Genomic DNA, 53,251 nt, shown 5'->3' on the forward strand with positions numbered 1-53,251 from the left:
GTCATCGGTGAAGTCACCGACGGCGAGCGGCTGGAGATCTTCTGGCACGGCGAGCAGATCGTGGACGTCCCGCCGCGCACGGTCGCCCACGAGGGCCCGGTCTACGAGCGCCCGTACGCCCGTCCGGACTGGCAGGACGCCCTGCAGGCCGACGACGCGAACAAGCTCGCCCGCCCGCAGAGCCCCGAGGAGCTGCGCGCGCAGGTCCTGAAGGTGATCTCCTCCCCGAACCAGGCGTCCAAGTCCTGGATCACCGACCAGTACGACCGGTTCGTGCAGGGCAACACCGTGCTCGCCCAGCCCGAGGACTCGGGCATGGTCCGCGTCGACGAGGACACCGACCTCGGCGTCGCGGTCTCCACGGACGGCAACGGCCGCTACGCCAAGCTCGACCCGTACGCGGGCGCGCAGCTCGCGCTCGCCGAGTCGTACCGCAACGTGGCCGCGACCGGCGCCCGGCCGCTGGCCATCTCCAACTGCCTGAACTTCGGTTCGCCCGAGGACCCGGCCGTCATGTGGCAGTTCGCCGAGGCCACCCGCGGCCTGGCGGACGGCTGCCTGGCGCTGGGCACCCCGGTGACCGGCGGCAACGTCTCGCTGTACAACCAGACCGGCGAGACGGCCATCCACCCGACCCCCGTGGTCGCGGTGCTGGGCGTCATCGACGACGTCAACCGCCGTACGCCGATGGCGTTCTCGGACGAGGGGCACCTGCTCTACCTCCTGGGTGACACCAAGGAGGAGCTGGGCGGTTCGGCCTGGTCGCAGGTCGTCCACGACCACCTCGGCGGGCTGCCGCCGGCCGTGGACCTCGACCGGGAGAAGCTGCTCGGCGAGATCCTCATCTCGGCCTCCCGCGACGGCATGATCGACGCCGCGCACGACCTCTCCGACGGCGGTCTGATCCAGGCCCTGGCCGAGTCGTGCCTGCGCGGCGGCAAGGGCGCCCGGATCGTCGTTCCCGACGGCCTGGACCCGTTCGTCTTCCTGTTCTCGGAGTCCGCGGGCCGCGCGGTCGTCGCCGTGCCGCGCAGCGAGGAGCTGCGCTTCACCGACATGTGCGGCGCCCGGGGTCTGCCGGCGGCGCGCATCGGCGTCGTCGACGGCGAAACGATCGACGTCCAGGGTCAGTTCGAGCTTCCGCTGGCGGAGCTCCGGACGGCGCACGAGGCGACGATCCCGGCGCTGCTCGCCTAGCGGGGAGCGTCCCGGAGCCGACATGCGGCGGCCGGGCCGGCGGGTTCGCCCGCCGGTCCTGGCCGATGTCACAGGGCCGTCCTAGGCTCGGCGTCATGTCTCCCGCTCCGCGCACGCCACGTCCTCGTCGTTACGACCCCGCCAAGGTGCGCGCTGCCCTGGACGGGCAGGTTCGGGTCGTATGCGAGGCGGTGGACGCGCTGTGCGCGGGTCCTGACGCCCGGGCGGTGCTCGACTCGCCCACGTGGCAAGGGGATCGGACGGCGCGCGACCTGGTCGTGCGTCTCGCCGGAGTGCTGGAATCACTGCCGCGCCGCCTCGCCGAGGCGACCGCGGCGGGCGCTTCCGCGCGCGCCGGGATCACCCTCATCGACTATGTGAGCGGCCCGAGTTCACGGGCCGAGGAGCTCGCGGCGGCGGCACCGGCCGATGCCGCGGCGCTCGCCTCGGCGGAGCCGCCGGCACTCGCCGGCCGGCTGCGCGAGGCTGCCCGGAAACTGGCGGACGCCGCCGGCGCGGATCCGGCGACGGTTGTTCCGACGGTCGCCGGGGCCATGACGGTCACCGATTTTCTGATGACCCGACTGCTCGAGACGGTCGTCCTCGCCGACGACTTGGCGGACGCCACCGGTACGGTCGCGCGGCACGACCGGCAGGCCTTGGCGGCCGTCACGCGCCTGCTCGCCGACACCCTCGCGGCCAAGGCCCCGGGGGGCTCCGTGGAGGTCCGTATCCCGCCATTCGCCGTGGTCCAGTGCGTGGCGGGCCCCAGGCATACCCGCGGTACCCCGCCGAACGTGGTGGAGACCGATCCATTGACGTGGATTCGGCTTGCCACGGGCCGTTCGAGCTGGGCCGTCGCGCTCGAAGACGCCGCCGTGAGCGCGAGCGGCGAACGTGCCGACATTTCCGATCAACTACCGCTGCTCAGTTGAGCGAAGAGTGTTCGCAGCGCGTGCGAGTGATTTCTTTCGGCCACGAAAGGGTGATTCGCTGTGCCTGTCGAGTGGCTGTCCGTGGTGTGAGCCATAACCGGTGGTCCCCGGTTCGGATGAACCTCGTCCCTGCCATAGACTCAAGGTGTGCCTCGTGGTGACGGACGACTCAACCACGACCTGCTTCCGGGCGAAAAGGGCCCCCAGGACGCTTGCGGCGTCTTCGGTGTCTGGGCTCCGGGAGAAGAGGTCGCAAAACTCACCTATTTCGGGCTGTATGCGCTGCAGCACCGTGGACAGGAGTCCGCGGGCATCGCGGTGAGCAACGGCTCCCAGATCCTCGTTTTCAAGGACATGGGACTGGTTTCCCAGGTCTTCGACGAAACCTCTCTCGGCTCTCTTACGGGCCATATCGCGGTCGGTCACGCCCGCTACTCCACCACCGGAGCCTCGGTGTGGGAGAACGCTCAGCCGACGTTCAGGGCGACTGCCAACGGCTCCATCGCCCTGGGCCACAACGGCAACCTGGTCAACACCGCCGAGCTGGCGGAGATGGTCGCGGCGCTCCCCAAGGAGAACGGCCGTGCCACCCAGGTCGCGGCCACCAACGACACCGATCTGGTGACGGCCCTGCTGGCCGGCCAGACCGATGACGACGGCAAGCCGCTGACGGTCGAGGAAGCGGCCGCCAAGGTGCTGCCCGGCGTCAAGGGCGCGTTCTGTCTCGTCTTCATGGACGAGCACACGCTCTACGCCGCCCGTGACCCGCAGGGCATCCGCCCGCTGGTGCTCGGCCGCCTCGAGCGCGGCTGGGTGGTGGCCTCCGAAACGGCCGCCCTGGACATCTGCGGCGCCACCTTCGTGCGCGAGATCGAGCCCGGCGAGATGATCGCCATCGACGAGAACGGCCTGCGGACCTCCCGGTTCGCCGAGACAAAGCCGCGCGGCTGCGTCTTCGAGTACGTGTACCTGGCCCGCCCGGACACCGAGATCGCCGGCCGCAACGTCTACCTCTCCCGTGTGGAGATGGGCCGCAGGCTCGCCGCCGAGGCCCCGGTCGACGCCGACCTGGTGATACCGACCCCGGAGTCCGGCACCCCCGCCGCCGTGGGTTACGCGGAGGCCAGCGGCATTCCGTACGGCACCGGCCTGGTCAAGAACTCCTACGTCGGCCGGACCTTCATCCAGCCGAGCCAGACCATCCGCCAGCTCGGCATCCGGCTCAAGCTCAATCCGCTCAAGGAAGTCATCAGGGGCAAGCGCCTGGTGGTCGTCGACGACTCCATCGTCCGCGGCAACACCCAGCGCGCCCTGGTGCGGATGCTCCGCGAGGCGGGGGCCGCCGAGGTCCACGTGCGGATCTCGTCGCCGCCGGTGAAGTGGCCGTGCTTCTTCGGCATCGACTTCGCCACCCGCGCCGAGCTGATCGCCAACGGCATGACGGTCGACGAGATCGGCAAGTCGCTGGGCGCGGACTCCCTCGCGTACATCTCCCTCGACGCCATGGTCGAGGCGACCACCATCGCCAAGCCGAACCTGTGCCGGGCCTGCTTCGACGGCGAGTACCCGATGGAGCTGCCCGACCCCGAGCTCCTGGGCAAGCAGCTCCTGGAGACCGAGCTGGCCGGTGGCTCGGACGCGGCCGACGCGCTGCGCCGTCCGTAGCGCTCGCCCGCCCGTAGTGACGAACGACCGTACTTACGAACGACACGAAAGATCTCAAGACCATGTCTTCTGAGACCACCGGTGCCAGCTACGCGAGCGCGGGCGTCGACATCGAGGCGGGCGACCGCGCCGTCGAGCTGATGAAGGAGTGGGTGAAGAAGGCCACCCGTCCCGAGGCCGTCGGCGGCCTCGGCGGCTTCGCCGGCCTCTTCGACGCCAGCGCCCTCAAGCGCTACGAGCGCCCGCTGCTGGCGTCCGCCACGGACGGCGTCGGCACCAAGGTCGACATCGCCCGCCGCATGGGCGTCTACGACACCATCGGCCACGACCTCGTGGGCATGGTCGTGGACGACCTGGTCGTCTGCGGCGCCGAGCCGCTGTTCATGACCGACTACATCTGCGTCGGCAAGGTCTTCCCCGAGCGTGTCGCCGCGATCGTCAAGGGCATCGCCGAGGGCTGCGTCCTGGCCGGCTGCGCCCTGGTCGGCGGCGAGACCGCCGAGCACCCGGGCCTGCTGGGCGTGGACGAGTTCGACGTGGCCGGCGCCGGTACGGGCGTGGTCGAGGCGGACCGTCTGCTGGGTGCCGACCGCATCCGCGCGGGTGACGTCGTCATCGCGATGGCGTCCTCGGGACTTCACTCGAACGGGTACTCACTGGTCCGCCATGTGCTCTTCGACCGGGCCGGCTGGGAGCTGGACCGCGAGGTTCCGGAGTTCGGCCGCACCCTGGGCGAGGAGCTGCTGGAGCCCACGAAGATCTACTCGCTGGACTGCCTGGCCCTCACCCGTACGGCCGAGGTGCACGCCTTCTCGCACATCACCGGCGGCGGCCTGGCCAACAACCTGGCCCGGGTGATCCCGGACGGCCTGCACGCCACGGTGGACCGCTCCACCTGGGCGCCGGGCGCGGTGTTCGACCTGGTCGGCAGGCTGGGCGGGGTCGAGCGGCTCGAGCTGGAGAAGACCCTGAACATGGGCGTCGGCATGATCGCCGTCGTGCCGCAGGAGTCCGTGGACGTGGCGCTGGCGACCTTCGCCGACCGGGGCGTGGAGGCCTGGGTCGCGGGCGGGATCACCGAGCGCGGCGCCCACACCGAAGCGGTGGCCCTCACCGGTGACTACTCCGCCTGATCAGCGGAACACGACCGCCCGGGGCCGAGGGCTCCGGGCGGGACGGTCATGGCCCGGTCCGGTCGTCCGGCCGCGGGCAGCACAGAACCCGGTCCGGGGCGAGGCCCCGGACCGGGTTTGTGGAAGTCGTCGCGTCAAGCGCGGCGACGATAGACGGACGGGTCGGACGACTGCTCGTCCTCGTCCTCATCGTCGTTGTAACGCGCCGCGTACTGAGCGTACGGGTCGTCGTCCAGCTCGTCTTCCTCAAGCGGCTCGCTCTCCGGCGGCTGCTTGATCGACGGCTGCGTTGCGCCTAGCTCATTGGCCAGACGTGAGAGGTCGGTCCCGCCGCTGCTGTACTTCAGCTGGCGGGCGACCTTTGTCTGCTTGGCCTTGGCCCGGCCGCGCCCCATGGCTCGACCCCCTCATTGACGGGGCTCGACGGCCCCAGAGTCTTGACACGCGTTCACGTTCATGAGTCAGAGCGGACCCCTCTGAAAGGTGTCCGACCTGTAGAGCTTCAACGGTACCTGCTTCCGCGGCCATACGGTACGTCGCCCGCATGACGTGCCACGCAGCAGAACCGGCGAGAAGCTCCGTACTCGCTGGTCAGCTGCGATTTTAACGTGTCCTGGGCGCCGACCCGCCGAGGGGTGGTGAGAGATCTCTCCTTCACCCCCCCTCGACGGCGTGTTTCTGTCGGGACCGGTGTGCGGGTACCGATCACTCACTCGGACCGCAAGTTCACCCGGTCGAGTGATGGCGATGCGGAGTGTTACCGGACCGCGCGGGCCTCCGCCATGCGCTGCTCGGCGAGTCGGTCGGCCGCGGCGGCCGGCGGGATGCCGTCCGATTTCGCCCGATCGAATATGGCCAAAGTCGTGTCATAGATCTTGGTGGCCTTGGCCTTCGCCCGGTCGAAATCGAAACCGTGCAGCTCATCGGCGACCTGGATGACGCCACCCGCGTTCACCACGTAGTCGGGCGCGTACAGGATGCCGCGGTCGGCGAGGTTCTTCTCGACGCCGGGGTGGGCGAGCTGGTTGTTGGCCGCGCCGCAGACCACGGTCGCGGTGAGGGCGGCCACGGTCTCGTCGTTCAGCGCGCCGCCGAGGGCGCAGGGGGCGTAGACGTCGAGCGGGGTGCGGATGAGCACGTCGGCGTCCGTGACGGCCGTGACCTGCGGGTGCCGGGCGGTGATCCGCTCGACGGCCTCGGCCCGGACGTCCGTGATCACGACCTCCGCGCCGTCCTCGACCAGGTGCTCCACCAGGTGGTGGCCGACCTTTCCGACGCCCGCGACGCCGACCCGGCGGCCGCGCAGCGTCGGCTCGCCCCACTGGGTGCGCGCGGCGGCGCGCATGCCCTGGAAGACGCCGAAGGCGGTGAGCACGGAGGAGTCGCCGGCGCCGCCGTTCTCGGGGGAGCGGCCGGTGGTCCAGCGGTTCTCCCGGGCGATCACGTCCATGTCCCGCACGTACGTGCCGACGTCGCACGCGGTGACATAGCGGCCGCCGAGGGAGGCCACGAACCGTCCGTAGGCCAGCAGCAGTTCTTCGGTCTTGATCAGATCGGGGTCACCGATGATCACTGCCTTCCCGCCGCCGTGATCGAGTCCCGCCAGGGCGTTCTTGTACGACATGCCGCGCGAGAGGTTGAGCGCGTCGCGCACCGCCTCCTCGTCGGAGGCGTAGGCGTGGAAGCGCGTGCCGCCCAGGGCGGGGCCCAGGGCGGTGGAGTGGAGGGCGATGACGGCCTTCAGGCCGCTCTCGCGGTCCTGGCACAGAACGACCTGCTCGTGGCCGCCCTGATCGGTCCGGAACAGGGTGTGCAGCACGCCGCTTTCGGCGCCGGCGGTGGGACGTACGTCAGTCACGGTGGTGACTCCATATGTCGCGGAGGTCGCCCTCCGAGGGGTGGTGGAGGGCCGGTTGCCCAAGAGGGTAAGACCTGCCGGCCCGCAGAGCCGGTCCCGTGCCGAGGATCACTCTCCCGTGCTCCGGCGCCATGGGACGATTTGGACAGTATGGGGAGGGGCGCCCGCAACTCCCTGGGGGTGTCCTACGGCTTGAGGGAGCGAGCGTGGGCCTGGCGTCGTCGGTGACCGTCCCGTACGCGGCATATCTGCGGGTCTACGAGCCCCTGGCCGCCTTCCCCGAGCCCGAACGGGCCCACTGGGCCCGCTACGCGCGCCGCGAGAGCTTCCCCGGCGTCCAGGACGAACTGCGCCGGTCGCTCGCCGACTTGCTGCCCACCCCGCCGGTGCCCGTTCCGGTGCACGAGAGCGGGGACGCGTTCGTCGCGGTCGTGGACGGCGTGGTGTGCGTCTGCCCCTGGCGGACCCGGCTGCGCGGCTGGCTGGCGCTGGAGGGGCTCGCCGAGCGGTTTCCGGCGCCCGTCCTGGACGCGGTGCTGCCGCCCGTCGTGCGCCGGCAGGCGGAGGCGGACTACGAGCGCTGGCTCGAGCGCAATCCCGACGCCCGCCCGTGGATCAGGACGGCCACCTGGCAGGTGCCGCTGCGCTGGTTCGTGCTCTTCTCGGCCGAGGAGCGCGAGTACGGCAAGGGGGAGCCGGGCTGTGACACGGCCGAGCCGCTGATGCTGCGCTACCGCACGCCCATGGTGCAGGCCCGGCGGCGGGTGGCCCGGGGGCTGCGGACGCTCCGGGACGCGATCGAGGAGGGGCCGCTGATCGACGGCCTCGTGGACGTGGGGCGGTGGCTGGAAGAGTTCCATCCGAGGTCCCTGGTGGAGCTGGACTACGGCGGACTTGTGCATATGGTTCCCGAGGCACAACTGGAAGAGGACCATTCCGCTGCCGACACGGCGGAAGGTCTGGCCGCGCTGCGGGCGGGTGACGGAGCGCGGGCCGGTGCCGCGTACGAACGGCTGACGGAACGTTGGCGGGCCGTGCGCGACCGCCAGTTCGCGAACTGATCCGGGGCGCGGCGGGACGGTCGGCGGTGGGGGCGGGACCTAGGTCCCGATCCGGGCCATTGCCACAACCGTGACCTATAGCACTTACTTCAGGTCTTGCGCCCATCGCCCATCCTCGTGGCAAAATAGGACAAGGAGTCCGGGAAGGGCTCCTTCCGCCCAAGTAAGGGCGGATAGATCGGTATTGCACTCCTTGGCGGGTCTGGTGACCCCTGATCTGATTGATCCCGCTGTGACTGATCGTCACGGTGGCGTGACTGTCCGCTATGGCATGGTCCATCGGCTTCCGTCGAGGTTGAACACCTGAGAGGGCAATTCCATCGGTTTGGCCGACGTGGCTGGACAGATGGTGTAGTTGTAGTGCCGAGGACAAGCCGTTCGTCCTATAACCGACTCGGCCCGCGTCCGCCATTTCGGGCAACGCGGGTCAAGGTGCAGAATTTAGAGGAAAGAACCGACGTGATGGTTCGGTTCTCCCGAGGAGGCCGCTCATGACCGCTCGCACCCCTGATGCCGAGCCGCTGCTGACCCCGGCTGAGGTTGCCACGATGTTCCGCGTGGACCCGAAGACGGTCACCCGCTGGGCCAAGGCTGGCAAGCTCACGTCCATCCGCACGCTCGGAGGACACCGGCGCTACCGCGAAGCGGAGGTCCGCGCCCTGCTGGCGGGCATCCCGCAGCAGCGCAGCGAGGCCTGAACAACTGAAGAACGGGTGATTTCCGGGGCCCCCAACCCGGCAGCCGCCCACTGAAGCTCCACCTGCGCAACAAGCGACCCGGTGCCTGCCCCAACAGGCATCGTGCCCACCGACTTGGGTGAGTCGTCGATCGCGCTGGACTCCGCCGGGTCCAGCGCGATCTTTTTTATGCCCTGACGCCGGCCGTCCGCCGCGTCGGGGGCCCGATCCGGAAGGACTGACCGGACGGCCCCGGGGTAGGTGCAATTGCACATATTAAATTGACCGGGTGTAGGGAGGGGTTAAGGTCCCCCCCTTCCGTAACTCTTTCGGTGACTCCCGTCACAGTGCGGCATGCTTGTCGCCCACCACCCTTGTGGGGTAAAGGACTTGAGCGTCGATGCCGCACGGGTCACCGGGCCGGGGCATCCGGGCCCCAGGGCTCCTGCGTCTCGCCCGCGGCCTCCTGGGCCAGCCGCAGCAGCCGGTGGCAGACCGGGCAGTGTCTCGTCAGGTGGCGGTAGCCGACGGCGGCGGAGAGGTGGGCGCGCAGCAGCGCACGGGTCTCATGCCGGATGCTCTCCGTCCGCTTGTCGGGCCGGGTCGTCGTCATGGGGCGCAGCACCTCCCACTGACTGGGTACCCCTGGCACGTGTCGCAGTCAAGGTCGAACGCACGAAGCCCGGAACCAGGGGAGTGGATCCGGGCCTTCCGCCGACGCGCCCTCAAAGGGCTCCGAACAGCAGCAAGGCCCGCGCCAAGTCTATGGCGCGGGCCTTGCGATGATGCGGTCCTGACGGGATTTGAACCCGCGGCCTCCACCTTGACAGGGTGGCGAGCACTCCAAACTGCTCCACAGGACCTTGCTTGCTTTCCCGGTTCCCCGGGGCTGCGAAACAAGACTCTACAGCAGGTCAGGGGGTGCGGTCGAACTCCCTCGGTGAGGCGTGGAGCACACGTCGCCGACGCCGCGCGTGGCGGCGCCGGCGACATGTGCGCTCAGGGCGCCAGCTGGTCGATCGCCTTGACGATCCGCTTGTCCGAGACGGGATGGGCGGTGCCGAGCGCATGGGCGAAGTAGCTCACCCGCAGCTCCTCGATCATCCAGCGGATCTCGCGGGCCTCCTGGGGCACCGGCCGCCCCTTGGGGAACTGCTCCAGCAGCCACGCGTACTCGTCCCGCATCTCCGTCACCTTCGCCATCCGGACGCGGTCCCGCTCGGCGTTGGACGGCAGCTGCGTCAGCCGCCGGTCGGCGGCCACCAGGTAGCGCAGCAGGTCCGGCAGCCGGCGGACGCCGTGGGCGGTCACGAAGCCGGGGCGGATCAGATCCGCCAGCTGCTCCCTGACGTCCGTGAGGGACGGCAGCAGCACCGGGCTGGCGGTGGCCTTCAGGCGGCGCTCACAGGCCTGCCAGGCGGCCAGCACCTCCTGGACCTTGCGGATCGTGTCCAGCGTCGCGTCCACGATGTCGGCGCGCACGGCGTCGAAGAGCTTGCGGAAGGACTCCTCGTCCCAGGCGGGGCCGCCGTGGGCCGCCATCAGCCGGTCGGCCGCGCCGGAGACGCAGTCGTCGAAGAGGGCCTGGATCGAGCCGTGCGGATTCCGCGACAGGGCGAGCTTCTGCTGGTTGCCGAGCTTGTCCTGGGCGAATTTCGCGGGGTTCGAGGGCAGGTTGAGCAGGATGAGACGGCGGGTGCCGCCCCACATGGCCTCGCGCTGCTCCGGCTCGGTGTCGAAGAGCCGTACGGCCACCGACGCGCCCTCGTCGACGAGCGCGGGGTACGCCTTGACCGGCTGGCCGGCGCGGCGGGTCTCGAAGGTGCGCGGCAGCGCGCCGATCGTCCACCGGGTCAGGCCCGAGCGCTGCTCGAGGCCGCCACCGCCGGAGGTCTCCGCGGCCTTCTCGAAGGCCTTGGTGATCGCGGCCTGCGTCTTCGGCTTGAGCTTCAGCCGCAGCGCCTCCAGGTCCTTGTCCTCCGCGATCTTGCGCTTGCGCTCGTCGATCACCCGGAAAGTGATCTTCAGGTGGTCCGGGACCTTCGCGAGGTCGAAGTCCTCCGCCTCCATGCGCACGGCCGTCATCCGGTGCAGCCCCCGGGCCAGCGCCGTCGGGAGCGGCTCCTGCAGCGGGACGGTGCCGTCCAGGAACCGCTGGGCGAAGTTCGGCGCCGGGACGCAGTTGCGGCGGATCGGCTTGGGCAGCGAGCGGATCAGCTCCGTCACCAGGTCCTCGCGCAGCCCCGGGATCTGCCAGTCGAAGCCCTCGGCCGAGACCTGGTTGAGCACCTGCAGCGGGATGTGGACCGTCACGCCGTCCGCGTCCGCTCCCGGCTCGAACTGGTACGTCACCCTGAACTTCAGCCGGCCCTGGCGCCAGGAGTCCGGATAGTCGTCCTTGGTGACCGCCTCGGCGTTCTCGTTGATGAGCATCGAGTGCTCGAAATTGAGCAACTCGGGCTCGTCACGCCGCTTGTGCTTCCACCACGAGTCGAAATGCGCCCCGGACACGACATGTTCGGGCAGCCGCTGGTCGTAGAAGTCGAACAGCGTTTCGTCGTCCACCAGGATGTCGCGCCGACGGGCACGGTGCTCCAGCTCCTCGACCTCGCCGAGGAGTTTGCGGTTGTCGTGGAAGAACTGATGATGCGTCCGCCAGTCGCCCTCGACCAGGGCGTTGCGGATGAACAGCTCCCGGCTGGTCTCCGGATCGATCCTGCCGTAGTTGACCTTCCGCTGCGCCACGATCGGCACGCCGTAGAGCGTCACCCGCTCGTACGCCATCACCGCGGCCTGCTTCTGCTCCCAGTGCGGCTCGCTGTAGGTGCGCTTCACCAGGTGCTGGGCGAGCGGCTCGACCCACTCCGGCTCGATCTTCGCGTTCACCCGCGCCCAGAGCCGGGAGGTCTCCACCAGCTCCGCCGACATCACCCAGCGCGGTGGCTTCTTGAACAGCGCCGATCCGGGGAAGACCGCGAACTTCGCGCTGCGGGCACCGACGTACTCGTTGTTCTTCTCGGTGTCCTTGAGGCCGATGTGCGACAGCAGGCCGGCCAGCAGCGACTGGTGCACGCGCTCCGGCGCCGCGTCCTCCTCGGCGAGGTGGATGTCCATCGTCCTGGCGACCGTACGCAGCTGGTAGTAGATGTCCTGCCACTCGCGTATGCGCAGATAGTTCAGGTACTCCGACTTGCACATGCGGCGGAAGGCGGACGACGACAGCGTCTTCTGCTGCTCGCGCACGTACCGCCACAGGTTGAGGAAGGCGAGGAAGTCGCTCGTCTCGTCCTTGAACCGGGCGTGCTGCTGATCGGCCTGCGCCTGCTTCTCCGACGGCCGCTCGCGCGGGTCCTGGATGGACAGGGCGGCGGCGATGACCATGACCTCGCGGGCGCAGCCGTTGCGGTCGGCCTCCAGCACCATCCGGGCCAGGCGAGGGTCGACGGGCAGCTGGGAGAGCTTGCGGCCCAGCTGGGTGAGTCTCTTCTTCGGATCCTTCTGCTGCGGGTCGATCGCCCCGAGCTCCTGCAGCAGATCGACGCCGTCCTTGATGTTGCGCCGGTCCGGCGGGTCGATGAAGGGGAACTTCTCGATGTCGCCCAGGCCGGCCGCGGTCATCTGCAGGATGACGGACGCCAGGTTCGTCCGCAGGATCTCCGCGTCCGTGAACTCCGGACGGGAGAGGAAGTCGTCCTCCGAGTACAGCCGGATGCAGACGCCGTCGCTCGTACGGCCGCAGCGGCCCTTGCGCTGATTGGCGCTGGCCTGCGAGACCGGCTCGATCGGCAGCCGCTGCACCTTGGTGCGGTGGCTGTAGCGCGAGATACGGGCGAAGCCGGGGTCGATGACGTACTTGATGCCGGGGACCGTCAGCGACGTCTCGGCCACGTTGGTGGCGAGGACGACGCGGCGGCCGGTGTGCCGCTGGAAGACGCGGTGCTGCTCGGCGTGCGACAGCCGCGCGTACAGCGGAAGGATCTCGGTGCTGTGTCCGATGGCGCCTCCGGCGCGGGGGAGCTTTTTCTCGAGCGCGTCCGCCGTGTCCCGGATCTCCCGCTCGCCCGAGAGGAAGACCAGGATGTCGCCGGGCCCCTCCTTCTGCAGCTCCTCCACCGCGTCGCAGATCGCGGTGACCTGGTCGCGGTCCGCGTCGCCCGAGTCCTCCTCGAGCAGGGGCCGGTAGCGGACCTCCACCGGATACGTACGGCCCGAGACCTCGACGATGGGCGCGTCGCCGAAGTGGCGGGAGAAGCGCTCGGGGTCGATCGTCGCGGAGGTGATCACGACCTTGAGGTCGGGGCGACGGGGCAGCAGCTGGGCGAGATAGCCGAGCAGGAAGTCGATGTTGAGGCTGCGCTCGTGCGCCTCGTCGATGATGATCGTGTCGTACTGGCGCAGCTCGCGGTCCGTCTGGATCTCCGCGAGCAGGATGCCGTCGGTCATCAGCTTGACCATGGTCTCGCCGCCGACCTGGTCGGTGAAGCGGACCTTCCAGCCGACCGCCTCGCCCAGCGGCGTGCGCATCTCCTCGGCCACGCGCTCCGCGACCGTGCGGGCGGCGATCCGGCGGGGCTGGGTGTGGCCGATCAGGCCCTTGATGCCGCGGCCGAGCTCCAGACAGATCTTGGGGATCTGGGTGGTCTTTCCGGAGCCGGTCTCACCCGCGACGATCACGACCTGGTGGTCGCGTATCGCCTCGAGGATGACGTCCTTCTTCTGGCTGACCGGAAGCTGCTCGGGATAACTGATCTCGGGGACGGCGGCGCGGCGGCCCAGGACCCGCAGCTCGGCCGTGTCGGCCTCCGCCGCGATCTCGGCCAGGACGGCCGCACGGGCCTCGGGCTTACGGATACGGCGTGCCCCGTCCAGCCGCCGCCCCAGTCGCTGCGCGTCGCGCAGCATCAGCTCGGGGAGGCGGGCGGCGAGGCCGTCGAAGGTGGCGGGGGCAGGCTGCGTAGACATACGAACCCCAGGATCGCACCACGCGCCGCGAAGCGGCGAACGCATTTAGCGGGGGAAAAGCACGGAGACCCCCATCCGGGGGCGGGGCTCATCGGGGCGGGGCCGGGGCCGAACCGGCGACCAGCCCGGAAAACACCGAGACCCCCATCCGGAGATGGGGGTCTCATGGTGGCTGGGGCCGGGGTCGAACCGGCGACCTTCCGCTTTTCAGGCGGACGCTCGTACCAACTGAGCTACCCAGCCACGTAACCGTCCGAAGACGGTCACAGCGGTCCTGACGGGATTTGAACCCGCGGCCTCCACCTTGACAGGGTGGCGAGCACTCCAAACTGCTCCACAGGACCATGCTATGTGCGAGCACTAGTCTCGCACACGGTACAGCGTGCCCCCAACGGGATTCGAACCCGTGCTACCGCCTTGAAAGGGCGGCGTCCTGGGCCACTAGACGATGAGGGCTGATGGCCCACCTGGGCGCTTCGCAGCGCCTCGGGGACGTGAGAAGCATATGGGATGGGAGGACCGATCGCCAAAACGGTTTGCCGAGGCGCTCCGCCGGACCGTCCCGATGGGCGTTCGTGCCGGACAATGGCGGGGTGCTGGAGATGACGCGCGAGGAGTTCGAGGAACTGGTCGCCGAGGGCCTGGACCGGATCCCGCCGGAGCTGACACGGCTGATGGACAACGTCGCCGTGTTCGTCGAGGACGAGCCGCCGGCGGACGCGCCGGACCTGCTCGGGCTGTACGAGGGCACGCCGCTGACCGAGCGCGGCGAGTGGTACGCCGGAGTGCTGCCCGACCGGATCACGATCTACCGGGGGCCGACGCTGCGGATGTGCGAGAGCCGCGACGAAGCGGTGGCCGAGGTGGAGGTGACGGTCGTTCACGAGGTCGCCCACCACTTCGGGATCGACGACGCGAGGCTGCACGCGCTGGGCTACGGATGATCGATGGCTGACGGCCGACCGCCCGGCGTGTCCTGGGCGGGGCGGGGCCAGTTGGGCAGGAAGCCTGTCCCCTGCACCCGAAGGCGGTCTCTTCCATGCGCGCATCGTCGGCGCCCGCGTCAGCGCTCACCCGTCTCGCGGCCGTGGCCGTGGCCACACTGGCCCTGGGTGGGTGCATGAGCGTGAGCGACCCCGGGCACCACGCGCCCGGCGGGACGGGCAAGCAGCGCGAGACCGGGGCGCAGCTGGACGGCGGGATCCAGCTCCCGGGCGGGCGGCCGGGCCGTGCGGACGCGAAGGCGGGCAGGAACGGGGCGAGCGGAAGCCCGGCGGCCAAGGGCGGGCGCTCGGGTTCCGCCTCGGCGGCGCCGTCGACCGCCCCTGGGTCGTCGCCGCCCGCCGAGCGGCCGGGCAAGCCGGGGACGCAGAAGCCCCCGGCCGGCCCGGGTCAGGGCACTTCTCAGCCGCCGGGCAAGCCGTCGGCCCCGCCGCAGCCGCCCACGCAACCCCCGAGCACCCAGGCGCCGCCCTCGCCGCCGTCCCAGCCGCCGTCGTCCTCCCCGCCGGCCCCGCAGCCGGGGCCGCAGGCCGGGCCGTCGTAGGGCGGGACGTCACGGACAGTGGCGTCCCGGTGCGTACGGTCGGCGGCCTCGTGCCCTGTCGGGCGGCCGCCGTCGGGCGCGGTGTGGCGCAGGCCATCGGACGGCGGCTTGCGCAGCATGGCCTTGGGTGCGTATGGTGGTAGATCGTTTGATCCCATTTGCCCGGCGCCTGACAGAAGCGCGCCGTGTGGCGCGTTCCTTACCTTGCCGTGGCTGACCGCATCGAGGCGGTCATTTGTGAAGCCGACACGGAGCTTGGGCGCGTGCCGAAACTCCGGAAGGTTTCGCATTTCGCATGTCCATTTCCACTGACACCACCACCATGCCCGAGGCCGACGAGATGATCGTCGAGGCCGCCGCGGAGGTCGTCGAGGCCGCCGCCGAGGCCGCCGAGCCCGCCGAGCCGCAGATCACCTTCGGCGACCTGGGCCTGGACGACGCGATCGTCCGCAAGCTCGCCCAGAACGGCGTGACCACCCCCTTCCCGATCCAGGCCGCGACCATCCCGGACGCCCTGGCCGGCAAGGACATCCTCGGCCGTGGCCGCACCGGCTCCGGCAAGACGCTCTCCTTCGGTCTGCCGCTGCTGTCGACGCTGGCCGGCGGTCACACCGAGAAGAAGCGCCCCCGCGGCCTGATCCTCACCCCGACCCGCGAGCTGGCGATGCAGGTCGCCGACGCCCTTCAGCCGTACGGTGACGTGCTCGGCCTGAAGATGAAGGTCGTCTGCGGCGGTACGTCCATGGGCAACCAGATCTACGCCCTCGAGCGCGGCGTCGACATCCTCGTCGCCACCCCGGGCCGTCTGCGCGACATCATCAACCGCGGTGCCGCGTCCCTCGACAAGGTCCAGGTCGCCGTCCTCGACGAGGCCGACCAGATGGCCGACATGGGCTTCCTGCCCGAGGTCACCGAGATCCTCGACCTGGTGCCGGCCGGTGGCCAGCGCCTGCTGTTCTCCGCCACGCTGGAGAACGAGATCGACACCCTCGTCAAGCGCTACCTGGTCAGCCCGATCACGCACGAGGTCGACCCCTCGGCCGGTGCCGTGTCGACCATGACCCACCACGTCCTCGTCGTGAAGCCGAAGGACAAGGCCCCGGTCACGGCCGCCATCGCCGCCCGCAAGGGCCGCACGATCATCTTCGTCCGCACCCAGATGGGCGCCGACCGCGTGGCCGAGCAGCTGCTCGACTCCGGTGTCCGCGCGGACGCGCTGCACGGCGGCATGACCCAGGGCGCCCGTACCCGCGTCCTTGAGGACTTCAAGGCCGGCTACGTGAACTGCCTGGTCGCCACCGACGTCGCCGCCCGCGGTATCCACGTCGACGGCATCGACCTGGTCCTCAACGTCGACCCCGCCGGCGACCACAAGGACTACCTGCACCGCTCCGGCCGTACGGCCCGCGCCGGCCAGTCCGGCACGGTCGTCTCCCTGGCCCTGCCGCACCAGCGCAAGCAGATCTTCCGTCTGATGGAGGACGCGGGCGTCGACGCCTCGCGCCACATCGTCGGCGGTGCCGGCGCCTTCGACGAGGACGTCGCCAAGATCACCGGCGCTCGCTCCCTCACCGAGGTCCAGGCCGACTCCGCGGCCAACGCCGCCAAGCAGGCCGAGCGCGAGCTGGCCGACCTCAACCGCCAGGTCGAGCGCGCCCAGCGCCGCGCGACCGAGCTCCGCGAGGAGGCCGACCGCCTGCTGGCGCGCGCCGCCCGCGAGCGCGGCGAGGACCCGGAGGCCGCGGTGGCCGCCGCCGCCGAGGAGGCCCAGGCAGAGGCCGCCGCGCAGGAGCAGGAGGCGGCTGTCGCCGCGTCCGTGCCGGCGCAGCAGACCGCGCCCGCGTACGAGCGCCGCGACGAGCGGGGCAACTACGAGCGCCGTGGCAGCAGCGAGCGCGGCGGTTTCCGCCGCGACGACCGTCGTGACGACCGCGGTGGCGACCGTGGCGGCTTCCGCCGCGACGACCGTGGCGGCGACCGCGGTGGTTTCCGTCGTGACGACCGCCCGTCGGGTGGCTTCCGCCGCGATGACCGTCGTGACGACCGTCGTGACGACCGCGGTGGCGACCGTGGCGGCTTCCGCCGCGACGACCGCCCCACCGGTGGCTTCCGCCGCGACGACCGCCCCTCCGGTGGCTTCCGTCGTGACGACCGTGGCACCGACCGCCGTGACGACCGCGGTGGCGACCGTGGCGGCTTCCGCCGCGACGACCGTCGTGACGACCGCCCCACCGGCGGTTTCCGTCGTGACGACCGCCCCTCCGGTGGCTTCCGCCGCGACGACCGTCCGTCCGGTGGCTACCGCTCCGGTGGCGGCGACCGTCCGTTCAACCGCGACCGTCGTGACGACAACCGCCCGTCCGGTGGCTACCGCTCCGGTGGCGGCGACCGTCCCTCCGGTGGTTTCCGTCGTGACGACCGTCCGTCGGGTGGCTTCCGCCGCGACGACAAGCCGCGCTGGAAGCGCAACGGCTGATCCGCACAGCTGAACTGAGGGCCCGTACGGCGCGTTCGTCGCCGTACGGGCCCTCGGCCGTTCAGGAACCCGCCATAAGGACTCGGGCTCCGGCGGTCGGCCGGGCTATGCTGCGGTGTGCGGGCCGTTAGCTCAATTGGCAGAGCAGTGGACTTTTAATCCATTGGTTGTGGGTTCGAGTCCCACACGGCCTACCGCGGAGGCCCAGGTCGGATCCATTCCGGCCTGGGCCTCTTTGGCGTTTCGGGCGGCGTTCGCCGGCCCGGGGGAGGGCCCGCGCCGGAACGGGCGGCGAACGCGGGGACAACGGCCGGGGGTGGGTGGCGGTCATACGCGGCCACGCCACCCGCGCGGGTGGTCGTGGGGGGATTCCGGTCCGCTTTCGTGAGGGTTTGCCGGTGATGGGCCGGTGCGGGCCGCTCTAGGGTGACGGGCCCCGGACCGGAATTGCCGGAGGTAACACGCCATGAGGCATATGCAGCTGCTGCGCTCCAGGCCCGTTCGGGTGCTGTGGCTGTCGATGGCGTTGTCCGTCCTGGGCGACCGGCTCTACGGACTGGCCGCGATGTGGGTGGTGTACGAGTCGACCGGCTCGTCCTCGCTGATGGGGCTGGTGGGCGTCGTCGAGTCGCTGCCGTACATCGTGCTGGGCGCGGCGGGTTCGCTGGTGGCGCGGTTCACCTGCTGGCACTCGCTGGCCAGGGTCGACGCCGGACGCGCGCTGGTCGCCGTGGCGGTGCCGGTGCTGTGGTCGCCGGACCTGCCCGGCTTCCTGGTGTTGCTCGTCCTGGTGCTGCTGCTCGGCTCCCTCAGCGCCGTTTTCGAGCCGAATCTCGGCGCGTTGATTCCTCAGCTCGTGGATCCGGACGAGGTGGAGCAGGTGAGTTGCCTGTTCGACCTGACCTCGCGGGTCGCGGCGGTCGTCGGCCAGGGGAGCGTCGGGGCGCTGCTCGTGCTCGTACCCGAGATCCACCTCTTCGCCATCGACGGCTTCACCTTCGCCGTGTCGGCCGCCGCGCTCGGCTGGCTCGGCCGGCGCAGCGCGCTGGCGTCGGCCGGCATGACGGCGATGCCCGTGCCGGAAGTGCCGGTGACGGAGGTTGCCGTGACGGAGAAGGGCGCGACGGGCATGGGTGGAGCGGCCGGTGTCGGGCGCGCGCCGGTCGTACGCGCCTGGGGCCTGCTGCGCGCGCACCGGGGCGTGGGCGTGGCCATCGCCGTGCACGGCGTGGCCCTGTTCACCGCCGCCGTCTCCACCGTCGGCCTGCCCCCGCTGCTCGTCACCCGCTTCGGCCAGGGCGCCGCCGGCTACGGGCTCTCCCTCGCCGCCACGGCGGCGGGCGGCCTCGGCGGCAACCTCCTCACCGGGCACCTGCCGCCCCGACGGCCCTGGCTGGCCACGTACTGCCTCGCCTGGACGGCGTCCGGGCTGGCCCTGGCCGGGCTGGGCGTCGCCGGCTCCATGACGACGGTGATCGCGCTCTGCGTGACCTCCGGGCTGCTCTTCCCCGTGACGGCCGTGACGTTGCGCGCCCGCCTCCTGTCCTTCGGCACGGCCGAGCGGCTGCGGCTGCTCACGGTCGATCAGACCGCGATCCGTACGGCCGGTACGGCGGGTCTCCTGCTGCTGCCGTTCGCCGTGGACGCGGCCCCGGCGACCGCCTTCGTCGGTGCGGGCCTGCTGCTGTCGGCGGCGGCCCTGCTGGGGTGGTGGCTCGGCGGGCGTACGGACGGCCGGGGTCCGTGTTAGGTCACCTGGACCGCGGCCGGGGTGCTCCGCCCGTTGCGCCGGGCGTTCGGGGGACGCGCCTGCGAGTGGCGTCCGCGTGACGTCCCGGTGGCGTCATCGGGCGGCCGGGGTGGTTCACCCCGCCGCCGCAGGCCTCCCGCCAGTTGGTGAAAACCCCGCCCCGGTGCCGTGTTCGCGCCGCTACGGTAAGTGCGCGGGGTGGGGTTCGGTGTGGCGAGGTCGGGAGGTCGGCAGGCATGGCGCAGACGCGAGCGGGCGGGGGCGAGGGCGAGAGCAGGGGCGGCTGCGGTGAGCCGGGCGGCCCCGGACGCGGTCCGCGGGGCGGCGCGTCCGAGCCGACGCCCGCCGAGCAGGTCGAGGAACTGCTGAAACGGGCCCAGAACGGCTTCGAGATCGCCGAGCGGGTGCTGGAGCGGCTGGGCACGGCGCTCATGCACCAGGCCGAACTGCGCTCGTACCGCCAGCGCAACGACGAGAGCCGCCCACTGCGGTGCAACACCTACCGGCACATCTTCCTGCTGGCGGACGGCAGCAGCCTGCTGCTGTACGAGCTGGAGCACGACACCGGGCCGCAGGAGTGCTTCCTGTACGAGCTGTACGGCGACGAGGACGCCCTCGACGCCGCCGAGCGCCGGGTGCACGACCGGATCGGCGGCGGGGGCATCGGGCCGGGCAGCGAGGCCGAGGAGCTGCCGGCCTGGCTGGCGGAGGAGCTCCTGCTGGCCATGGGGCCGACGCGGCCCCGGAGGGAGTACGTCTCCGAGGCCTCGCCCGACCATGCCCGCAGGCTGCTGCGGCGTGCGGAGAACACGGACGGCCCCGGTGAGGTGGTCCGCGACCTGCTGCGGGGGGCGCTCGGCCATCACATCGCGCTGATCACCAAGCCCAGGCGCCGGGGAGCCGGGCGGGACACCACCTGGTGCCGGTTCTACGAGCACGCGTTCCTGCTGGAGGGCGGCGGCGAGGTCAGCCTCTGGGAGCTGGAGCACAACATGACGACGGACGGCCGGCTCGTGTGTGAGGTGTATCTCGACGAGGCGGAGGCGGAGGTGGCGGCCGACCGGCATGCCCGGGCGCAGGGCGTCGAGTTATAGGGCCGGGCGGGGGTGGGGAGCGAGGGCTTGGGGTGGCGTGATAGTCATGTACGTGCCATCCCTGCGGTTTCCTCGTGCTACGATTGTTCGAGTTGCAGTTGTGGTACCCATGAACTCGTGTGCGCCTCGGCCATGTAGCCGAAGGCGCATTTTTGGTTTCGCCGGTCTTTTTCCGGTTTGGGGCCCATCCCATCACTAAGGAGATAGACATGGCGACCGGCACCGTGAAGTGGTTCAACTCGGAAAAGGGCTTCGGCTTCATCGAGCAGGACGGCGGCGGCCCCGACGTCTTCGCCCACTACTCGAACATCGCCTCCAACGGCTTCCGTGAGCTGTTCGAGGGCCAGAAGGTGTCCTTCGACGTCACGCAGGGCCAGAAGGGCCTGCAGGCGGAGAACATCGTCAACATCTGACGATCACCCGCAGCGCCGTAGCGCGCCGCAGCGCGCCGACGCTTTTGATGGGGCCCGCACCACTGGGTGCGGGCCCCATCGTCGCGTCCGTCCGAACAGGGGGTTTGGCACCCCATTGAGGGAAGGTCCCCCCGCATGACTCGCTCCGCCGCACGCCCCGCTCGTTCCGAGCGCCCCGACCGTTCCGAGCGCTCCTCGCGGCCCGAGCGTTCCGAGCGCTCTCCGCGCTCCGACCGTTCCGAGCGCTCCCCGCGCACGTCCCGCCCCGCCCGCACCCGCGGCGGCGACGGTGGTGGACGCCAGTCCTCCGGCCGCGGCCGGACCGTCGAGCCGCAGGGCGGCGAGTTCGAGACGCCGGTCAGCACGACCCCGGCCCTGCCGCCGGTCGACTCCTTCGCCGAGCTCGAGATGCCCGCCGGCCTCCTCGCCACCCTGACCCGCGAGGGCGTCACCGAGCCCTTCCCGATCCAGGCCGCGACCCTGCCGAACTCGCTGGCCGGCCGGGACGTCCTCGGCCGTGGCCGCACCGGCTCCGGCAAGACCCTGGCCTTCGGCCTCGCGCTGCTCGCCCGTACCGCCGGACGACGTGCCGAGTCGGGCCGTCCGCTCGCGCTCGTCCTCGTCCCCACCCGCGAGCTGGCCCAGCAGGTCACCGACTCGCTCAGCCCGTACGCCACCGCCGTCAACCTCCGGATGGCCACCGTCGTCGGCGGCATGTCCATCGGCCGTCAGGCCCAGACGCTGGCCCGTGGCGCCGAGGTGCTGGTCGCGACGCCCGGACGCCTCGCGGACCTCATCCAGCGCGGTGACTGCAAGCTCGGCGACGTGGCGATCACGGTCCTCGACGAGGCCGACCAGATGGCCGACATGGGCTTCCTGCCGCAGGTCACCCGGCTGCTCGACCAGGTCGCCCCGCAGGGACAGCGGATGCTGTTCAGCGCGACGCTGGACCGCAACGTCGACCGGCTCGTGCGCCGGTTCCTCTCCGACCCGGTCACGCACTCCGTCGACGCCTCCGTCGGCGCGGTCGTCACGATGGACCACCACCTGTTCCACGTCACGGACCAGGACAAGAAGGACTCCGTCACCCGCGTCGCCGCCCGCGCCGGCCGCGTGATCATGTTCGTGGACACCAAGCGCGACGCCGACCGCCTGGTGAAGAAGCTGCTGTCCGAGGGCGTACGCGCCGCCGCGCTGCACGGCGGCAAGAGCCAGCCGCAGCGCAACCGCGTGCTCGACCAGTTCCGCACCGAGCAGGTCACGGCCCTGATCGCGACGAACGTCGCCGCGCGCGGCATCCACATCGACGGTCTCGACCTCGTCGTGAACATCGACCCGCCGACCGACCACAAGGACTACCTGCACCGAGGCGGCCGCACCGCCCGCGCGGGCGAGTCCGGCACGGTCGTCACCTTCGTCCTGCCCGAGCAGCGGCGCGAGATGAGCCGCATGATGGTCACGGCGAAGATCACCCCGAACGTCATCAAGACCTACCCCTCCGACCCGGAGCTCGCCCGCATCACCGGCGCCCGTGAGCCCAGCGGCGTCGCGGTGGTCATCGCGCCGCCGGTCGCCGCCCAGCCGCAGGCCTCCTCCAAGCCGTCCCGCTCGCGCGGCAGCCGTGGCGGCCGCGGCCGTACCCGCACGGAGGGCGGCGGCTCCGGCACCACCTCCGGCGGCGGCTTCCGCGGCCTCGGCGGCGGCAACTCCGAGGGCGGCTCCCGGCGCGCCGGCGGCACCCGCCCCGGCAACGCGGTCGGCGGCCGTCCGCGCCGCAGCGGCGGCGGCGCCGGCGGCGGCCGCGCCTCCCGCTGACACCGGCAGGGTTTGAAACCCGGCACCCGGCCTGAAGCCGGCCGGACCTGAAGCCGACGAGGGCGCGGCGCTTTCACGGCGCCGCGCCCTCGTCGGCTTCACTGCGTCGCACCCTCGACAGGCGCACCCTCGATCGGCCCCTCGATCGGCGCACCCCGCTCGCAGGAGCGCCCGACACCCGCGAGGGTGGACCGGGACGCATGAATCGCTCGGTACGCGCGCGTGCTGCGCGACGTACTGCGCGACATGCCGCGCGACATGCCGCGCGTACGTCGTGTCGGTGAGCGGCGTGTCGGTGAGCGGTGAGTCGGCGAGTCGGGCAGGAGAGCGCACGGTGCGAAAGCGGTGGCGGCGGGAAGGCACCGAAGCGGACCGGCCCTCCGCGCGGGGGCACCAGGCCTCCCGGGCACGCCGGCTGCCGCTCGTGGTCATCGCCGCCGGCGTCCTCTTCGACGTTCTGACGCCCCCCAAGTACTCCTCGGCCCCCTTCTTCGCGTCGGCCCCGCTCATCGCGGCGTCCCTGCTGTCCCCGCGCGGCACTCTTCTCGTCGCGCTCACGGCCCTGGCCGCGATGGTGGGGCTCAGCATCGGCCATCAGGCGCCCGAGACCGGCGAATCCGTGACCGAGGTGGTCACCGTGCTGACCGTCGGCGCCCTCGCCCTCGGCATCAACCACATCGTCCACAGCGGCGACCGGAAGCTGGCCTCCGTACGCGGCATCGCGGAGGCCGCGCAGCGCGCCGTGCTTCCCGCGCCCCCGGCCCGGATCGCCGGCCTGCGCGTCGCCGCCCGCTATGTGGCGGCCCAGGCCGACGCCCGCATCGGGGGCGATCTGTACGCCGTGCAGGACACGCCGCACGGCGTACGCGTCATCGTCGGGGACGTACGGGGCAAGGGGCTCGGCGCGGTGGAGGCGGTCGCGGTGGTGATCGGTGCGTTCCGCGAGGCGGCGGAGCAGGAGCGCACGCTGGAGGGGCTCGCAGCACGACTGGAGCGCGCTTTGCAGAGAGAAGGCGCGCGCCGGGCAAACATCGATCGGACGGAGGGTTTCACCACCGCCGTGCTCGCCGAGGTCCCGCACGGCGGCGGCGCGCTGCGCCTGGTCAACCGCGGCCATCCGCCGCCGCTCCTCGTCTACCCCGACGGCATGATCGGCGAGGCCCGCCCCGCCGTGCCCGCGCTGCCGCTCGGCATGGGGGAGCTGGGCGAGTGGCCGGACCGGGTGGAGGAGTGGGAGTTCCCCGTGGGCGCGACCCTGCTGCTGTTCACCGACGGGGTGAGCGAGGCGCGGGACGCGGGCGGCACCTTCTACGACCCGCGGGGACGCCTGACCGGAAGGCAGTTCAAGAACCCCGACTCGCTCCTGGACACCCTCGTCGCGGACGTCGCCCGGCACGTCGGCGGCCGGACCGACGACGACATGGCCCTGCTCGCCATCCGGCGCGGCGACGGCCGCCACCGCCCCGCCACGGTCACCCACGCGATCAGCCCGGGCACGGCGCGTACGATCCGCGTCCAGCCGGATAACGGCTGACGAACGGTCACGTCCGGCGTATCCCGAACTCACCCCAAGAGGCGGGCGGATTCACGCTTTCGGCTTGGTTTCCGGCCGCCATGTCTATTAACGTTCGATAACGCAGCGCGGACGTTGCAACCGCCGCAAGAGGCGGCACCGCGCCCTTCGCCGAATCCCGTGGATGGAACCGGGGAACCATCAACCTTTGGGGTGAATCGGGCCGTCGAACCGGCCCGTAGGAGACCTTCCTGCTCCGAACCCGTCAGCTAACCCGGTAGGCGAGTCGGAAGGAAAGGAGTGCGCCTCGTGGCGTCCAACAGGCCTGAGCCGGACGGAACTTCGCACGACGGGTACGGCGCGTACGACACGTACGACGCGTCGGGTACGTACGACGCGTCAGGTACGTACGGCACGACTGGCGGCGCGGCCGCCGCCTATCAAACGTACGACGGCCATGACGGATACGGCGGCTACGACGGATACGACGCCGGTCCGCAGTCCTACGCAGACGCCGACGCCGGCGAGCCGGTGAGCGAGTGGAACCCCTCCGAGGACTCGCCGGTGCCCCCGGCCCGCGGCAGACACCGGGTCGTCAAGCAGCGCGGCGGCACGATGGCCCGCAGCGGCGCGGTGCTGGGCGTGGGCATGATCGCGGCGGTGGGGGCGGGCGGCATGGCGAGCGCCCAGGACCGGCCGGCGGCGCCGATATCCGTGCCGGAACTGGCCCAGAAGATCCCGGGCGTCGGCACGCTGATGACCGATGGCGAGAAGGCCGAGGGCGGCACGGCCGAGGACATGACGTCGGCCGCGGTGGCTTCGACGGCCTCGACGGCCTCGACGTCCGGGGGGTCCGCCGAGGTCGCGCCGGAGCCCGCGCACAGCGCCGCCGACGCGGGCGAGGTGCTGCGGGCCCGCATCCTCCAGCAGGCCGAGCGTCAACAGGGCCTCGCGGACGACGCGGCGCGCGAGAGCGAGGAGCGGGCGGCGGCCGAGTCGACGCGCAAGGTGGCCGCGGAGAAGGTGGAGGCCCACGAGGCCCACGTGACACAAGAAGCGCAAGAGGCGGAGCAGGCCGGGAAGGCCGAGAAGGCGGCACAGGCCGCTCAGGCGGTGCGGCCCGGGACGCCGAAGGCCGGCTCGGGACGCGCCGAGGCGGGCCAGGAGGCCGTCGGCGCGGCGGCCGGGGGCCAGGAGAGCGCCCGGCGGGCCGCCCGGGGCACCACCCGAACGACGCCCGTCCGTTCGTACGTCCTCCCCGTCAGCTCGTACACCCTCACCGCCGGCTTCGGCCAGGCCGGCGACATGTGGTCCGCCAACCACACCGGCGAGGACTTCGCCGCTCCGACCGGTACGCCGGTGAAGGCGGTCGGCGGCGGCACGGTCACCCAGGCCGGCTGGGCGGGGCCGTACGGCTACCGGATCGTCCTGACCCTCGATGACGGCACCCAGATCTGGTACTGCCACCTGTCGTCGATGGTCGTGACGTCGGGCAAGGTCGGCGCCGGCACGGTCATCGGGCGGGTGGGGGCGACCGGCAATGTGACCGGTGCGCATCTGCATCTCGAGGTGCGGCCGGGCGGCGGTTCGCCCATCGACCCGCTGTCGTGGCTGCGGGGCAGGGGCCTGCGGCCGTAGGGGGACGCGGTCATAGGGGGCGCGGTCATTAGGGGCGCGGTCATAGGGAGCCGGGGGACGCTCCGTAGGCGGCCGTGCGGACCGCCGCGATCGCGGCGGTCCGCAACCGTAGCGGGGCACCTGGGTTACAGCCGTCGAATATCCCATTTGGTGGGAATGTTCTGCTGCTGATCGGGAAATCAGAGCATGTGACGACGACCGCGACAACGATCACCACGTCGGTGCCTGGGCGCCTGGACCGCCTTCCCTGGTCCCGGTGGCACTGGACTGTGGTGATCGGTCTCGGCACGGTATGGATCCTGGACGGCCTGGAGGTGACGGTCGTCGGGAACATCGCCGGCCGGCTCTCCGAGCAGGGCAGCGGCCTGCCGATCACCTCGGGCGGGGTGACGGGCCTGGCCGCGGCCCTCTATGTGGCGGGAGCGTGTTCCGGCGCGCTCTTCTTCGGCCGGCTGACGGACCTCTTCGGCCGCAAGAGGCTCTTCATGGTCACGCTCGCCGTCTATCTGGGCGCCACGGCGATGACCGCGCTCTCGTACTCGTCCTGGTGGTTCTTCGCGTTCCGCTTCATGACGGGCTTCGGCATCGGCGGCGAGTACGCGGCCATCAACTCCGCCATCGACGAGCTGATCCCGGCCGTCTACCGGGGCCGGGTCGACCTGATCATCAACGGCAGCTTCTGGCTCGGCGCCATCGCGGGCTCGTTGCTGTCGATCCTCATGCTCGACACGAGCATCTTCCCCAAGGGCCTGGGCTGGCGGCTGACCTTCGGGCTGGGCGTCATCCTGGGGCTGGTGATCCTGCTCGTACGGCGCCATGTGCCGGAAAGTCCGCGCTGGCTGTTCATCCACGGCCGCGCCAAGGAAGCCGAAGAACTGGTGACGTCGATCGAGAAGCGCGTCGCCAAGGAGAAGGGCACCGAGCTGCCACCCCCCAAGGGCAGCATCACCATCCGCCAGCGCGAGAGCTTCGGCTTCCGGGACATCGCGCTCACGGTCTTCTCCGACTACCGGCGCCGGGCCGCCCTGGGACTCGCCCTCTTCGTCGGGCAGTCGTTCCTCTACAACGCCATCACCTTCGGTTTCGGCGCCATCCTCACCCGTTTCTTCGGCGTCTCGACCTCCCGCACCGGCTATTACTTCGCCGTCATAGCGGTGGGCAACTTCCTCGGCCCGCTGCTCCTCGGCAAGCTGTTCGACACCGTCGGCCGGCGCATCATGATCTCGTCGACCTATCTGCTGGCCGGGGTCCTGCTCTTCGGCACGGCCTGGCTCTTCGGCGCCGGCCTGCTGAACGCCGTCACCCTCACCGCCTGCTGGGCCGTCGTGCTCTTCTTCGCCTCGGCGGGCGCGAGCAGCGCGTACCTGACGGTCTCCGAGATCTTCCCGATGGAGACCCGGGCCATGGCCATCGCCTTCTTCTACGCGGTGGGCACGGCGGCGGGCGGCATCAGCGGCCCCCTGCTCTTCTCCGCCCTGACCCAGAGCGGAGTCGTCGGCGACACGGTCCTGGCCTTCTCGATCGGCGCGGCGCTGATGTGCGTGGGTGGAGTGGTGGCCGCCATCCTGGCCGTACGCGCCGAGGGCCGCTCCCTCGAGGACATCGCGGCACCCCTTTCCGTCCACCCTCCCGAGCCCCTGCCGGCGCCCGCACCCGCGGAATAACTACCTGCGCAGGGGAGTTGACGCATCGCATGGCTGACAACACTCCCCGTAAGATCGGCAGTCTTTCCGTCCACCCCCTGGCCCTCGGCGGCAACGTCTTCGGCTGGACCGCCGACGAGAAGCAGTCCTTCGCCGTCCTCGACGCGTACGCGGAAGCGGGCGGTGATTTCATCGACACGGCAGACGTCTATTCGGCCTGGGCGCCCGGAAACCAGGGCGGTGAATCCGAGACCGTCATCGGCGACTGGATCGCCGCCCGCCGCAACCGCGACGCCGTCGTCGTGGCCACCAAGGTCGGCCACGGCGTCCCGGCACACCGCGGCCTGAAGCCGGCCGTGATCAGGGCGGACGTCGAGGCCTCCCTGCGCCGCCTGCGCACGGACTACATCGACCTCTACTACACCCACGTCGACGACACCTCGGTGCCGGTCGAGGACATCATCACGACGCTGGACGGCCTGGTGAAGGAGGGCAAGGTCCGCGAGATCGGCGCCTCCAACATCACGGCCGAGCGTCTGCGGGCCTCCCTTGACTTCTCGGCCGCCTCCGGCCTGGCGAAGTACGTCGCGATCCAGCCCCACTACAACCTGGTCTCCCGCGACACCTACGAGGGCGACCTGGCCGCCGTCGCCGCCGAGCACGGCCTGGCCGCCGTCCCGTACTTCGCCCTGGCCTCGGGCTTCCTCACCGGCAAGTACCGCCCCGGCACCACGGTCGACAGCGCCCGCGCGGGCGGCGCCCAGAAGTACCTGGAGTCGGAGCGGGGCCCCCGCGTCCTCGCCGCCCTGGACGAGGTCGCGGCGGCCCACGGCGCCGAGCCCGCCACGGTCGCCCTGGCCTGGCTCGCCGCCCAGCCGACGGTCTCCACCCCCCTGGCCAGCGCCCGCACGGTGGACCAGCTCCCGCCCCTGCTGGCGGTCGCGGACCTGAAGCTGACGGAGTCCGACCTGACCAAGCTCACCGACGCCTCGGCGTAAGGCGTGGGAGCGGCGCTGCTCAGGCGCGCCGCTCCACGGCCCACGAGGCAAGCGCGACGGCCCCGGCCACCCCGAACACGGACGGCCAGGCCCCCACCTTCTTCGCCAGCGGGTGCGACCCGGCGAAGGCGGCGACGTACGCCCCGGTCAACGCGGCGGCGGCACCATTCCCGGCCGAGTCCTTCCACTGCCGAGCCGCCACCGCCCCGGCGGCGGCCAGCACCACCCCACCGAGCGGCCGCTTCTTGGTCCACCGCGCCACGCCATAACCCCCGACGAGCCCGGCGGCGGCGACCACGGACGTAGGAACCTTCATCGCTGCTGCCACTGCTGCAACCTCCCCGTAGAAACCTGATCCTTCCCGAGGCTAACGCGCCCCTTCCCGCTGCCGCGTGCGGGCCAAACCGGACGCAGCGAGGTCGCATCAGGCAGGCTGGGCTTGCCGCTCACTCCGCCGCTGTGGGTAGTCCCGCCTCACCCCGCAGCAATGGTCGAGTAGGTCCATACATCAGCCGGCATCTCGTGCTTGAGCTTCCAGACGATGCCCATGGGATTGCTTCCCTTGTGCGACACGTACTCGGCCGGGCCGAGCAGCATCCACGGCTGAGCTCCACCAATGTCGTTCTTCTTGTACCGGCGCACGAACAAGAAGACGTCAGAGCCAGTCGCCTGATGAGTCTGGTAGCGCACACCCGTAGGTGAGGTGCTGGAGGTCTGGTTTTGGGACTCCCAGTGGAAGAGCTCAGAGCTCATCGCATAGTCCCTGTAGCGCGTTTCAGGAGAGAAGTCTTTTGCGTCCTTCTCGAGGGTGATCAGCAGCGCGTCGATCTTTGTGCTCTCGCACCACTTAACGCCTTCACGGAAGTGTCCGGGGAGGGAGCCGCCCACGCTGGCTTGCCCCAATGCAGGGAGAATCTCCTCTCGGCTGTAGGAAGCGTGGACAGTGAGAGGGATGCCGGCATGAGGCCCCAGCAGCGCTATGGGTAGGTGCTCGGTGTGCTCCAAGTTGTAGCTGAGCACCTGCCGCAGCTCGCTCCGGAACGCGGTTTGTTCGGCCAAGCTGTTGAAGCCCTGGGCATATGAATCAAACCCGCCGCCGAGGGGCCACAGGCTGAAGAACAGCATGCGGGCGTACGCCTGTTCGTGCTCGTCGAGGGCCTCGTACGTTGGGGCCTGATCTTCCAGCATCCGGCTGTAGGCCGCTACCCGAGACGGATCATCGACGTGAAGGAAGGCGGAGACTCGCTTCAGCAGCGCCTCTTCACCTTCCGGGCCGGTTTGCGGAAGGAGGCCAGTCCTACGCAGCAGGCGTGTCCATGAGTTGTTGGAGCGGTACAGCTCCTTGAGCTCACGTTGGCTCTCCCGCAGGTAGTCCGCCAGCTTCGGTTCCGCGTAGGAGGCAACCTCCCGAGCCAGCTGTGTGACGTTAACGTTGAGCTGGCACTTGATGTTGTCGAGGATGCGCTCCTTCGACTTCCGGTCCAGCACGATCTGGCAGCCGGAGGGAAGCAAAGGGAAGTCCTGCTCCACGCTGTCGAGCAGACGCTTCCGAGTGAGATTGGTGAGTGCCCGAAACTGCTCTTCGAAGCGAAACTCCTTGCGGTGCTGACCGATGAAGTCGAGCACGGTCAGTACGGCCTTGTCGGCGGTACGCCGGAGGCCGCGGCCGAGTTGCTGAAGGAAGACCGTAGCGCTGGAGGTGGGCCGTAGTAGGAGCAGCGTGTCCACGTCCGGGATGTCGAGCCCCTCGTTGAAGAGATCGACGGAGAAGAGGACCTGGATCTTCCCGTCCCGCAGGTCAGCCAGTGCCTGCGCGCGCTCGACGGTGGGGGTGGTCCCGTCCAGGGCCTTGGTGTTCAACCCAGCCTGTCGGAAGAACTCGGCCATGAATCGGGCATGAGCCACCGATACACAGAAGCCCAGGGCACGCATTGAGCCCGGGTCAGCGATCTTTTCCTGGATGGCCTTGACTATCAGTCGAGCGCGGGCGTGGTTCCCGGTGAAGAGTTTGTCTAGTTCCCCACTGTCGTAAGTGCCGCGCTTCCATGTGAGGCCTTCCAAGTCCACGTTGTCGGCAATGCCGAAGTAGTGGAAGGGGCTGAGCAGGTCGTTCTCCAAAGCTTCCCAGAGCCGCATCTCGGCCGCAATATGGCCATCGAAAAACTCTTCTTGAACGTTGCGTCCGTCCATGCGCTCCGGGGTTGCGGTAAGACCGAGGAGCTCAGTCGGCTTGAAGTGGTCGATGATGCGCCGGTACGTGGGTGACACGCCATGGTGAAACTCATCGATGACAATCACATCAAAGTGATCTGGGGCAAGGCTGGCGAGCGACCGAGCATTGAGGGACTGAACGCTGGCGAAGACATGGGTCCAGTAATCCGGCACCTCGCCCCCGACAAACAGCTCTCCGAAGTTCGCGTCATTCAGCACGTCCTGGTAGGTACGCAGCGACTGTTTCAGGATCTCCTGTCGGTGAGCAACGAAGAGGAGCTTGAGTTCGCGATCCTGGTATTTCCTTTTGAGCTCCCGGTAGTCGAGTGCGGCCATCACCGTCTTGCCGGTACCAGTCGCCGCGACAAGGAGGTTCCGGTGCCGGTCGTGGACGTCACGCTCGATCTGGAGCTGCTCCAGCATGTCCCTCTGATGGGCGTATGGCCGCACTTCAAGCCCCGACAGGCTGATGGTTCGGGTGTCGCCCCTGTGTTTCCCTCCAGCTTGCTCGAGCGCGGCGTCCAACCGGCCGGCATCCACGTCGGGGTCGTAAGTCTCAAAGGCGGGCTCACTCCAGTAGGAGTCGAAGGTCGCCTCGAACTTGCGGAGAACAGCGGGGGTGGCCACAGAAGACAGCCTGACGTTCCACTCCAGACCGTCCAGGAGGGCTGCCCGGGAGAGATTGGAGCTACCGACGTAAGCGGTGTCGTACTCGCTGTTTCTCCGGAAGAGCCAGGCCTTTGCGTGGAGCCGGGTGGACCGCAGTTCGTAGTTGACCTTGACCTCGGCGTTGAACTCCCTGACCAACCGGTCCAGAGCCTTGCGTTCCGTGGCTCCGATGTACGTAGTCGTGATGACGCGGATGGGGACTCCGCGAGCGGCAGCGCCCTTGAGCGATTCTTCGAGTACGCGCAGGCCGTGCCACTTCACGAATGCGCAGAGCAGGTCAACGCGGTCGGCAGTGGCCAGCTCGGCGCGCAGCTCGAAGCCGAGGTTGGGGTCTTCTGGTGAGTTGGTGAGGAGCGCCGTATCTGAGAGTGGCGTCGCGGGACGTATGGCGTACGCGCCAGGGGCCTCCTGCTTGACGATGGCCAGCAGGTGACGCGGCCCGTCCGCGATCATCTCAACCCACTGCTTGGCTCCGTCAAGAGTGCTCATGGACTCGAGAACGTGGTTCGCCGCCGGGACCTGATCAGTTGAGGGCAACCCGGCAAGGATCTGCTGGACCGTATGGGCGATGTGGCGTGCGAGCACGCGCGAGGTGGACTGCTCGCCGATCTGCTGGTCGATGGCTGTCCAACCGTTGGCGTGCAAGTGCTGCAAATGCCCCTCAAGGCGGGAGGTGATCAGCCGCTCGTACAGGCCCGGTACGGGAGTTGCATGGTCTGTGAAGTGCTGGCTCATGGTGTGCCCCCTCATCGCCCCAACCGATGGTGATGTTCTACCAGCGGGGTGTGACAGCAGGCCGGACGGTACTTCGGGCACGCAGGCATGCACGCACAGGCCTGTCTGAAAATGATCGAGGTGTGCCGCATATTGATCACTTCTCAGTAATGTCTGCTTATGGACATCCGTGACCTGCTCGAAGAGATAGCCGCGACCTATAAACAGCATCTAGGGACCGGGGGCGGGGTCTACGCCCAGGACCTCCTACGGCAAGTGCCCTCGTTGGTTGCCCAAGCCGTCCCGGGCGGCTTTGAGGCGCGGGGCTATGGAGGGAAGGGTGGGGCCGCGCACACGCCCTGGATCGGAGTGTTTGATCCAGGGATCACCAAAGACCCCAAGGAAGGCCTCTACCTGGCCTATATCTTCGCCGCAGACCTCAAGTCCGTGACCCTCACGCTGCAGCAGGGCGTAACGAAGCTCGCAGGTTCCTATGGGGACGGCCAGAAGCTCCGCGACTACCTCAGCTTCCGAGCGGAGAAGCTGCTTGGTGGCCTCCCGGCGGAGCTCGTAGCCGACTGGTCCGTGAGCCCGGCCTTCAACTGCAAGGTGGATCGACCGCGGGCGTACGAAGCGGGCAGCGTTGTCGCGCGACGTTACGAGTTGAGCGCCCTGCCGACCGAGGCCGAATTGCGCGAGGACCTTTGGTACCTCGTGGAGATCTTGCAGCTGGCTGCGGATGTCGAAAAGGGCGTTTCGGTTGAACAGGCCCCTGAAGGGTTCGTGGCGAACTATGTGCCAACCAAGCACACGGGCCACAAGGGCCTTGAGGGCTTCAAGCCCAAGGACGGTAGCGACTACATCGCCCATATCGCTGAGCGGACGATCGCTAAGTCACGCAGCCATGAGGTTCTGATTGAGCAGTTTGGGCCCTACGTCGAAGCGCGTGGGTTCGTGCCCATCACGAAGAAGCAGCACCCCAAGGACCTTGTGCTTCGGCAGGATGGCGTGGAGTGGCTGGTGGAGGCCAAAACCATCAAGAAGCACAGCGCCGCCTCGGCTGTACGCGAGGCCGTGGGGCAGCTCTTCGAGTACAGCCACTTCTTGTACGAGCAGACGTCGAAGCCCCATCTCCTTGCGCTGTTCACTGAGGACATCAAGGCCTTTGTCCCTTACCTGGAAGGACTGGGCATTGCGTCTGTCTGGAGCACCCCTGAGGGCTGGGCGGGGTCGCCGTCGGCCGCTTCCTGGGGCCTGGTCGACTGACAGAAACGAAGAAGGCCTGCGTGCCTTCCTCAGCGCTGCTGCCCCGGTGCCTGGGGCCACGGCCCCGGCCCCGGCCCCTGCGGCATCGCCGGGGGTGCGCCCCAGCCCTGTGCCGGGATCGGCATCGGCATCGGCATGGGCATCGGCCCCCCGAACGGCGTCGCCCCCACCATCGGCCCCCCGAACGGCTGGGGCACGACCGCCGTGGCCTGGGCCAGGGCCGGCTGGGCCGTCGTCTTGCGCTGCCACAGGTGGTGCAGGAGCTCCTGCTCCCGGGCGGTGAAGTTGGGGTCGGGGGTGCCGCGGTGGGCGCGGTGGCGGAGGAAGGCCAGGGAGGTGGCGAAGGAGATGTACTCGGCGACGGTGCGGGCCGCGGCCGGGCCGCCGGTGCGGCGGGCCACGTCGCGGGCTATGCCGCGGGCGCGCATGGAGGAGAGGGCGAGGGGCTCGGGCGGGGTGAGCCAGCCGGCGGCCTGGTAGGCGGGGAGGTGGGCCTGGATGATGCGGAGCTCGTTCTGGCGGGACCAGATGGTCAGCCAGGTCAGGAGGGCGAAGACCGGGACCATGAAGAGGGCGTAGACGGCCAGGAAGCCGAGGCCGCCCAGGCTCGCCGAGCCGTTCCACAGGCCGTGCAGGAGCATGGCGGTCAGGAGGGCGATGACGGGTACGAGCACGCGCAGGACGCGGCGCCGCGGTGCCAGCGTCGCGGCCAGGCCGAAGCCGAGGCCGGTCATCGCGGTGAAGAGCGGGTGCGCGAAGGGCGACATCAGCACGCGGATGAAGAAGGTGGCCGCCGTCGTGGAGTGCAGGCCCGAGTAGCCGAAGCTCTGGTCGGAGGCGAAGGCGTTGCCGAGGTAGAGGATGTTCTCCGTGAAGGCGAAGCCGGTCGCCGTGACGCCGGCGACGACCACGCCGTCGACGATGCCGTTGAAGTCCCGCCTGCGGAAGAGGTAGAGCAGGAGGACGGCCGCGGCCTTGCCGCTCTCCTCGACCACCGGCGCGACGAAGGTGGCGCCGACGCTCGAGGCGTCGCCGCGCTCGGAGAAGTCGATCGTGGTGACGAGCCACTTCGTGGCGATGCCGTTGGCCAGCAGGGCCACGAGCGTGGCCGCGCAGGCGCCCCAGGCGAAGGCGAAGATCAGGTTCCGCCAGGGCTTCGGGTCGACCCGGTCCATCCAGCGGAACGCGGCTATGAGCAGCGGTACGGGCAGTACGGCCAGCCCCAGCCCGACCAGGAAGCCCTCGGTGCCGGTCTGCTCGCGCACGAGCGCGAGGATGATCAGACCGCAGAGGGCGAGCAGCAGGAACAGTCCGCCGACGCGTACTGCCTTGTTGTCCCAGAGCGTGTCCCACAGCGCGCGGCGCGGCTTGTAGTGGGCGAACGCCGGAGGGGGCGGGGGCTGCTGGTGGGGCGCGGTGGCGGACTCATGCACGCGTCGACCCTAACCAAGCCCCGCCCGGTGCAGTGACCGTTTTCCGGCCCGGGCGGGGTGGGGCCGCCGGCGTGCTCCCGCCGGGTTCCTACTGGTGCGCGCGGCGACGGAACAGCAGGTCGTGCACCACGTGCCCCTTGTCCAGGCCCTGACCCTCGAACCGGGTCAGCGGGCGGAACTCCGGGCGCGGGGCGTAGCCGCCGTCGGCCTGGGTGTTCTCGAAGTCCGGGCTGGCCGAGAGCACCTCGAGCATCTGCTCGGCGTACGGCTCCCAGTCCGTCGCGCAGTGCAGCAGGGCGCCGGGCGCCAGGCGGGTGGCGGCGAGCGCCAGGAACTCCGGCTGGATCAGGCGGCGCTTGTGGTGGCGCTTCTTGGGCCAGGGGTCCGGGAAGTAGACGCGGAGGCCGGCGAGGGAGTCGGGGGTGAGCATCTCGCGCAGCAGGATGATCGCGTCGCCGTTGGCCACCCGGACGTTGCTCAGGCCGTTCTGCTCGGCGAGGTTGAGCAGGTTGCCCTGGCCGGGGGTGTGCACGTCGCAGCCGAGGATGCCGGTGCCGGGGTCGGCGGCCGCCATCTTGGCCGTCGCCTCGCCCATGCCGAAGCCGATCTCCAGGACGACGGGCAGCTCGGGGTCGCCGAAGAGCTCGCCGAGGTCCAGCTTGCTCAGTCCGTCGATGTCCAGGCCCCACTTCGGCCACAGGCGGCGCAGAGCTTCGCCCTGCCCGGTCGTGACGCGGCTGCGGCGCGGCTGGAACGAGCGGATGCGGCGCTCGTGGTGCGAACCCGCGGGGTCCGGGGCCGGGCCGTCGGGGAACATCGGTTCCCGCCGGGCGCGGGGCATGGCCGGGCCTGCGGCGGGAGCGGCGGGGGCGGGGGAGGTGTGGTTCTCGGACACAGTTCCCCAAGTCTACGGGCGCCCGGGCCGTCCCCGGAGGGCTGAGGGAAGCGGCGGCCGTCACACCGTTTCGCCCCTCGTGACGCCGCATGACGCCGGCCTGGACAGCCGATCATGCGCTCAGCCGATCGTGTGATCAATCGTGCCGGTGGCGTGGCGACGTCCCTGCCTCGGCCGCAGCCCCTCTTACGCTCCTCGTGGCCCGGCCCACCAGGGCGGAGAACCCTCCCCCTCTTCCTCCGACGGAACCCCCGGAACCCCTCATGCGACTGCGCCTCCCCTCCCTGACCGTGGCGATCACCGCAGCCATCGCCGTCCTCACGCTCGCCGGCACGGGCTGCGGCCCGACCCACTCCGCTGACGACGTCCGCGACGACGACGCCGCGCCGCGCAAGCGCGCGGCCTCCGTCGCTCGCGCCGCCCACGAAGCCCGCGACGACCGGAGCGACCAGGACAGGTGGAAGCTCGTCTGGTCCGACGAGTTCCACGGCCCCGCCCGCCGCGGCCCGGACCGCACCAAATGGGGCTTCGAACTGGGCGGGGAGCCCAAGTGGGGCAACCACGAGTGGCAGTACTACACCGACCGCCCCTCCAACGCCTCGCTCGACGGCCGCGGCAACCTCGCCATCACCGCCCGCCACGAACGGCTGCGCGGCATGAGATGCGGCGTCGGGCCCTGCGACATCACCTCCGCGCGGCTGACGACCAAGGGGAGGTTCGCCCGCGCCTACGGCCGCTTCGAGGCCCGCATCAAGATCCCCAGGGGGCAGGGGCTGTGGCCCGCCTTCTGGATGCTCGGTGCGAACGCCGACAAGGTCGCCTGGCCCGCCAACGGCGAGATCGACGTCATGGAGGCGCTCGGCAGGGAGCCCGGTACGGCCCACGGCGCCATCCACGGCCCCGGCTACGTCGTCCAGGGCCTCGAACGGCACACCGAGCTGCCCAGGGGAGCCAGCCTGGCCGACGGCTTCCACACGTACCGCGTCGACTGGACCCCGGACAAGGTCACCTGGTACCTCGACGGCGCGACCTACGGGAACGCGAGCAAGAACCAGCTGCGGCGCGGCCAGAGGTGGGTCTTCGACCACCCGCACTACCTGCTGCTCAACCTCGCGGTCGGCGGCGACTGGCCCGGACCGCCCGACCGCTCCACGCCCTTCCCCGCCCGGATGCTCGTCGACTACGTACGGGCGTACGAGCCCCGGCGCTGACCCGCGGGGTCCGCGGCCTGGCCACCACCTGCCACGCCGACTCCCGCCCCCTTCACTCAAGCCCCGCCAGCACCCTCCGCGCCACCTCCCGCCCGATCGGCAGCGACGCCGTCGCCGCGGGCGAGGGGGCGTTGAGGACGTGCACCATGCCCGGGGACTGGGCGAAGAGGAAGTCGTCGACCAGCGTCCCGTCGCGCAGCACCGCCTGTGCCCTTACGCCCGAAGGTGCCGGTATCAGGTCCTCCGCCCGCACCGCCGGCAGCAACCGCCGCACCGCCGTCGTGAAGGCGCTCCTGGACAGCGAGCGCCGCACCTCGCCCGCGCCGTACCGCCAGTGGCGCCGGGCTATCCGCCACGCGCCCGGGTACGTCACCGTCTCCGCCAGCTCGCCCGGCCGCACCGTCGCCCAGTCGTACCCCTCGCGCGCCAGCGCCGGCACGGCGTTCGGCCCCACGTGCACCGTGCCGTCGACACCCCGGGTGAGATGGACGCCCAGGAAGGGGAAGGCGGGGTCGGGCACCGGGTAGACGAGGCCGCGCACCAGGTCCGTACGGTCGGCGGCCAGCTCGAAGTACTCACCGCGGAAAGGGACGATCCGCATGCCCGGGTCGTCGCCCGCCAGCCGGGCGATCCGGTCGCTGTGCAGCCCCGCGCAGTTGACCAGCGCCCGGGCCCGCAGCACCTCGCCGTCCGCCGTGCGCACCGCGACGGTCGCGCCCCGCCGCCCCACGGTGCGCACGTCCGCCCCGTAGCGCACCGAGCCGCCGGCGTCCTCCGCCAGGCGCGCCAGCTGCCGCGCCACGGCGCCGTAGTCGCACACGCCCGTCGTGCCGACGTGGATGGCGGCCAGACCCCGCACCGCCGGTTCGTACTCCGCTATCTGCGCCGGGCCCAGCTCGCGCACCGGAATGCCGTTCTCCCGGCCACGCTGGACCAGGGCGTGCAGTCGTGGCAGCTCGTCCCGCTCGGTGGCGACGATCAGCTTGCCCGTCACCTCGTGCGGCAGGTCGTGCTCGGCGCAGAACTCGACCATCTCCGCCGCGCCACCCACCGCGAAGCGGGCCTTGTAGGAACCGGGGCGGTAATAGATCCCGCTGTGGATCACGCCGCTGTTCCGCCCGGTCTGGTGGCGCGCCGGGCCGCTCTCCTTCTCCAGCACCACCACGCGTGTGCCCGGCGCGGCGCGTGTGATCGCGTAGGCCGTCGACAGGCCCACGATCCCGCCGCCGATCACCAGCACGTCGCAGTCGTACGCCACCCTCACGTCACCTCCCCGCGCTCGCCGCCGTGCATGCCCCTCAGCGCCTCACCCACGCACCCATGATGACCTGTACCACTGACATCGACGCGCCTGATGGGAACACTGAAGATCACTTTTGGGCAGCCGGACGGCATGCCGACGGTGATCGGACGGAGCTCCGACTACGCCGGGGCGAAGAGCAGCGGCCGGGCCCGCTCGCGCAGCTCCGCCACCCGCGGCTCGTCGCCGTACGGCTCCAGCCGGTGCAGCAGATCGCGTACGTACTCCGTCGTACGCGCCGAAGAGATCCGTCCGGCGACCTCCACCGCCCGCGTGCCCGCCGCGCATGCCGCGTCCAGGTTCCCCGACTCCAGCTCGGCGACCGCCGAGACCACCAGCCGCAGGCCGTGCGAGCGTACGAACTCCTCCGTCGGACGGGCCAGCGCCTGTTCCGTGAAGCGCTGCACCTGCCGCGGCATCCGCAGATCGCGGTAGCACTCCGCGGCGTCGGCGGCGAACCGTTCCGGGGAGTAGAAGTCCAGCCAGGATGGGTCGGCGTCGCCCGGACGGGCCCGTTCCAGCCAGCCTTCGGCGGCCTTGAGCGCGGCGCCGCAGGCCGGCGCGTCGCCCGTCCTCGCCTGGGCGCGCGCCTCGACGAGCCGGAAGAAGCTCATCGTGCGGGCGGTGGCCAGGCCGCGGTTGCGCTCGAGGGCCGCCTGCGCGAGATCGACGCCCTCGTCGCCGTAGCCGCGGTAGGTGGCCTGCAGGCTCATCGACGCCAGGACGTAGCCGCCCAGGGGGACGTCCGCCGCCGCGCGGGCCAGTCGCAGCGCCTGGATGTAGTAGCGCTGGGCCGCCTCCTGCTGGCCGGTGTCGAAGGCCATCCAGCCCGCCAGCCGGGTCAGTTCGGCCGTCGCGCCGAACAGCGCGCGCCCCACGTCGTCGCTGTACGAACCCAGCAGCAGGGGAGCCGCGTCGACGCGCAGGCACTCGGGGACCATCGACGAACGCCAGTCGCCGCCGCCGTACTTGGAGTCCCAGCGGCGGGCGTCGTCGGCGGCCTCCCGCAGCTTGGTCACGTCGCTGTGGCCGACACGCTGCGCTAAAGCGGAGTCCGGGCCGGCGCCGTGGGCGCCGCCGGCACCGTCCGCCCGGATGCTCTCGGCCTCCCTGGCCGCCTGCTGCGGCTCGCGGGCCACCGAACTGTCGGCCGGCGTTATCAGCCAGCGCGAGGCGGGGGTCGAGTAGGCGCTGACGGAGAAGGATCCGGCCAGGCTCTGCCAGATGCCCCCGCCACCGCGCCGACCGGCGAGATCAAGCCGGTAGAGCTCGGTCGCGGAGCGCACGGCCTGGCCGACATCGCGCGGAAAGGAAAGCCCCACCTCCGGCGCCGGATCCGCGTCCGCGAGCCCGATCTCGTGCAGCGGCACGGGGCGGCCGAGCTTGGCCGCTATGGCCGCGGCGATCAGGTGAGGGGCCGCGCCCTGGGGGACCATGCCCTTGGACACCCAGCGGGCGACGGAGGTCTTGTCGTAGCGAAGGGTCAGTCCGCGCTGCGCGCCCAGGTCGTTGACCCTGCGCGCGAGACCGGCGTTGCTGATCCCTGCGAGGGCGAGGACAGTGCCCAGCTTCTCATTCGGCCCGCGTGGCTCCCTGGACATGCGCACCCCTCGACGACACGACGGCCCGCCCCGGCATAGGCAGGAGGCATTCGTAAACCCAGCGTAGTTCGCCGCATCCCGACCGTTAAGAGGCGATGTCCCGGATGGCGAGATTCTGGTCCGTATGTGCGTGCATTGAGGGGCACGTGCTCCGGTTGTGTGTGGCCGTGCGCCCATCGTGCGCTCTGTCCGCGCCAACGCGGACGGAGGTTCCATGGAGGAGCGTGGGTTGGCCCGCTGCACTGGATTCAGTGGGCTGGGGGAAAGCCGCCGCCTCATTCCCCGCGGGCGGCGGAACGGTCCGGGAGGTGGCTCGCGCCTCCCGGACCGTGATGCCGCAGGCCGCGCCGACGGAAGCGGAAGGCCGCCCGGAATCCGCCCGGGGGCGGCCCGGCCGACACCGGCCGTGCCCTGCGCCCCGGCCGCGCCCGCGCGAGCGCACCGGCGGGCGCTCCGGACGGTGCGCCAAGTGCGCCGCGAGGCCGCGACAGTTGGCGAAAGGTCCGGATTCAACCCCGCGCGTGCGGACGAATCGAATTTGGCCGGATCCGGCCGCCCGCAGCAACCCGCACTCTCATCGTGCGCCACCCGCCCCCGACGCCGGGCCAGTTGGTGGCGCGAGTGCCCGACACGTCGTCGCAATCAATGTGTTGCACGCCGGATGTCGCAACCGCCGCATCGCTGTGCATGATGACTGCTACCTGTTGGTTGTCCACAGCCTGTGGAGGCGGCGATGCGCTGGTTGGTGGGCTGGAGCCGCACCGCCGCAGGAACCGGACTCGGTTCCGGTCCAGGCCCCGGACACGGTTCCGGTGACCCCACCGGCCCCGGCGACCCCGTCGTTCGTCCCGTCGGCGGGCGGCTCCTGTGGGGCGGCCCGGCACCCCTGTGGGCCGTCGGCGACTGGCGTCCCGACGAGATCCGCGTCGTCCAAGCCGATCATGCCACCCGTCTCGCCGTCCTCGGCCGCTGCGGCGCGAGCGACGAGACCCTGCGCACCGCCCTGCTCGCCGCCCGCGGCGGCGCGGTGCGCCACCTCACCGCCTGGCCGGGCAGCTACACCGCCGTCGCCCAGGTCGGCCGGCGCGTCACCGTCGCCGGGGACCTCGCCGGCGCCCGGCCCGTCTTCCACACCGCCTTCTCCGGTGGCACCGCCTACGCCACGGCCGCGCTGCCTCTGGCCGACCTCGTCGAGGCCCAGCTCGACATCGGCCACCTCGCGGCCCTGCTCGCCTGCCCCGACTCGCCGGAGGCCCTGGGCGACGGCACTCCCTACCTCGGCGTACGGCGCGTCCCGCCCGGCCACGCGCTGATCCTGCGCGACGGCGCCCGCGACATCACCGGCTACGAGCCCACCGCCTCCCTCGCCGTCGCCGCACCCCAACTCGACGTGCGCCAGGCCGTCGAGGACGTACGGGACGCGCTGGTCGAGGCGGTACGCACCCGCCTCGCCGCACCCCACATCACCACGGCCCATGACGGGCCGGGCTACGACGGGCCGGGCCACAACGGCGACGGTCCGGGCCACCGCGCCCCCGGCCCCGCGCCCGAAGGCTTCGGGTCCGCACCCGGCGCCCCCGGCCCCGCCCCCGGTGCGAGCGCCCACCGGCGCCGCCAGGCGCTGCACGGACCGGTGCCCGGCGTCGGCGCCGACCTCTCCGGAGGCGTCGCCTCCAGCACGCTGGCGCTGCTGGCCGCCGGGCTGCCGGGCATGCCGGGCCCGTCCCACGGGCCCGGGCGCGGCACGGGAGCCGGGGAACGGCTGCTCGCCGTCACCTTCAACGACCTCGCGGCGGGCGGCGGCCCCGCCCGCGAGTCCGAGCTGGAGCGCGCCCGCGCCATCGCCGCCAACCCCCGCCTGCGGCACGTGATCGTCGCGGCCGGAGCGGAGGCGCTGCCGTACGCCGGCCTGGCCGGCGGCCCGCTGACGGACGAACCCGGACCCGCCCTCGCCACCGCCGGACGGCACCTGCGGCGGCTGGCCGCCGGCAGCGTCGACCACTTCGTCGGACACGGCGCCCGACAGGTCCTGGACGCCCATCCGGCCCGGCTGGCCGACCTTCTGATGGATCGTCGGCGCCGCTATCTCCTGCGTCCGGTCTCGGCGCTGGCCCGCGCGGACGGGTCCTCGACGCACTCGCTGGCCGTCCCGTTCACCGTCTACCGGGCGGCGCGTCGGCTGGCCCGTACGACCTACCGGGAGGGCGTGGAGGAGGCCGCGGCCCGGCTGCTGGCGCCCGGCTTCCGCACGGGCGGGGCCGGGGCGGTGGACGCCTCGCTCGCGGCGCTGGCCTGGTGCCGGCCGGGGCCCGCCGCGCGCTGGCTGACGGGTGAGGCGCTCGCTGAAGTATCGGTTCGCCTTCAGCGCGCGGCCGTCCGCCCGGCGGGCCAGCACCAGCGCCCCGGCGAACGCCGCGCCGCCGCCGCTCTCACCCGCCACGCCGCCGACCACCGCGTCTTCGAGCAGGCCGCGGAGGTGCGCGGCCAGCGACTGCACGCCCCCTTTCTCGACAACCAGGTCGTACGCGCCTGCCGCGCCCTCCCCGAGTCGCTCCGGGTACGCCCCGGGGCGCGCGCATCCGTACTGCGCGCCGCCCTGGCCGGTGCCGGCATCCGCGACCTGCCGCCCGGCTGGGGAGCGACGTCCCACGCCTCGCACGCGTCGGCGCTACGGGCCGGCCTCGCTGCCGCCGCCGGCCCGCTCCTCGACCTCTTCGACGCGCCCCTGCTGGCCGAGGCGGGCCTGATCGAGGCCGCGGTCGTCCGGGACGCGCTGCGCGCGGCGGCCGCCGGAGAGCCGCTGCCGCTCGACGGGCTGGCGGAGATCGTCTCCACCGAGGTCTGGCTGCGCCGCCTCCTCTCCCGGCGCGGCTCCTGCTGGACGGGCACGGCCCCCGCGTCCGGCAGGCGCCCGGTCGTGGGCGGCGGTGCGCCCCGGCCCGGCCCGTGAGACGTCCGCCGGGGCCTGAGGTCCGGTTGCTCAGCGGACCGCAGGGGACACGCGCTCCGTAAAATGACTGGACGGGCGCGAGTGCGCCGGGCTCTACTCGGGCCCCGACCAGGCAAAAGGAACCACGGTGGGCACGGTGGCAGGAATTCCCGAAGACACGGAGACCGGCGAGGGCGGTCCCGCCCTGCGCGGAGACTGCGAGAGCTGCTTCGGGCTGTGCTGCGTCGCCCTGCCGTTCGCCGCCTCGGCGGACTTCGCGGTCAACAAGCCCGCCGGAAAGCCGTGCACCAACCTGCGGACGGACTTCCGCTGCGGCATCCACACCCGCCTCAGGAAGCAGGGCTTCCCCGGCTGCACCGTCTACGACTGCTTCGGCGCGGGCCAGAAGGTCTCCCAGGTCACCTTCGGCGGACAGGACTGGCGGCAGGCCCCGGACACCGCTCAGCAGATGTTCGACGTGTTCCCGGTCATGCGGCAGCTCCACGAGCTGCTCTGGTACCTGAACGAGGCGCTCACCCTCCCCGCCGCCCGCCCCGTCCACGCAGACGTGCGCCGCCTCCTCGACGAGACCGAAGCCCTCACCCGCCGCGACTCCGCCTCCCTCCTGGAGGTCGACGTGTCGGCCCACCGGCAGAAGGTCAACGTCCTGCTGCTGCGTACGAGCGAACTCGTCCGTGCCAAGGCCGGGCGCAAGACGAAGAACCACCGGGGCGCGGACCTCATGGGCGCCCGGCTCAAGCGGGCCGACCTCCGCGGCGCCAACCTGCGCGGCGCCTACCTCATCGCCGCCGACCTCTCGGGCGCGGACCTGAGAATGGCCGACCTCATCGGCGCCGACTTCCGCGACGCCGACCTCTCGGGCGCCGACCTGACCGGGAGCATCTTCCTCACCCAGCCCCAGATCAACGCCGCCAAGGGCGATGCCGCCACCAAACTGCCGCCCGCGCTGACCCGTCCCCCGCACTGGGCGCCGTCGGCGACCGTCGCGACCCGCAGCTGATCCGCGCGTCGGCCCAGTCCGCGACCGCGACGCGATCCGCCGCGGACCTCGGCTCGACGACCAGGCGCAGCGTCCTGCGGCCCGCCAGCGGCGCGTGGACGGGGACGGCCGGACGGCCGCCCCGCACCAGGCCCGAGCTCCACAGGCGCTCGCCGTCCGCGTAGACGGAGAAGGTGACGGCGCCCAGGCCCAGCGTCATGTCGTCCACGCCCGCCAGCGCGTCGTAGGACGTGCAGGAACGGTTCAGTTCGATGGTCACCGACGACGCCGCGTGGACGCTCGCCCCGGCGCGGTACGTCGTACCGCCCACTCGCAGCCCGTACCGCTGCCACAGCCAGCTCCCGCCGAGCCGCACCTCCGGCTCGCCGCCGTCACCGTCACCGATGCCGCTGTACCGCAGCTCATTGAGCGCGTAGACGTGCGAGGGAGGCGGCGGGGGAACGGGCGTCGGCCGATGGGGCGTGACCGGCGTGGACGGTTTCGCCTTCGGCAGGCTCGGCGACGGCCGCGGTGTGGGCGAGGCAGGTGGTGTGGGAGATACGGAAGCGGAGGGGCCGACGGAAGCGGACACCGACGCCGATGGTGACGGTGACAGTGCCGGGGATACGGACGGCTTCGGGGCGGACTTCGCCACCAGCGCGGGAGGCGCACTGGGCGCGGGCGAGGCCGTCAGGCTCGGCCGCGGCCCCGGCTTGTGCGGCGGCGCCGGTACGACCGGAGCCGCCGTGGCTCTCGCCTGCGGTCTGTCCGGCGGCGCGGGGGAGTGCCCGGCGACGGCGTACGCGATGACGGCCCCGGTAGCGGCCAGCACCCCCGCCCCCAGCGCCACCTTCACCGGCAGCCCCAGCCCCTCACCCACCACGGCCCCGACCCCGGACCCCCCGACCGAACCACCACCGGCCCCGGCACCGGCGCCTGCCCCGGCAGCAGCCCCGGCACCAGAGCCCGCACCGGCGGAAGCCGCCCCAGCCCCACTCGCCGCACCGCCCGCCCCCGTGGCACCGGCCGACCCGGCGCCAACCGACCCGGCAGCACCTGCAGCGGCTCCCGCACCAGCGACCCCGGCCGCCGCACCCGCCCCGACCGCACCAGCCGCCGTACCCGCCGCGAGTCCCGCGGCGGCCTTGACCGACCAGCCGGCGGCGAACCATCCGATGACCGCGACGGGCAGCAGCGCGCGCAGCCGTTCGTTGACGTCCGCGACCTCCAGCGCCGCCGTACGGCACTTCGCGCAGCCCTCGAGATGCCTGCGCATCCCCCGCTCGGCCCGCGTCCGCAGCCTGCCCCGGGCATACGCGCCGAGCCGGTCGGCGTACTGGGCGCAGTCGCCGCCCGCCATCAGCTGCGTATTCACATGCGCCTGCAGATAGGCCTGCTTCAACCCCTCCCGTGCCCGGTGGGCCAGCACCGCCGTCGCGTTGGCGCTCAGCCCGAGCAGCGGGCCGACATCGCCCGGCGACTCCTCCTCCACCGTCGTGTGCCACAGCACCGTCTGCCATCGCTCGGGCAGGCTCCGGAAGGCCTGCACGGCCAGGGACTCCTCGGCCTCCTGCATGGCCCGCACGTCCGCGCCCAGGTTGAGCGTGTCCTCGTCGGCCGTCACCGATGAGGACGCCGCCGACGTGGCGAACACCGCGAAGTCCTCGACCAGCTGCTCGCGCCTGGCCGTCCTCGCCCAGGCCGCCGCGATCCTTCGCACGGTGGTCAGCAGATACGCCCGTACCGCCGAGTCCGGGCCCGAACCGCCGCGCACCGCCTGCAGGGTGCTGGTGAAGACCTCGTTGGTGAGGTCCTCGGCGGTGTGCTCGTCGCGGCAGCAACTACGGGCGTACCGGCGGACCGCATCGGCATGCCGTCGATACAGCTCCTCGTACGCCTCACCGCCCTCGCCGCTGCCACGCAGCTGGGCGACCAGCTCGAGATCCGACGGAGGCACGTCCGCGTCGTCGGCACCGACCTCGGCGACGACCTCGGCACCGCCCTTGGAGCCGGCATCACTACTGGCGTCGGTCCTGGCACCAGCACTGACATCGGTACCAGCACTGACATCGGTACCGGCACCAGGCTCACGACCTGCCTTGGCAGGAAGAGCCGGAAGCCCCGACCGCGCAGGCGTCCGCTGCTGCGGAACCTCGGGATCAGGGCTGTCGCTCCACAGATCCAAGGAAGCGGAAGCGAACGGACCACCCTGGCCGGGCACCTTGTGCGGCGCCGGTGGGTCGTCCGACTCCTCGCTTCTGCGCGGCTCTTCTCGCCCGTCAACACCCATAGCGGATGCTCCCCGTACACGCCGTCACACACGAATACCGAGCAGCGTCGCACACGGGAGTGCCCAGAAATCATTTCGCGAACGGCAACCACTCATCCGGGTTCTGTTCGCGTGCTCGGGCACGGGATGTCACTCGAACAGATGAGGATTGTTGAACACCAGCCCCCTTCTGCCGGCCTGCTCCTCCGTGGGCTCTCCGGAGAAGGAGGCCCACGGAAGTACCGCGCCGACCGTGATGACTGCTGTGGTGACCGCGATCGCCGCGGTTACTGCACGGGCCGCGAACGGAGGCCTTCCAGCAGGATGTCCAGCAGCCGCGAGGACGCCGCCGCCTGCTGTGCCGCGTCCGGAAGCGACGGAGCCGCCGTCGCGATCACCAGCAGTACATCGGCGACCGTCACGTCGGCGCGCAGCTCACCGGCCGCCCGCGCCCGCTCGACCAGCCGGCCCACGACGTCGAGCAGCGCCGCGGCACCCGCGTCGTCCCGCTCGTCGACCGCTGTCGGCCGCTGCTCGACCAGACGCAGCTCGTGCAGCTGACCGCCACCGATCCCCGGCTGCCGCTGCTGCGGCACACGGGCCCGGTCCGGCACCGCGGCCTGCAGGCGCTGCTCCTCGGACTCCACGTCGACGCCGACCCGCAGGACCTGCGGCGGCAGCAGCCGGCCTGCGCCGGACGCCACCGACGTGCGCAGGAACCGGGACAGCGCCGACCACGGCTCGTCCTCCTGCCCCAGCGCCGTCCGCGCCTGCTCGGTGAGCCGGGCCGTCTCTTCCTCGGCTATGCGCCGGACCAGCACGTCCTTGCTCGGGAAGCGGCGGTAGACCGTCCCCACTCCGACCCGGGCCCGGCGTGCCACGTCCTCCATCGGCGCCCCGTACCCCAGCTCGCCGAAGACCTCGCGAGCCGCCCGCAGCACATGTTCCAGATTGCGCTGTGCGTCCACGCGCAACGGCGTATTACGGCCACCCGTGCCGTCAGCCGTCGCGACAGCAGCAGACCAATGAGAGCTCTGAATGTGCATACGTTCCCCCGGTTATGACGTCTCCCCCCGGAGACTCCCCGCCCTGACTGCCGGGGCACGTCTCGACACCCCGACGGAGTACGAACATAGTTGAGCCCAGGTCAAGAAAGAAGGGGGTAGCTCCGCACAGGCCGTCCCCGATTGGAGTACGGACCTGCTCCCCCTTGATTCTGCACCACCGCACCACCCCGCCGCATCCCCCCTGACCTGCGAGCCTTTCCCGCAGAGCGGCTTTCTCGAGACGGACGGATCAGCTCCGGCACCGGTCATACATTTCGCGAGTCCTGTGGACAAACCACCGACGTCGATGCGTCATGAGGAGGAGTTGTGCCACAACGCGAGAACGACCGAGTACGAGCGAGCACGACGGGTACCCGAGTAGAGCCGAGTACAGCCGACAACTGCCGAGGACGACGCGACGACGCGAGGAGGAAGAGGCCTTGGTGAACGAACCGGCGCGGGAGGGGCGGGCAGGACACGAGGGGCAGACGGAGGAAGCAGGCCGGACAGCGCCGGAAGAGCGGGAAAAGCAGGACCGGCAGGAACAGCAGGACCGGCAGGAACAGCAGCAACAGCGGGAGCGGCGGGAACAACCCACGCGGCAGGCACAGGCACAACCCACGCCCCCCGAAGGAAACGAGCAGCCCCCCATCCCGACCCGCATCCTCGTCATCGGCGGCGGCTACGTCGGGATGTACACCGCCCTCCACCTCCAGCGGAAGCTCAGGCGCGGCGAGGCGGAGATCCTGGTCATCGACCCCGAGCCGTACATGACCTACCAGCCCTTCCTCCCCGAGGCCGCCGCCGGCTCCATCTCGCCCCGCCACGTCGTCGTCCCGCTGCGCCGGGCCCTCGGCAAGTGCCAGTTCGTCACCGGTGAGGCGGTCGCCATCGACCACGCCAAGCGCACGGCCAGCATCAAGACCCTCGCCACCGAGGACGAGGGCACCGGCCCCATCGACATCCACTACGAGGAACTGGTCCTGGCCCCCGGCTCCATCTCCCGCACCCTCCCCATCCCGGGCCTCGCCGACTACGGCATCGGCTTCAAGACGGTCGAGGAGGCCATCGGCCTGCGCAACCACGTCCTCGAACAGCTGGACATCGCCTCCTCCACCCGCGATCCCGAGGTGCGCGACGCGGCGCTGACCTTCGTGTTCGTCGGCGGCGGCTACGCGGGCGTCGAAGCGCTCGGCGAGCTGGAGGACATGGCCCGCTACGCCACGCGCTACTACCACAACATCGAGCCCGACGATCTGAAGTTCATCCTGGTCGAGGCCACCGGCCGGATCCTCCCCGAGGTGGGCGAGGACATGGGCCGGTACGCCGTCCGGGAGCTGCGCGGCCGCAACATCGACGTACGCCTCGACACCCGACTGGACTCCTGCGAGAACCGTGTGGCCGTCCTCAGCGACGGCTCGCGCTTTCCCACGCGCACGCTCGTATGGACGGCGGGCGTCAAGCCGCACCCGATCCTCGCCGCCGCCGACCTCCCCCTCGACGAGCGCGGCCGGCTCAAGTGCACCCCGGCCCTGCGGATCGAGGGCGTCGAGCACGCGTGGGCGGCGGGGGACGCCGCGTCCGTCCCCGACCTCACGGCCGAGAACGGCGGCACGATCTGCGCCCCCAACGCCCAGCACGCCGTGCGCCAGGCCAAGGTCCTCGCCGAGAACATCCTGTCGTCGCTGCGCGGCAAGGACCTCCAGGACTACCGCCACAAGTACGTCGGCTCGGTCGCCTCGCTCGGCCTCCACAAAGGCGTCGCCCATGTGTACGGGAAGAAGCTCAAGGGCTACCCCGCATGGTTCATGCACCGTGCCTACCACCTCAGCCGGGTGCCGACCTTCAACCGCAAAATGCGCGTCCTCGCCGAATGGACCCTCGCGGGACTCTTCAAACGTGAGATCGTCTCGCTCGGCTCGCTGGAGAACCCCCGGGCCGAGTTCGAACTGGCCGCAGGCACCGGCCGTCACCCGGAAGCGAGTTGAAGCACGGTCCGTCGGCGGGGCATCGCGGCAGGTCGCGGGCGGGGACGGGAACACGCGGCGCGTTCACCCGACACGGCGCCTGACGGATGTCAGTCCTGTCGGCCACACTGGTCGTGTGACCATGGGTGGGCTGGTATCAGCGAAGAGTAACAATCATGAGGATTCGGACGTTTGCTGCATTCCTTCGGGGGCCGTTCCCCGCACCGCCGGCGGCGGCCCCACACCGGGCCCGCGGCTGAGCCACCCCACGTGCCCCGCGCGGCACACCACGCGGCATCCCCTGGGGCAGCACTTCACACGGCACCCCATGTGGCATCCCGCGTCGCCGAGCTGATCCGGAACGACTCCGCGAGGTAATCCTCAGTGAACTTCACCCGCTGGAGCGCCCGGCTCCCCGGCACACAGCGCCGAGCAGCGGCCCGCGCCGACCGCACACCCGCCGCGGCCCCACAGGCCTCCGCCGCGTCCACCGCCGCCGGATCCGGGCCCGGGACCGGCACCGGCACCGGATCCGTGCCCGCCGCCCGGGCCGAGGCCGCCCCGGCCAAGGACGCCGAGCCCGTCACTCTCGACGGCCTCTCCGTCCACGACATCCTCGGCAAGGTCCCCGCCCTCGCCACCGTCGTCTACGGCCCCGACCACCGCATCGCCTACGTCAACGACGCCTACGCCGCCCTCTTCGGCCCCCGCCCCACTGGCACCCGCGCCCGCGACACCCTCCCCGAGCTCGAGGAACTCGGCCTGCTCCCCCTCATGGACCAGGTCCTGCGCAGCGGCAAGCCCCGCACCGTCAAGTCCCGCCGCGTGACCGTCCCCGCACCACCGGACGGAACCACCACCCAGCCGGCCACCATCGACCGTGGCCCCCGCCCCCGGCACGGCTACTACACCTTCACCTGCTCCCCGATCGCGGTGGGAGAAGGCAAGGATGCCCAGCGCGGCGTCCTCGTCTTCGCCGCCGACGTCACCGACCAGGTGGAAGCGGCAGAACGCCTGCGCGTCAGCGAACGCCGCCAGCGCGAGGCGGCCGTCACCCTCCAGCGCAGCCTGCTCCCCCAGGAACTGGAACAGCCCGACGACCTCCGCGTCGCCGCCACGTACCAGCCCGGCGGCAAGGACACCGCCGTAGGCGGTGACTGGTACGACGTGATCACCCTCGGCGCCGGCCGCACCGCCCTCGTCATCGGCGACGTCATGGGCCGCGGTGTGCGCGCCGCCGCCGTCATGGGCCAGCTGCGCACGGCCGTACGGGCCTACGCCCGCCTCGACCTCCCGCCCCACGAGGTCCTGCAGCTCCTCGACGGCCTCGCCGCCGAGATCGACGCCACCCAGATCGCCACCTGCGTCTACGCCGTCCACGATCCCAACGAGGGACGCCTCGTCTACGCCTCCGCCGGACACCTGCCCATCCTCGTCCGCGACCCCGACGGCACCGTCCGCCGTGCCGCCGAACCCACCGGCCCCCCGCTCGGCACCGGCGGCTGGCTGCACACCTCCGGCACGGTGGCCCTGTGCCCCGGCTCCAGCGCCGTCCTCTATACGGACGGACTCGTCGAACGCCGCGACGAGGACATCGACGAAGGCGTCGCCGCCCTCGAACGCGCCTTCGCCGGAGCCACCGGCTCCCCGCAGGTCATGTGCGACCGCCTCATCCGCGCCCTCGGCGTCACCCAGGAACACGACGACGACGTCGCCGTCCTCGTACTCCAGCACCCCGCCCGCACGGGACACGACGCCGAGCTCTTCCACAACGCCGCGCTCGAGCTCCTCGGCGGAGTCGAGGCCGCACCCCGCGCCCGCGCGTTCGCCTCCGGCGTCCTGGCCAGCTGGCGCTTCCCCACCGACCTCCGTGACCTGGGCGTCCTGGCGGCGAGCGAGCTCGTCGCCAACTCGCTCCAGCACGGCACACCCCCCATGCGCCTCCGCCTGCGCCGCACCGACCGCCGCCTGATCATCGAGGTCACCGACGGCGACGACCACCTCCCGCGCCGACGCCGCGCCGAGCCCGCGGACGAGGCCGGCCGGGGCATCTCGATCATCGCCACGATCGCCTCGTCCTGGGGCTCCCGCCGCACACCGGGCGGCGGAAAGGCGGTGTGGTGCGAGTTCGCACTGCCGGCGGGGCACGGATGACGGCAGATGAAGACATACGAAAGCGCCGGGGGCGGGAAGTAACGACTTCCCGCCCCCGGCGCTCGCGCATCGGCGCGCAGCTATATATCGGCGCGCGCAGCTATATACAGACCAGGTAGCTACGGATCAGGCGGCTACGGCCACGCGATCGGCCGACTCAGCCGGCCCGACCGAGTCCGCCGACTCGACCGGATCCACGGATCCGGCAGCCGCCCGGGCCTCCGCCCGCTGGGCCCTGCCGACGAACGGGTTGTCCTGAGCGGCGGTGAGCCGACGGCCCAGCCGCAGCGCCAGAACGGTGATGCCGAGCGAGAACATGATCAGCAGCGACACGTACGCGACGTGCAGGCCGAGCCCCACCAGCAGCGCGCCCAGCAGCGGCCCCGAGGCCATCGCCAGCTGCTTCACCAGGGCGAAGGCCGAGTTGTACTGACCGATCAGCGACGCCGGCGCCAGGTCGGCCACCAGCGGTGCCACGGTCGGGGACAGCATCGACTCGCCGACGCCGAACAGCACGTACGTCGAGATCAGCAGCCCCGTCGCCACCGCCTGGGCCCCGTGCACCAGGCCGGACAGCGCCGCCGCGACCCACGCCACGGTCCAGATCAGCCCGACCAGCGCCATGACCCGGCTGCGCCGGCGCCGCTCCACCAGCTTCAGGACGACGAACTGCGTCACCACGATGGCGGCCGTGTTGGCGAACAGCGCGATGCCCAGCGTGGCGGGGGAGACCCGAGTGACCTCGGTGGCGTATGCCGCCAGACCCGCCTCGAACTGTCCGTAGCAGGCGAAGAACATCACGAAGCCCAGCGCGCACAGCCACACCATCGAGCGATCCCGCATCAGGGCGCGCCACGCACCCTCGGGCCGCTCGCCGGTCGGCATCGCGTCCTCGACCTTGGGGGCGGCGGGCAGCCGTACGGTCGCCACGGTCGCACCCAGCACCAGGAACATCACCGATTCGATCCCGAACAGCCGGATGAAGCTCGACGCGGCGTGCTCGTCGACCATGAGGCCGCCGATGAGCCCACCGACGCCGAGGCCCAGGTTGTTGAGGAAGAACTGCGTGGCGAACGAGCGCGAGCGGGTCAGCGGCGTCGAGCACCACACGATCATCGTCGCGAGCGCCGGCTGGATCACCGCTATACCCGCACCGAGCGCGGCGGCGGAGGCGATCACCAGCGGAGTGCTGCCGGACAGCCCCATCCCCAGCGAACCGATCGCCGCCGAGACCGTACCCACGATGGCCACGGGCAGCGGACCCCGCCGGTCGATCGCCCGACCGGTGAAAGGCAGCACGATCAGCGCCGCCACGGCCAGCGTGAACAGCGTCAAACCCGCTGTCCCCGCTCCCAGGCCCCGCACCTTCGCCACATAGACGTAGAGATACGGAACCGTGAAGCCGTTGCCGAACGCGCTCAGCGCGTTGCCCAACTGGATCCGGCGCAGTGCCGCGCCCATCGCGGTGGTCACACTCACCCCTTGAACTTGAAGACTTCAGACCTAAACTTCGAAGCTAAACAGTACATCGCGAAGGTCTTTATGTCGAATGGTTTCTGCCATACTGCCGCTCATGGCTGACACCCCCGGGCCCGCCGAGCCGAGCCTCGAAGAGCAGATCGCCGCCTACCAGCGCGAATTTCAGGGCCTCGATCCCCAGGTGGAGCGGGTCGTCTCCGCCCTCAGCCGTCTCAACCGGCGCATGAACGTCGCGTACGGCCGCCAGACCGCCGAGCTCGGCATCAGCAACGCGGAGTGGGAGGTCCTCAAGGCCCTCGTCCTCGCCGGCGAGCCCTACCGCCTCGGCCCCGGCGACCTCGCCAGGCGCCTCGGCCTCACCCCGGCCGCCATGACCCACCGCATCGACCGCATGGTCGCGGAAGGCCTCGTCACGCGGGAGCGCGACGAGAGCAACCGCGTGCGCGTCATCGTGGGCATTACAGAGGAGGGGCGAGCCAAGTGGCTCGAGGGCCTCCGGATGGCCACGGTCTTCGAGGAGGAACTGCTCCAGGACCTCTCCGGCGACGAACGCACCCAGCTCGGCGCGATGCTGACCCGGCTCCTCCGCCGAGTGGAAGAGGCCCAGCCGGACGCCGGCGGACGCCTCACCGACCTGGACTGAGACCCGGTCAGAGGCGAGTTGACACGGGTCTACCGGATCCGTAATGTTCTCCGAGTTGTCGCGGGGCCGGTACGGCTCAACGGCAGCCAA

At 71.1% G+C, this 53,251-nt stretch carries 37 protein-coding genes, 5 tRNA genes and 1 riboswitch (1 of these 43 only partly in view); of the genes, 24 read left to right on the forward strand and 18 right to left on the reverse strand.

The window, feature by feature from the left end; translation table 11 throughout:
• From purL to purM, 4 genes are all read left to right on the forward strand, one after another.
• Positions 1–1,197 carry the 3' portion of a phosphoribosylformylglycinamidine synthase subunit PurL gene (gene purL / locus AB4K12_RS16150; RefSeq protein WP_368434840.1) on the forward strand. It extends 1,053 nt beyond the left edge of the window, so the window shows 1,197 of its 2,250 coding nt (coding positions 1,054–2,250); its start codon lies beyond the left edge, outside the window; the stop codon is at positions 1,195–1,197.
• A gap of 95 nt (positions 1,198–1,292) precedes the next feature.
• Positions 1,293–2,132 carry a sterol carrier family protein gene (locus AB4K12_RS16155; RefSeq protein ID WP_368434841.1) on the forward strand — a complete coding sequence of 280 codons (840 nt, stop codon included), beginning with the start codon at positions 1,293–1,295 and terminating at the stop codon, positions 2,130–2,132.
• Between the two features lie 147 nt (positions 2,133–2,279).
• Positions 2,280–3,797: an amidophosphoribosyltransferase gene (purF, locus tag AB4K12_RS16160; protein WP_368434842.1), complete on the forward strand. Its 1,518-nt coding sequence runs from the start codon at positions 2,280–2,282 to the stop codon at positions 3,795–3,797.
• Positions 3,798–3,859: 62 nt separating this feature from the next.
• Positions 3,860–4,930 carry a phosphoribosylformylglycinamidine cyclo-ligase gene (purM, locus tag AB4K12_RS16165; RefSeq protein WP_368434843.1) on the forward strand — a complete coding sequence of 357 codons (1,071 nt, stop codon included), beginning with the start codon at positions 3,860–3,862 and terminating at the stop codon, positions 4,928–4,930.
• A gap of 134 nt (positions 4,931–5,064) precedes the next feature.
• On the opposite strand, the gene AB4K12_RS16170 is transcribed toward purM, so the two are convergent.
• Together AB4K12_RS16170 and AB4K12_RS16175 are read right to left on the reverse strand one after the other, a co-directional pair.
• Positions 5,065–5,325 carry a DUF3073 domain-containing protein gene (locus tag AB4K12_RS16170; protein ID WP_086566105.1) on the reverse strand — a complete coding sequence of 87 codons (261 nt, stop codon included), beginning with the start codon at positions 5,323–5,325 and terminating at the stop codon, positions 5,065–5,067.
• A gap of 362 nt (positions 5,326–5,687) precedes the next feature.
• Positions 5,688–6,788 (reverse strand): Leu/Phe/Val dehydrogenase, encoded by a 1,101-nt coding sequence (locus AB4K12_RS16175; RefSeq protein WP_368434844.1) that lies wholly within the window; start codon positions 6,786–6,788, stop codon positions 5,688–5,690.
• 206 nt (positions 6,789–6,994) lie between these two features.
• Here AB4K12_RS16175 and AB4K12_RS16180 point away from each other — a divergent pair, with 206 nt between their 5' ends.
• Together AB4K12_RS16180 and bldC are read left to right on the forward strand one after the other, a co-directional pair.
• Positions 6,995–7,849 carry a hypothetical protein gene (locus AB4K12_RS16180; protein WP_368434846.1) on the forward strand — a complete coding sequence of 285 codons (855 nt, stop codon included), beginning with the start codon at positions 6,995–6,997 and terminating at the stop codon, positions 7,847–7,849.
• A 491-nt stretch (positions 7,850–8,340) separates the two neighbouring features.
• The gene (gene bldC / locus AB4K12_RS16185; protein WP_003949541.1) at positions 8,341–8,547 is read left to right on the forward strand and encodes a developmental transcriptional regulator BldC; all 207 of its coding nucleotides are present in this window, start codon (positions 8,341–8,343) and stop codon (positions 8,545–8,547) included.
• 391 nt (positions 8,548–8,938) lie between these two features.
• Here the strand turns inward: bldC and AB4K12_RS16190 are convergent, their stop codons facing one another.
• The 6 genes from AB4K12_RS16190 to AB4K12_RS16215 all read right to left on the reverse strand — a co-directional run bounded on the left by AB4K12_RS16190 (position 8,939) and on the right by AB4K12_RS16215 (position 13,944).
• Complete coding sequence (locus tag AB4K12_RS16190) at positions 8,939–9,139, reverse strand: DUF6274 family protein (RefSeq protein WP_368434847.1); 201 nt, start codon at positions 9,137–9,139, stop codon at positions 8,939–8,941.
• Between the two features lie 175 nt (positions 9,140–9,314).
• Positions 9,315–9,389, reverse strand: a tRNA-Asp gene (locus AB4K12_RS16195).
• Positions 9,390–9,525: 136 nt separating this feature from the next.
• The gene (hrpA, locus tag AB4K12_RS16200) at positions 9,526–13,488 is read right to left on the reverse strand and encodes an ATP-dependent RNA helicase HrpA (RefSeq protein WP_368434848.1); all 3,963 of its coding nucleotides are present in this window, start codon (positions 13,486–13,488) and stop codon (positions 9,526–9,528) included.
• Between the two features lie 166 nt (positions 13,489–13,654).
• Positions 13,655–13,731: transfer RNA gene (locus AB4K12_RS16205), tRNA-Phe, on the reverse strand.
• A 26-nt stretch (positions 13,732–13,757) separates the two neighbouring features.
• Positions 13,758–13,832: transfer RNA gene (locus tag AB4K12_RS16210), tRNA-Asp, on the reverse strand.
• Positions 13,833–13,871: 39 nt separating this feature from the next.
• Positions 13,872–13,944 (reverse strand) — tRNA-Glu (locus AB4K12_RS16215).
• A gap of 137 nt (positions 13,945–14,081) precedes the next feature.
• On the opposite strand from AB4K12_RS16215, the gene AB4K12_RS16220 reads away from it, so the two are divergent.
• Complete coding sequence (locus tag AB4K12_RS16220; protein WP_368434849.1) at positions 14,082–14,432, forward strand: metallopeptidase family protein; 351 nt, start codon at positions 14,082–14,084, stop codon at positions 14,430–14,432.
• Positions 14,433–14,892: 460 nt separating this feature from the next.
• Here the strand turns inward: AB4K12_RS16220 and AB4K12_RS16225 are convergent, their stop codons facing one another.
• A complete protein-coding gene (locus AB4K12_RS16225) occupies positions 14,893–15,192 on the reverse strand; it encodes a hypothetical protein (protein ID WP_368434850.1) in 300 nt (99 codons plus the stop codon).
• Positions 15,193–15,329: 137 nt separating this feature from the next.
• On the opposite strand from AB4K12_RS16225, the gene AB4K12_RS16230 reads away from it, so the two are divergent.
• The 10 genes from AB4K12_RS16230 (at position 15,330) to AB4K12_RS16275 (ending at position 28,374) form a co-directional block, all read left to right on the forward strand.
• Positions 15,330–17,510, forward strand: a complete 2,181-nt coding sequence (locus AB4K12_RS16230; RefSeq protein WP_368434851.1) for a DEAD/DEAH box helicase — start codon at positions 15,330–15,332, stop codon at positions 17,508–17,510.
• A gap of 121 nt (positions 17,511–17,631) precedes the next feature.
• A tRNA-Lys gene (locus tag AB4K12_RS16235) sits at positions 17,632–17,704 on the forward strand.
• Between the two features lie 272 nt (positions 17,705–17,976).
• Positions 17,977–19,260 (forward strand): MFS transporter, encoded by a 1,284-nt coding sequence (locus AB4K12_RS16240; RefSeq protein ID WP_368434852.1) that lies wholly within the window; start codon positions 17,977–17,979, stop codon positions 19,258–19,260.
• 236 nt (positions 19,261–19,496) lie between these two features.
• A complete protein-coding gene (locus AB4K12_RS16245; RefSeq protein WP_368434853.1) occupies positions 19,497–20,354 on the forward strand; it encodes a DUF6227 family protein in 858 nt (285 codons plus the stop codon).
• Between the two features lie 209 nt (positions 20,355–20,563).
• Positions 20,564–20,767: a cold-shock protein gene (locus AB4K12_RS16250; protein ID WP_086571010.1), complete on the forward strand. Its 204-nt coding sequence runs from the start codon at positions 20,564–20,566 to the stop codon at positions 20,765–20,767.
• A gap of 135 nt (positions 20,768–20,902) precedes the next feature.
• Positions 20,903–22,582, forward strand: a complete 1,680-nt coding sequence (locus tag AB4K12_RS16255) for a DEAD/DEAH box helicase (RefSeq protein ID WP_368434854.1) — start codon at positions 20,903–20,905, stop codon at positions 22,580–22,582.
• A gap of 415 nt (positions 22,583–22,997) precedes the next feature.
• Entirely contained in the window at positions 22,998–24,116 is a 1,119-nt protein-coding gene (locus AB4K12_RS16260) for a PP2C family protein-serine/threonine phosphatase (RefSeq protein WP_368434893.1), read from the forward strand.
• Positions 24,117–24,254: 138 nt separating this feature from the next.
• A riboswitch (cyclic di-AMP (ydaO/yuaA leader) is annotated at positions 24,255–24,394 on the forward strand.
• Between the two features lie 10 nt (positions 24,395–24,404).
• Positions 24,405–25,733, forward strand: a complete 1,329-nt coding sequence (locus AB4K12_RS16265; protein ID WP_368434855.1) for a M23 family metallopeptidase — start codon at positions 24,405–24,407, stop codon at positions 25,731–25,733.
• A 170-nt stretch (positions 25,734–25,903) separates the two neighbouring features.
• Positions 25,904–27,397 carry an MFS transporter gene (locus AB4K12_RS16270; protein WP_368434894.1) on the forward strand — a complete coding sequence of 498 codons (1,494 nt, stop codon included), beginning with the start codon at positions 25,904–25,906 and terminating at the stop codon, positions 27,395–27,397.
• 29 nt (positions 27,398–27,426) lie between these two features.
• On the forward strand, positions 27,427–28,374 hold the full coding sequence (locus AB4K12_RS16275) for an aldo/keto reductase (protein WP_368434856.1): 948 nt from the start codon (positions 27,427–27,429) through the stop codon (positions 28,372–28,374).
• 19 nt (positions 28,375–28,393) lie between these two features.
• Here AB4K12_RS16275 and AB4K12_RS16280 read toward each other — a convergent pair whose 3' ends face one another.
• The gene (locus AB4K12_RS16280; protein WP_368434857.1) at positions 28,394–28,690 is read right to left on the reverse strand and encodes a hypothetical protein; all 297 of its coding nucleotides are present in this window, start codon (positions 28,688–28,690) and stop codon (positions 28,394–28,396) included.
• Between the two features lie 158 nt (positions 28,691–28,848).
• A complete protein-coding gene (locus AB4K12_RS16285) occupies positions 28,849–31,989 on the reverse strand; it encodes a DUF3427 domain-containing protein (protein WP_368434858.1) in 3,141 nt (1,046 codons plus the stop codon).
• Between the two features lie 159 nt (positions 31,990–32,148).
• On the opposite strand from AB4K12_RS16285, the gene AB4K12_RS16290 reads away from it, so the two are divergent.
• Positions 32,149–33,234 carry a DUF3578 domain-containing protein gene (locus tag AB4K12_RS16290; RefSeq protein WP_368434859.1) on the forward strand — a complete coding sequence of 362 codons (1,086 nt, stop codon included), beginning with the start codon at positions 32,149–32,151 and terminating at the stop codon, positions 33,232–33,234.
• Between the two features lie 29 nt (positions 33,235–33,263).
• On the opposite strand, the gene AB4K12_RS16295 is transcribed toward AB4K12_RS16290, so the two are convergent.
• On the reverse strand, positions 33,264–34,667 hold the full coding sequence (locus AB4K12_RS16295; protein ID WP_368434860.1) for a PrsW family intramembrane metalloprotease: 1,404 nt from the start codon (positions 34,665–34,667) through the stop codon (positions 33,264–33,266).
• An 88-nt stretch (positions 34,668–34,755) separates the two neighbouring features.
• A complete protein-coding gene (gene trmB / locus AB4K12_RS16300; RefSeq protein ID WP_368434895.1) occupies positions 34,756–35,508 on the reverse strand; it encodes a tRNA (guanosine(46)-N7)-methyltransferase TrmB in 753 nt (250 codons plus the stop codon).
• A gap of 317 nt (positions 35,509–35,825) precedes the next feature.
• Here trmB and AB4K12_RS16305 point away from each other — a divergent pair, with 317 nt between their 5' ends.
• Positions 35,826–36,773, forward strand: a complete 948-nt coding sequence (locus AB4K12_RS16305) for a family 16 glycosylhydrolase (RefSeq protein ID WP_368434861.1) — start codon at positions 35,826–35,828, stop codon at positions 36,771–36,773.
• A gap of 52 nt (positions 36,774–36,825) precedes the next feature.
• On the opposite strand, the gene lhgO is transcribed toward AB4K12_RS16305, so the two are convergent.
• A complete protein-coding gene (gene lhgO / locus AB4K12_RS16310) occupies positions 36,826–38,037 on the reverse strand; it encodes an L-2-hydroxyglutarate oxidase (protein ID WP_368434862.1) in 1,212 nt (403 codons plus the stop codon).
• Between the two features lie 158 nt (positions 38,038–38,195).
• Positions 38,196–39,674 carry an MFS transporter gene (locus tag AB4K12_RS16315; RefSeq protein WP_368434863.1) on the reverse strand — a complete coding sequence of 493 codons (1,479 nt, stop codon included), beginning with the start codon at positions 39,672–39,674 and terminating at the stop codon, positions 38,196–38,198.
• 733 nt (positions 39,675–40,407) lie between these two features.
• On the opposite strand from AB4K12_RS16315, the gene AB4K12_RS16320 reads away from it, so the two are divergent.
• Positions 40,408–42,624, forward strand: a complete 2,217-nt coding sequence (locus AB4K12_RS16320; RefSeq protein ID WP_368434864.1) for an asparagine synthase-related protein — start codon at positions 40,408–40,410, stop codon at positions 42,622–42,624.
• A gap of 145 nt (positions 42,625–42,769) precedes the next feature.
• Positions 42,770–43,624, forward strand: coding sequence for a pentapeptide repeat-containing protein (locus AB4K12_RS16325; RefSeq protein ID WP_368434896.1), 855 nt, complete (start codon positions 42,770–42,772; stop codon positions 43,622–43,624).
• On the opposite strand, the gene AB4K12_RS16330 is transcribed toward AB4K12_RS16325, so the two are convergent.
• Together AB4K12_RS16330 and AB4K12_RS16335 are read right to left on the reverse strand one after the other, a co-directional pair.
• A complete protein-coding gene (locus AB4K12_RS16330) occupies positions 43,527–45,560 on the reverse strand; it encodes a sigma-70 family RNA polymerase sigma factor (RefSeq protein ID WP_368434865.1) in 2,034 nt (677 codons plus the stop codon). The genes AB4K12_RS16325 and AB4K12_RS16330 overlap by 98 nt on opposite strands.
• A 599-nt stretch (positions 45,561–46,159) precedes the next feature.
• Complete coding sequence (locus AB4K12_RS16335; RefSeq protein ID WP_086572981.1) at positions 46,160–46,918, reverse strand: TetR/AcrR family transcriptional regulator; 759 nt, start codon at positions 46,916–46,918, stop codon at positions 46,160–46,162.
• A 650-nt stretch (positions 46,919–47,568) separates the two neighbouring features.
• On the opposite strand from AB4K12_RS16335, the gene AB4K12_RS16340 reads away from it, so the two are divergent.
• On the forward strand, positions 47,569–48,906 hold the full coding sequence (locus AB4K12_RS16340) for an NAD(P)/FAD-dependent oxidoreductase (protein WP_368434897.1): 1,338 nt from the start codon (positions 47,569–47,571) through the stop codon (positions 48,904–48,906).
• A 363-nt stretch (positions 48,907–49,269) separates the two neighbouring features.
• Complete coding sequence (locus AB4K12_RS16345) at positions 49,270–51,039, forward strand: SpoIIE family protein phosphatase (RefSeq protein ID WP_368434866.1); 1,770 nt, start codon at positions 49,270–49,272, stop codon at positions 51,037–51,039.
• 126 nt (positions 51,040–51,165) lie between these two features.
• On the opposite strand, the gene AB4K12_RS16350 is transcribed toward AB4K12_RS16345, so the two are convergent.
• Entirely contained in the window at positions 51,166–52,512 is a 1,347-nt protein-coding gene (locus tag AB4K12_RS16350; protein WP_368434867.1) for an MFS transporter, read from the reverse strand.
• A gap of 100 nt (positions 52,513–52,612) precedes the next feature.
• Between AB4K12_RS16350 and AB4K12_RS16355 the strand changes: the two genes are divergently transcribed.
• The gene (locus AB4K12_RS16355; RefSeq protein ID WP_086574500.1) at positions 52,613–53,161 is read left to right on the forward strand and encodes a MarR family winged helix-turn-helix transcriptional regulator; all 549 of its coding nucleotides are present in this window, start codon (positions 52,613–52,615) and stop codon (positions 53,159–53,161) included.
• The last annotated feature ends 90 nt before the right edge of the window (positions 53,162–53,251 follow it).

It is taken from the genome of Streptomyces sp. C36 (genome assembly GCF_040932295.1).
Lineage (GTDB): Bacteria > Actinomycetota > Actinomycetes > Streptomycetales > Streptomycetaceae > Streptomyces > Streptomyces triculaminicus.

Excerpts from the sequence above, each read along its gene's own strand:
- AB4K12_RS16155 (WP_368434841.1), top strand. The coding sequence starts at position 1,293 with ATGTCTCCCGCTCCGCGCACGCCACGTCCTCGTCGTTACGACCCCGCC.
- purM (WP_368434843.1), top strand. The coding sequence starts at position 3,860 with ATGTCTTCTGAGACCACCGGTGCCAGCTACGCGAGCGCGGGCGTCGAC.
- AB4K12_RS16170 (WP_086566105.1), bottom strand. The coding sequence starts at position 5,325 with ATGGGGCGCGGCCGGGCCAAGGCCAAGCAGACAAAGGTCGCCCGCCAG.
- bldC (WP_003949541.1), top strand. The coding sequence starts at position 8,341 with ATGACCGCTCGCACCCCTGATGCCGAGCCGCTGCTGACCCCGGCTGAG.
- AB4K12_RS16190 (WP_368434847.1), bottom strand. The coding sequence starts at position 9,139 with ATGACGACGACCCGGCCCGACAAGCGGACGGAGAGCATCCGGCATGAG.
- hrpA (WP_368434848.1), bottom strand. The coding sequence starts at position 13,488 with ATGTCTACGCAGCCTGCCCCCGCCACCTTCGACGGCCTCGCCGCCCGC.
- AB4K12_RS16225 (WP_368434850.1), bottom strand. The coding sequence starts at position 15,192 with ATGGGATCAAACGATCTACCACCATACGCACCCAAGGCCATGCTGCGC.
- AB4K12_RS16230 (WP_368434851.1), top strand. The coding sequence starts at position 15,330 with ATGTCCATTTCCACTGACACCACCACCATGCCCGAGGCCGACGAGATG.
- AB4K12_RS16240 (WP_368434852.1), top strand. The coding sequence starts at position 17,977 with ATGAGGCATATGCAGCTGCTGCGCTCCAGGCCCGTTCGGGTGCTGTGG.
- AB4K12_RS16245 (WP_368434853.1), top strand. The coding sequence starts at position 19,497 with ATGGCGCAGACGCGAGCGGGCGGGGGCGAGGGCGAGAGCAGGGGCGGC.
- AB4K12_RS16250 (WP_086571010.1), top strand. The coding sequence starts at position 20,564 with ATGGCGACCGGCACCGTGAAGTGGTTCAACTCGGAAAAGGGCTTCGGC.
- AB4K12_RS16255 (WP_368434854.1), top strand. The coding sequence starts at position 20,903 with ATGACTCGCTCCGCCGCACGCCCCGCTCGTTCCGAGCGCCCCGACCGT.
- AB4K12_RS16275 (WP_368434856.1), top strand. The coding sequence starts at position 27,427 with ATGGCTGACAACACTCCCCGTAAGATCGGCAGTCTTTCCGTCCACCCC.
- AB4K12_RS16280 (WP_368434857.1), bottom strand. The coding sequence starts at position 28,690 with ATGAAGGTTCCTACGTCCGTGGTCGCCGCCGCCGGGCTCGTCGGGGGT.
- AB4K12_RS16285 (WP_368434858.1), bottom strand. The coding sequence starts at position 31,989 with ATGAGCCAGCACTTCACAGACCATGCAACTCCCGTACCGGGCCTGTAC.
- AB4K12_RS16290 (WP_368434859.1), top strand. The coding sequence starts at position 32,149 with ATGGACATCCGTGACCTGCTCGAAGAGATAGCCGCGACCTATAAACAG.
- trmB (WP_368434895.1), bottom strand. The coding sequence starts at position 35,508 with ATGCCCCGCGCCCGGCGGGAACCGATGTTCCCCGACGGCCCGGCCCCG.
- AB4K12_RS16305 (WP_368434861.1), top strand. The coding sequence starts at position 35,826 with ATGCGACTGCGCCTCCCCTCCCTGACCGTGGCGATCACCGCAGCCATC.
- AB4K12_RS16315 (WP_368434863.1), bottom strand. The coding sequence starts at position 39,674 with ATGTCCAGGGAGCCACGCGGGCCGAATGAGAAGCTGGGCACTGTCCTC.
- AB4K12_RS16320 (WP_368434864.1), top strand. The coding sequence starts at position 40,408 with ATGCGCTGGTTGGTGGGCTGGAGCCGCACCGCCGCAGGAACCGGACTC.
- AB4K12_RS16335 (WP_086572981.1), bottom strand. The coding sequence starts at position 46,918 with ATGCACATTCAGAGCTCTCATTGGTCTGCTGCTGTCGCGACGGCTGAC.
- AB4K12_RS16355 (WP_086574500.1), top strand. The coding sequence starts at position 52,613 with ATGGCTGACACCCCCGGGCCCGCCGAGCCGAGCCTCGAAGAGCAGATC.